The organism is Streptomyces sp. NBC_01750 (assembly GCF_035918095.1).
GTDB lineage: Bacteria > Actinomycetota > Actinomycetes > Streptomycetales > Streptomycetaceae > Streptomyces.
Genome location: NZ_CP109137.1, coordinates 3,895,601 through 3,953,271, shown reverse-complemented (window position 1 = coordinate 3,953,271; position 57,671 = coordinate 3,895,601). Strand labels below are relative to the sequence as shown.

Genomic DNA, 57,671 nt, shown 5'->3' with positions numbered 1-57,671 from the left:
TCCCCTTCTCCGGTACGCAGCCGATGTCGTTCTGGTCGACCTCGTTGCCGTTCCTCTTCGGAGTCCTCGTCCTCGTCCTCGTGCCGAAGGAGTGGCGCACGGTCCGTACCGGCGCGGCCGTCTACAGCCTCGGTACCCTGCTGACCTGGGTGATCGATTCTCAGATCGGGTCGAACGTGTCCCGGCTCCCGATGCTCTTCGCGGGTGTGGTGCTGCTCGCCGCGCTGCCGTACAACGTGCCGAGCTCCCGCAAGTGGTACGCGCTCGTGATCGCCTTTCTGGGCCTGAACTTCTGGATCGGCTTCAAAGGCGTCGACGACATGGTGCGTACGGCCCCGACGGCGTCCTGGAACCGTGAGCTCGCGCCGCTGGTCAACCGGCTCCAGGGGCTCAGCGCGGAGCGTGGCCGGGTCGAGGTCGTGCCGGCCAGCAGCCACCGGGAGGCGTCCGCTCTCGCTCCGTACGTCAATCTGGCCCGCGGCTGGAACCGGCAGGCGGACATGAAGCGCAATCCGCTCTTCTACGACGACGACAAGACGCTGACCTCGGCCGGTTACCGGGCCTGGCTGGACCGCTGGGCGGTCCACTATGTGGTGCTGCCGAAGGGGATGCCGGACTCCAGCGGCGCGAAGCAGGAGGCTGAGCTGGTGCGTGCGGGCCAGTCGTATCTGACGCGGCTCTGGGGCGACGAGAACTGGCAGCTGTTCGCGGTGAAGAACCCGATGCCGCTGGCCGACCCGCCGGCCACCGTGCAACACGCGGGCGCGGGTGAGCTCACGATCCAGGTGAGGACGGCGGGCCGGGTGCTGATCCGGGTCCCGTACTCGCCGTGGCTGAGCATCGTCGACGAGCAGGGCAAGAAGGTGGAGGGCCCGCAGGAGACGGAAGAGTCGAAGGCGCGTGCGGACGGGCCCAAGACTTTCGTCAATCCCAACGGCTGTCTGCTGAAGGCGGGGAAGGACGTGGACGGCGACGAGTGGACCGAACTGCTGGCGCCGGCGCCCGGTTTGTACCGCCTGGCGGCTCCGTACCAACTACCGCGCGGTACCGCCTGTCCCGACGAACTCCGCTGACCCCTTACCGCCGTTAACACCTATCTCGCCCCGGTCCGCTGATGCATAGTGGACACCCTTGACATACCGAGCGGTTGGCCTAGTGGGTCAGGTGTGACGTGGGTTGCGAACGATGCGGTGGCGACAGCAGAGGTTCGCTGCGCGGGATGAGATGCCCCGAGTGCGCAGGAGGCGGAGTGGCTGGTTCGAGAGGCCAGGCCCCGAGTGGGACGTTTGTGGCGCGCGAGACGCTGGCAGGACGTTTCTCCCTCCTCTCCCGAACCGGAAGGATCCTGCTGGTCGGCGCAGCTGTGCTGACGGCATTCGCCCTGGTGGTCGCGGCGGTCTCGCTGTACGGGGGTGACTCGGAACCGGCCGGGGCGGCGGCGGACGTGCCCGGCGGTGACTCCGACTTCGGTCGCGACGGCCTCGGCGGCGCCCCGCAGCGCATCGTCCCCACGGCGCTGCCCGGCGCTCCCTCCGAGTCGGCAACGGGTTCGCCGTCGCCGAGCCCCGGCGGTTCCCGCGGCGAGAAGAAGCCGAAGCCCCCGCAGAACGTCCGCCGCCCTGCGTACTCCGCCTGGGCGGGGCCCGGTTGCACCGGCGGCGGCAGCTATCAGGAGCGCGGCCGCTTCAGCGACGGCGACGACGGCTGGTACACGGTATTCACCGGCGGCCACAAGGGCGACGGTTGCGACGGCAGCTTCACCGCAGTCCCCATGTCGGGCAGTTCGACCAAGGACAGCGGGGGCACGGCGACCTGGTCCTGGTACGTGGGCAGTGGATACACGACCTGCTCGGTGTCCGTCCTCATCCCCGAGAGCGAGCGCGACCGCGATGTGGGGGGCGAACCCACGACGTACACGGTGCTGGCCGATCCTGACGACCGGGACAGTGCGATCAAGTCCTTCGAGATCGACCAGACGTCACTGAGGGGCAGCGGCCTGATCGTGGAGAAGATCCCGGTCCGCAACCAGCAGCTCACGGTGCAGCTCGTGGACCGCGGCAAGGACTGGGGCAGCGGCGAAATCGAGGGCGCGCACCATGCGGCGGCCCAGATGAGAGCGGACTGCCGGGCCTGACGGACGAGTCGGGCCCGCAGTCGCACTCGTCGGCGTCAGCTGTGCGCGGCCGCCCGCACGGCTTCGTCGCAGATGCCGCATTTCAGCCGATCCCATCTGGGTGCGTGCCAGACGGTGGGATCGGGAGCCGTGTGCACGGCCTTCTCCATGCCGACCGCGGGCCGGCCGCACATCGTCCTGGCCTCTTCCCAGCCGGTGCCGCCCGGATCGGGCCAGTGAACGGCGTGCACGCGGACGGGCTGACGTATGTCGTGACCGCTCGGGCCGAAGTGGTTCTGTTCCTGTGCTGCGTCCTGAATCGCTGTGGCGTACTGACTCATGCGGCCGACCCTAGGCCTGAACCGGGGTCTGGGAGCCCTGAACGCAGTACCTCGTAGGCCCATTCTCCAGACGCCGGTCGTGCGGTCGCGGATGCCGGTCGCGGACGCCGGTCGCGGATGCCGGTCGCGGACGCCGGTCGCGGAGGTCGGCGCACTCGCGGACGGGAGGTGGTGCGCTCGTGGCCCCGGGGGAAGGGGCGGTGCACCCGTCCGGGGTCATTCTGTGATCATGAGGAAGCGGAGAGTGGCGGGCGGAGCTACGGTGGCGTCAATCGTTGTTGTGATCACCGGGCCGCTCCGGGCTGTTCCCGGCCGAGGGGCGGGCTGGCATGGCCGAAAAGGGTATGCCCATGTACTTCGCTTTCAGCCGCACTCGCCTGGGCCGGGCCGTCGCAGCGACGTGTGGGGTGTCGGCGCTGCTCGCTCTGTCCGCGACGGCCGGCTCCAGTGCCGCTGCGGTCGACCCGCCCTCCCGAGGGAGCGTCACATCCCGCGGGGGCGCGGTCATCACCGTGACCACCGCCAAGGTCGGCGCTCCCGGCAATCGTTCGGTGGGAATCATCCCGTTCAAGGACGCCGTATACCGCTCCTGCGCCGAAGCCCCCGCGACCTCGACCGGGTGTCTGATGGTCGGCGGCGTCGGCTACCCCTACGAGATCGGGCAGCTCGAAGTCACTGTCGAGCAGTGGGTGGCGTTCCTGAACACGGTCGATCCCGGTGGGCGCAATCGCCTTGGTCTCTATGAGGACACCGAGAGCTCGTCGGCGTGGCCGAAGTATGGCCAGATCAACCTCACCGCCGACGCCGCCGACGGCAGGCACTACTCGGTGGCCTCTCCGGAGTGGGCGCACAAACCGTACGGCTTCGCGAACTTCCTGGAGGCGGCGCGCTTCGTCAACTCGCTCGACAACGGTCGACTGATCTCCAAGCGGTCCGGCAGCAACGGCGGCTTCAGCTACGTCACTTACCAGGTCGAACTGTCGGCCAGGACCGAGCGAGGGATGTACGACCTTGCCCGGCCGGATGCGACCCGAACCCGTGATGCCGGCTTCGTCGTGCCGAGCCAGAACGAGTGGATCAAGGCGGCCTACTACGATCCGGGCGGCGGCACCTACTCCTACTGGAAGTACCCGACCAACGCAGGAGTCTTCGGCGACGGCGACGACAGTGCCCCCAGCCCCACCGTCCTCAACCCCACCACCGGCGATGTCACCAACGCGGCGACCCAGCCACTGGCCTCGTACCACGACACCGGACTGCCCGCACCGAGCTGGTGCCCGGCGCCGGTACTGCCCGAGGCCTGTTCCACCGTCAACCCCATCGGCCTGGACCCCATCACCTACCCCGAGATCTACCAGGGCAGCCTCAGCACGGTCGGCCAGGCGAGGACCACCTCACCATGGGGCACTCTCGACCAGGGCGGCAACGCGGTCGAGTGGACCGACACGATCACAGATGCCCCGTCCGGACGGGATTCCGGGCGGGTCTGGCGGCGATTGCACGGCGGGATCTCCAACGCGGAAGCCTTCCAGCTGTGGCTCTCGGCGGTCGGACTGCAGCCGCAGGACAACGTGTTCTACAACCACACCTATCCGTGGTTGGGCTTCCGGATCGGAGTGATCGGCGACCTCGCGTCCGGCACGTCCTGAGCGAGGTTCACGTGCGGCCGGGGCTGCCGGCGGCCACGGGAGTCTGGTCCGGGTACAGGTTGTGGTGGACGGCCTTCGCCACGCCCTCGATCGTGGCCATTCCGTAGTCCCACCCCACATCCGGTGACTCGCTTTCAGGCACCCGGTTGTTCTCGGTGAGGACCACGAGGCCATAGTCGTAGGCGTGGTTGGTGAACGCACTCATGCTGTTGACTTTCCAGTCTCCGCGGTCCCAGGGGTTCTTCAGCCCGCTCTCGGAACGCTGCAGCCATCCGTTCTTGACCTGGACGGCAGCGTCCGATGGGGCCCCGGCGGGCGTTCCCCACCGCTGATCCTTCTGTACGTCGTGCATAAGGTCCAGGATGTAGCTGCGCTCTTCGGCGTCAAGGACCGAGTTGTCGTTACCGGTGAGCAGCTCGAGCAGTTTGGCCTGGTCCCTCGCCGTGACCTGAGTCAGGCCCATGAATCCTGCTTCGTCAAGGGTGGTGTTCTTCATTCCGGCCTTGTCCAGGAATTTCTGGATCTTTTCGGGCCCAAGGCTGTCCCACAGGGTGTACGTCGCGTCGTTGTCCGAGTGCACGATCATCTCCCTGGCCAGGTCCTGCTCATCCTCGGACAAGTGGGTGCGTCTGGCCAGGAGCAGAGCCCCCAGTATTATCGGCTTTACTATGCTCGCGGAGTCGTAGTGCTTGTCCGCCCTGTACGTACAGGAGGTACGGGTGGTTCGGTCGTACAGCACCATCGAGGCTCGACTGTCGCGATTCTTCAGCGACTTCGCTATGTCTCGAGTCAGGGAACTTGCCAGTTCAGGGTCTTCGGACGCGCATTCAATCGGCCCGCCCTTGATCTTGATCAATCTGCCCCTGAGCCGCTGAGACGTGATCTTCCGGGCCACATGGGGTATCCGTATCTCATTGTGTATGGCTGCTGCGGGGGCTGCCGCGGGGGCGGGGCCCGGAGCCGGGGCGGGGGTAAAGGGCGAGGCGGATATCGCGACGGCAGCGGAGACCGTGACGGAAACCGTTCCTGAAGTTACCTTTGAAGTCATCTTGCTGAACCGCAACTCTTTCCCTTTCTGTTTTCCGTTCCGCCGGCGTGGACACCGCAGTGTGTCCGGACCCGATTTCACCCACAGCAGGGTCTGCTGAGTATCTGTTCGGTGATTCGGTGCAGCGCTTGTGGCGTGACATTACAAGCCTGGGATGGGCCTGGCCCGTCGGGGCAGCCGATAGGATTAGGCAGGCTTTTCCATGGCAGCCGATAAGGTGAAACAGGTCCTCCGAATGGGCCCTCTTCACCGGATTGGGCAATCGGCCGGGCGCCACTTGCTCACCGAGCGGACCGGCCTGTCCCTCTCGGCCGGCACCTCCGCTGTGGACGCCAATGACAGTCAGGGGCCGGCACCTTTGGTGCGGGCATCCCGCCTATCCGCTCGTGCCGCGGGCCACGTTCGCGGCGCTCGGCCGGAGTGCCCGGCGGAGGACGCCCGGCCGGGCTCGTGCTCCCTGGTCGATTCGGGCGGCCGACTCGGGATGGAGGCTTCCGTATCAGGCGCTGGCGGATGCGCGCCGGATCGCGTCGAGCGCGCGCGCCACGTCGTCGTCGGTCGTCGACCAGTTGCTCACCGAGATCCGCATGACGCGACGGCCGTGCCAGGTGGAGCCGCTGATCCACGTCGTGCCGTCGTCGAGCAGCCGGGTGAGTACCTGTTCCGTGTGTTCGTCGTTGCCGAACTCGGCGCAGACCTGGGTGAATACCACTTCGTTGAGGACTGTCGCACCGTCGATCCCGGCGATGCCGGCGGCGAACGCGGAGGCGTGTCGGCACAGCCGATCGACGAGGTCGGCCACACCTGACCGGCCGAGGGACCTGAGCGCGGCCCACACAGTGAAGGCTCTGCCGCGCCGGGAGAGCTCGGGGACCTTGTCGACGGGGTCGCCGTGTTCGGCCTGGATGAGGTAGTCGCCGCGCAGGCCCATCGCTGCCCGGACCGCGAACGGGTCGCGCACGATGGCGAGTCCGCAGTCGTAGGGGACGTTCAAGGTCTTGTGGGCATCCGTCGCCCAGGAGTCGGCGTATGTGTAACCCGCCGTCAAGTGCGCGTAATTCGGGGAGGCGGCCGCCCACAGTCCGAAGGCGCCGTCGATGTGCACCCATGCATCTGCCTCGCGAGCGGCACGGATCGTCTCGACGAAGGGATCGAAGGCGCCGGAGTGGATGTCTCCGGCCTGGAGGATCACGATCGTGGGGCTCTGCCCGCCGGCCGCCAGGGTGTGCCGCAGGGCTTCGGGCTCGATGCGTCCCTGGTCGTCCGCCTTCACCAGTTCGGGTCTGCCGAGCCCCAGGTAACGCAGCGCCAGGTCAATGGCCATGTGGCGGTCCTCGCCGACGATGACGTGTACAGCCGGCCCACCTGCGAGTCCGTCGCGGGCGACGTTCCAGCCGGCGCGGCGCAGCACCGCGTCGCGCCCGGCGGCGAGGCAGGTGAAGTTCGCCATCGTGGCGCCTGTGGTGAAGCCGACGGCGCTGTCGCCCGGCAGGCCGAGCAGATCGAGCAACCACGCGCCTGCGATGTCTTCCGCCGCCGTGTACGCGGGCGAGACGGCGCGCATCACGCAGTTCTGGTCCCAGGCGCTGACCAGCCAGTCTGTGGCCAGCGCGGCCGGTTCAGTGCCTCCGACGACAAACCCGTAGAAGCGGCCACTGGGAAACGCGGTGAGGCCCGGCTCGCAGGCCGTGACCAGCAGGTCGACGACGTCGGCGGGAGCGCTCGGACCGTCGGGCAGTTCGACACCGAGCGCGCTCACGATCTCGTCGACCGAAGCGCGGGCGGGAACCCGCCGATCGGACAGGCTCGCCAGCCAGCGGACGGCATGGGCGTATGCCTGTCGGAGCGCCGTCTCGCGCGCGTCCATACCTTGGACTATGAGACAGCCGCCCCCGCCGCGCAAGCCACGACTCACACGGTCGCTCCCACGCCGGTGACCACCCTGCAGCGGAAGGAATGAAGCGCGACGATAGAAGCAGGCTGATACCCGGAGCTACGGATGACAGTCAGCAAACCCGGCTACGACTGTGACGTGACCGTCCTCGGCGGCGCTTCGCCATGACTGGCGCATCCAGCGTTCCCGGCCCCCACCACCCGCCCGGCCTCGCCGACCAGACTGTCGTGGTGATCGGCGGGAGTGCGGGTATCGGACTGGAGACCGCCCGCCAGGTACGCGCAGGCGGCGGCCGGCTGGTCCTGGTCGGCCGCAACCCCGAACGGCTGCAACAAGCTGCCCAGGAGCTCGATCCTGTGAGCACAGCGGGGTTCGACGCCACCGACACCGAACGCCTCAAGCAGTTCTTCCAGGATCTGCCCGGGCCGGTCGACCACGTGATGGTCACCGCCGGCGGCCCCGCCTACATGCCCCTGGAGGACATGGATCTCGCGGCCGCCCGCGGCCAGTTCGGCGAGCGCCTTGCCATGACACTCGCGGTCGCCCTCTACAGCCGTGACAAGGTCCGAGCCGGCGGCACGCTGCTGTTCATCGGCGGCACCGGTGGTCGGCGCCCCGGTGTCGGCCTCTCCGTCGTGTCCGCCCTCACCGCGGCTCTGCCCGCCCTCACCGCCAACCTGGCGCTCGAACTGGCGCCGGTCCGGGTGAACCTCATCGCTGCGGGATTCGTCGACACGCCCCTGTCGGCCTCGCTCCTGGGCGATCAGCTCGATGCCCGGCGCGCGGAGCTGCGCGCCACGCTTCCCATCCGACGGGTCGTCGGCCCGGCTGACGTTGCCGCTCTGGCCGTGCACATCATGTGCAACGACGCGCTCACCGGCGGAACGTACGACATTGACGGTGGCCAGCAGCTCATCTCCCACTGAGTAGGAGGGAGGAGATCCTCAGAGCGCGTCAGAGCGCGGCAATCGATTCGGAACCGACCGCCAGCGGATCAGTGCCGGGCGGCCTGCCGGCTGCGGATACAGCGCCTCCGGATCCACGGCCCCGGCGCTGCCAGGACCTGCTTGGCTGACGTCGTCGGCGAGCACGGCGTGCGGATGCCCTCGACCGGCCGCGTCTCAGTCCTCTTCAGTCTTCCCGCCTCAGTCTTCCCGCCGCGCCGCCGCCTCCTGCAGATACGCGGAGATCATGGCGACGTCGTTGGCAATGTCCAGTACGCCGTTGACGTCGGTCGTCGGGGTGGAGGCGCCGTTGACGCCGGCGTAGAAGACGTCGAAGCGGCCGTTGCCCTTGTCCAGGTAGCCGGCGAGCGTGATGGCGCCGACGCCCAGGCGGTTGTTGAGCGCGTCCAGCCCGACGGCGGCGCCGGTCTTGGCGAACACCTTTCCGCGCGCGGGGCAGTCGCGGCAGTTGTCGGCCAGCAGGCCGTCGACGCCGAGGATGGGAAGCGAATCCCGGAAACGCTCCGCCTCGGGGGTGCGCTGCCAGTACGTCAGCATCTGCACCAGGGCCGTCGGCGTGGCCCGGTCGACGGGATTGCCGCCCCGGCCGTCCGCGAGCTGCACCTGCTTGCGGTCGACGCCCGCGCGGTCCAGGAAGTCGGCCAGGACCGGGAAGCCGTCCATGCAGTTCTGGCTGCCTGTCGTGACGGCCATCAGGCACATGCCGAGGTTGGCGCCAAGGTTGTGGCTGACCTTGAAGATGAGCTTGGCGTACTGGGCGTAGGGCGGGGATGTGTACGTGCCCACGCGCGGCCGGCCCTCGTATGAGCCGGGGAGCCGGCCGGCCGGGTTGGGTCCCGTCGGGTTGGCGGTGACCTCCACCCCGGCTCGTTCGAGCGCCTCGATCAGCGCGGTGCGTCCGAAGGCCGCCGGGTCGGCGATGTCGGACACCTTCAGCGCGGGTTCGGCGTCGGCCGCGATGGTGCCGGACAGCTGGATCCGGGTGCCGTTGTCGGAGGTTGTCACCTCGACGTTGGTCGGCTCCCCCGCTGCGACGGTCTTCACTGTCGACGTGACGCGGTACGGCGCGACTTTCGGCCGCCAGTCCAGCTGCGCGGGCGCGCCGGGGCGGTCGCCGGGAGTGGTGAGCAGGTCGATGAGATTGTCGTTGATGATCAGCGGGGTCGGGGTGGGGTCGAAGACGGGCTCGGGCAGGAAGAGCCGGTCGTCGACGATCACATTCCCGTTGACCCGGGTGATGCCGGAGCGCCGTACCTGTTGCGCGATCAGGTCGATCCCGGCGAGTGGGTTCTCCGGGGTGAGCGTGGCGCCGGGGAAGCTGTTGGCGTACGTGTGGTCGAGGTCGGTATAGGCGACCGTGCCGTCGGGGCGGGTTCTGCCGCCCATGGTGAGGTCGCCCTGGGCGACCAGGTCGAGATTGCCCTCCAGGACGCTCCCGCGCCGCTCGCCGACCGCGTAGACCGGCGTCCTGAAGCGGTGGTCGCCGCCGAGGGTCTTCCATGTCCCGGACACGCTGAACAGCTTGGCCGTGGACCCGGGTATGAAGAACTGCTCGGCGAACCGGCTGTGGACCACGCGCCCGCTGTCCGGGTCGCGCTGGAGCAGGCCCCACTGGGCGTTTGGGTAGTCCGGCTTCCGCATGATCTCCGTAATCCGCGGGTCGAGCGGGTCGGAACTGCCGTCGTCGGACGGCGGTGCCGCCGTGGCTGCCGTGCTCGAAGCCAGGGCTCCGAGCAGCAGGGCGCAGCATCCGGCGACAATGCGACGCCGAAAGGACCCTGGATTCTCTCCTCGCACCACAGCACGCCCCGTTCGTCAGGGGGGTCTCCACCCCATCGGGTCAGGTATGCACCCCATGGGGCGCCGGATGTGCGCGGCGCGGACGGCCATTGCCCGATCGGCGCGGCACATTCGTCCGAAAGCCGTGTGCCGCCCAGTCGTGGCAGCCGTCCCGGACTCTGGGCCAATCCTTCGTGCAGACCTGCAGCCCCGGCGATCTCGTTGCTATAGCCCCAGAGTCCACATTCTCCCCCGAAGGTCCATGCAGTGCCATATGGCCGATTGACGCCGTGTATTTGTGGCATGTGCGTGGCACGTCCCATTCCGTGCGGGTGGTGTTCCCCAGCGGGTCGATCTGCGCGATGATCTTGTACGCCTCGTTGCAGACGTAGGCGGCGGTGGTGGTGTTGCCCTGTGAGTCGGTGTAGCGGGTGGTGTGGGCGGCCGTGTCGTAGTGCAGTCGCCCGACAGGATGCCGTCCGGGCCGATGCCGCGCAGGACACGGCCCCGGTGGTCATCGACAGACGGCCAACTGGTGTCATACGACAACCGAAGGCTTGATGCAGCGCGCGAAGTGGGGAGGCCGGTAAATCATCGAGCGAGTCGATCCGAACGCGGTTCGCCCCGATTCGACAACTGGACGAACATGGGCGGAACAATTCAGAAGGCGCATGAATTCCGCGCGGAACAGAAATGAACTGGGCGAGCCAGTCCCCCGACGGGACTCCAGGAGGCCGCAGCACGTACGCAACGGAAGATGCAAGAAGAAATGACCGTGATCGCACGCCTATGGGAAGACTTTGAGCTTCCCATCAGAGACGCACTGCACTTCGCCGACGGGTACTCGTATGATGTCGCCCTCGGCCCCGACGCGCCGAGGGATTTTACGGTGCTCGCCCCCTTCGACCTGGATGAGATGCTGGAAAGCGATCCGTCTTGGACATCTTCGGTTGATGGGCTTGCCGCAGTAGACCTGGGGAGAAAGGGGCTACTGTGGGGCGGCGAGGGTTCGTACGGGTCAGAGGGGTTCATCGCACGTTTGGCTGTTGATCGTGCGCTAATTTGGGCGATTTTCTTCATGGAATCCAATCCATTTGATCGGATCCAGCTGTCCAACAATGTCGCTACCTTTAGCTCAACCTCGGGTGTCGAGATTACAGTTGACATCGATGATCCGCGAACTCCAATCTCTGGACCTGCGGCGAACGGAACAGCATAAGGATCATTTCCTCCGGTAGTAGGTCAGACGGCAAGTTCTTCGACAAGGCTCCGAAGTCTGCGGCCGGCGTCCGTCCCGTCGCGTTCCCGGACGAGATCGTGCCTGAGGTGACCGAACACCTCGAGCACTACGCCGCCGCCGGACGGGATGGCCACGTATTCCTCGGGCCTCAGGGTGGCCGGCTCCGCCGCAGCAACTTCCGAGACGACTGGACCAAGACGCGCACGAAGGCGGGCATCAGCGCTGAGATCCACTGTCACGATCTGAGGCACACGGGGACACATTGGCCGCTGCCGGAGCCGGCACTCGTGAGCTGATGACGCGCATGGGCCACAGCACCGCGCGGGCAGCCCTGATCCATCAGCACATGACCGCCGACCGGGACCGTGCCATTGCCGATCGGCTGGGTTCGATGATCCGCCAACGACAGGGCGGCGCGGAGACCTGGGCCGTGTTTTTTGAAAGATCGCCGTCCTTCGTGATGATCTTCGCGTGGGGCGGGGAGATTTGAGGGGATCCCGCGAGCCGTGATGAGTCCTGCGGCGTCCGGCGGTCGTACTGTCGAACCCGTTACCGAGGAGGACTTCTGATGCGCAGCGTGACCTATTCGATGGGCGTCTCACTTGACGGCTACATCGTCGGGCCGGACGGCGGCTTCGATTGGACGGCCCCCGACGAGGAGGTCTTTCGCTTCTGGATCGACGAGATTCGACAGGTCGGCACCCACCTGTTGGGACGACGGCTGTACGAGACGATGCTGTACTGGGAGACCGCCGACCAGGATCCAACGCTCGACGACTCAGATCGCGAGTGGACCGCGCTCTGGAAGCCGCTCCCAAAGGTGGTGTTCTCCACCACGCTGTCGACGGTGCAGGGCAATGCCCGCCTGGCCTCCGGCGGCCTGGCGGAGGAGATCGAGCGGTTGCGAGCCGAGCCGGGGGAGGGCGACATCGCGATCGGCGGCGCGACTCTCGCCGCCGAGGCGGCCGCGTTGGGTCTGATCGACGAGTACCAGGCCATGGTCTACCCGGTGCTGGTTGGCGGTGGCATTCCGTTCTTTCCCCAGCGCGAGCGCCGGGTGGATCTCGAACTCGTCGAGACCCGCACCTTCAGCTCAAGAGTCGTCTACCTCCGCTACCGCGTGGCGCGCTAGTGGCACGCGCGTGGCACGGTCGCGATCATGCGAAAGGGCCAGTTCGAGAGGATCAAGCCTCCGAACTGGCCCTCCATTGTGTGCCCCCGGCAGGATTCGAACCTGCGACACCCGCCACAGGAGTTCGCCCTGCCCGTTCAACAGCGTGGGACTTGGTCACTCAGCGCTGCAACGGACAACTGCCCACGCCCGTCCAGGTCCGCCACTGTGCGCTCACGTCGGAGGGGAGGTGCCCGCCCGGTTGCGGGTGGCCTTCCGCAGCCGGGCGTTGATCCTTGTCTCCGGCGGGAAGGCGAGGTAAGGCGTGAACTCAATCCACCAACCGAGCCGCGGTCGCCCCCGCGGACTCGGCAGCGTCCAGCACCGCCGCGTTGTACGCGCCCTGCGCCTCCGTGGACATCTGCCGCCACTCCTCCAGCGACGGCTCACCACCCAGATGCACGGGCACCCCACGGCGGGGGTACGACGACGGCCGGCGACGCTCCTGGCGCAGCACCCACCAGGTACCCACCGCGGAGATCACCAGCAGCGACACGGGGACCAGAGCCCAGATCAGACGGACACCAGACATGACGGAACCTCGATTCGGTGGACCTGGTAGACGTGACGTGGAGCGAATGCCCCAGGGCTCCGCATCCGGTTCTTCGGGCTGGTAGCGCGGCCAGTCAGTGGACCGATTGGTTGTCTTCGGCTTGTTGCCATGTCCTGGGTCAATCGGTGTTTCTGGGGGCCAGGAGCGGAATGAGTACGGCGGCGACGGCCAGGTGCATCAGCGCCGGCGTGGCCCTGGCGCCGCCGGACGCCCGAACGAACGTCAGTGGCGCCAGTGACACCAGCAACACGGTGACGGCCAGTCGGATCCAGAGGGTCGAGGCCCGATCGGTGTCGGTCAAAAGGTCCAGTCCCTTTCGCGTCGCTGCGGCGAGCAGGGATGCGACGAGCGTGCTGCCGGCGACGCGGGGCAGGCCGACGGCCTGGCTCGGCCATCCGCCTCCGGGCCCGATGCGGAGTTCGACGCCCAGGGTGTGGGCAGCGGTCCACAGCAGGGTGGTGGCCAGAACAGCACCGCCGATCCGCGTGTGCGGTGCGGCGCAGGTCCGGGGCGGCCGGGCGGGCGGGTGGGGTGGTCATCGGAATGCTCCGTCATGCGTTGGAGGACGGTCCCCCCGCCGTGCGGCAGGATTCGACAGCGCGGTGCACCGTCGGGAGTTCGGGGAGGAAGCGGGCTGCCGTGCTGTCCGCAGGCTTCACCGCTGCGGCCGAGGGTGATCAAACCTTGAGTCAGGTAGCGGTTCCCGATTCCTCGCCTTCCTTTCTAGGCGTTCCGCGTAGCGGGCACATCGGGGGTTCTCCCTAGTCGCACACGCCGGCGGACTAGGTGTTCTGTCCACGGAGGTTGGTGTCAGCGGCCGCCGCGTCGAGGAACCTCCCGGCAGCACCGGGCACTCGAGTGACTGCGAGAACCGGGCGAAGTACTCGGCGGTCAGGGCCTGGCCCGGCTCCGCAGGATCGAGGTCCCTGATCAGCACCCGGCCCCCACCGATGCGCTCCGTGCCGGAGTACGACGTGAGGGCCTGCGCCCCCGGGCATCACTGCCCGGACAGGCGGGACGCGCCGGGGCATCGGACAGCGCCGCCGGCCAGGAAGCGGGCGATGCCATTCCTTTCCGTCACTGTCGAAGAATAGGGCGTGAGGCAGGCCGAAGGCTGCCCTGCGTGGAACTACTCCAGAAAACTCGATCATCTCGGGTTCGAAAATATCCTCAGAGCAAGGGGCTAGCCAGGGCAGTACGATTTGGGGTGACGAGATATTGCGGCTGTCCCCGCTTCTTCATGTCGGTGAAATGCTGAACATCAGAACCACGCGAGTCGCAGGGTCTGGTGATCGGTTCTTCCAGGTGAAGCCAGTCCCCGCCGTTCGGCTCTTTGGTCGTCCAGAATGTAACGCGGGATTCCTGGTCACGTGCTGAAGCGTCCCGATTGCCGCGATAGATCCGACCGACGCGCCCCACGCCTTCCAGGGGGACCCGCCGCCACTGGAATGATTGCCGCCGATTCTGGGTCCTTGTTCGGGATCCTCTGATCGCGGACGCATTTATGGTATGTCGGCCGTTATTGCTTCCCCTTGGCCGTCCCCCCTTGGATCGGCTCTGGGTTCCGCGCAGGCGTCGTGCGGAGGCCGTCGCGGACGCCGCCGGGCTGCGCGCCGTTATTCCACCAGTACCCAAAAATTGGCCTTGGTGATCGCATTTTCCGCTGCCTACCAGCTCGGGCAGCATCTGCACGCAGGACCTGGGCGCGAGACAGGGTTGCCGCGAGGATATTTGCCGCACATCGCGCGGCACGACGGCGAACGAGCGGCGGGTACGGCCACCTGCGCAACCTGGCCAACGGTGCCCTCCGCCTCGCCGACCGCACCAACATCGCCGCCGCACTCCGCTATGCCGCCCGCGAAGCCACTCGCCCGCTGCCCACCCTGGGCATCACGTGATCAAGGTAGAAAAACCGCCAGAACGACGACGCCCTGACCGCTGCCCAGGCACCGAAGCATCACGACACAGGACCACCCGAAGTCGAAGATCGGAATACATGCGGTGGACCGAGGATCAGATCACGTAGTTGCCGCCGACTAGTTATATTATGTTTTGCAAAGATGTGCCCCAGGTGATACTCCACCGTTTTCGCGCTTACGAAGAGTTCTGCTCCGACTTCCCGGTTGGTCATTCCGCGGCCAACGAGGTGAGCTATATCCCGTTCTCGCGGCGTGAGGTCGGCTAGCAGATTCGATTCGTGTATCTGTGAGGCGCTCGCGATGTACGGCCTGGCGCCCAGCGTACTTAGCGTGCCCTCTGCGCGCCCGATCCACATGAGGCCGTCTGAAACACGGCCTATGGATTTAAGGAAGCCTCCTAGGGAGCGCTGGATGAGGGACATGTAGACCAATGAGTCATCGGGGTCCCTCGCTCGGGTGACTGCCGACTGATAAATCTTCATGGCCCCGTATTTGTCGCCACGGGACTCCAAATACTTACCGTGAAGCCATACGGCTGGAAGCCTTAGATAGGGTGCTGTTCGTGCAAGTTCTTGCACATTCCTTAGTTCTGTTTCTGCTTCAGATGAGCGACCGTTCTCTATAAGAGCTTCCGTGTAGAGCGCGCGCCACCATGCTTGGAAGTGTGAAGCAGGACCCGACAGAGGGGGATGGGTGAGCGGCTCAAGGATTGACAATAGCCGTATGGTGTCCGATTGCGCGTGAGCGAGCACTGCATTCCCAAGGCAGGTGAAAGGGACTGCCCAGCTGGGTGCAAAATTGCTGAGTTCGGCCTGTGCGATATCGAGATGTTCCTGAGCCTGCGCAAAATCACCGCGACCGCTAAAGGTGAGTGACAGGGCCGCATGTCCCATGGCTGCAGCCCACGGCTTTTCACGTGTGGAGGAAATGATCAACGCGTTTCTCGCACTTACTGAGGATTCGTCCCACTTCCCGAGCAAAAACTGAGCGGAAGAAAGACATACGAATCCGAACTCGTCCATCGTCGGTCGTCCACTCAGACGCGACATGCCAAGTGCCTGGGAGACGTCACGGATGCCCGCGTTCAATTCTCCTGCGAAAGAATGCAAGAGCCCTCGGAACATCAGAGGGAAGGGCAGGAAATGATGGGCGTCGTCACCTGACTCAAGGAATTCGGTCAGGCTATTTAGCCCCGCCCGAGGTCCATGAATGAACGCATGAGCAAAGGCCAAATGAGATTTCGCCCGGTATGTAATCGCCGAGTTGACATCATTGATGGACGGAACACGCTCGAATGCCTTCACGGCTGCCGGTCCGTTTCCGCGAAGCAGTTCGAGAAGACCAAGCCAGCTGGCAGCCATGCCGGCGATTTTGACCCGCTCAGGGGCGGTCGATCCATCTTCGGCATCCAATGCGTTGGTTAGCAGAGGCGCAGCCTCGTTCAAATGCCCCCGGCTCTCCGCGTACGCACCCAATATTAGGTCACGCATGGGAGACGGAGTGCAGGCTTGTATGTCGACCAGCAGTGGTTTTACCCGTGAGAATTCGTCGATCCAAAGCAAGTGTGCCGCGGCCAACTGAAGCAAGCGTTCGTGCTCTGTACAGGTGCTTGCCACATCTGCCGCCCATAGCCACAGAGTCGCTGCGCGGTTGACGTTGCCGAGACGAAGCTGCTCGTTGGCCGCCTCTTCCAGCTCATGACTGAGTGCGCCGTTCACAGAGTCCGCTGCAGCTACTCGGTGTTCCCAGGAAGCGTCACGGGGAAGAACTGCTGCCGCCTTGACGTGAAGCTCTTTTCGCCGGACCGGTGACAGGCATGCGTAGATTGCCGATTTTTGCAGTTCGTGTCGGATTGCGACGGGTGCTGCGGGGTCTCCCCGAATCCATTCGACGAGCCCTTCCGCTAGCAGGGGCCCCATGGCGATAGATGGTTCGGAAACTCCTGCGACTGCTGCCGCCTTCAGTATGGGAATGCGACCGTTCAGAACAGCGAGAGCTTCAGCAAGGCGACGCGATGCCAGTGGGATATTCGCCAATTGATGGCTTATGACGGAAGCAAGGGACGGGGAAAATTCGGCATTCTCTGGGCGTGAAACTACAGACGTGCGCTCAAGTTCTCGGATTAGCATCTGGACGTAGAGTGGGTTCCCGCGAGTGAGATTTACAAGGTTCTCTACAGTATGCGGATCTACCTGGTCAAGTGAATGCTCGGCGAGACGTGAAACCTCTTCGATAGAGAATCCGGAAAGCGGCACATGACATACCCTGTCAACCCCTTCCTCGATCAAGGGGTCCCGAGAACCCTCGATTCCTTCTTCGCTGGCCCCTCGGATCAAGAGGATCGTGATGACTGTGTCGGCCTCCAGTCGGCGCAACACAAACCCGAGCGCCTCTTTGGAGTTACGATCCGCCCACTGTATGTCATCTGCGACTATGGCAACTGGACCTTGCGATTGAAGAAGCCCCAGCACTTCCAACAGCTGCGCGCCGACACGGAAGGGGGCAGCGTTCTCGGGGACGGTGCCGTGCTCAAGAAAAGATCCCTGCAAAAGGGATGACGGTACCTTTCGCAGCAACTGCTCGACGAGACCATATGGAAATTCCTGCTCGGATGAGGCGCATCGTGCCGTCAGAACCCTGAATACTTGCGCCTCGTCATTGCGTAGCCAATGGCGGAGAAGCGTTGTCTTCCCTGCGCCAGATACACCACGGACCCAAACGAGCCAAGGTCTCCCTTGTTGCGCCTGTAGTGCGCACCGATTGAGTTCATCGAGCTCGGATTGTCGTCCGACGAAGAAAACACCAGGCTTGCTTATCATGACCACCCTCCAGATCACCGAGCCGCTTAAGTATATTGATACGAAACGGTGTTCTGGGTCGTTGATCCCTCCGTGAGTGAACTGGTGGGGGACGCACGACAGTTGTCGCCGTCGGCGCAAGAGGCCATTCGGCTGCGCGCGGTGGCTGAGTCGGCGGCGGGCAGGACGCGCGTGGATGTCGCCGCGGTGTTCCCGGTCTCGCTCAAGGCCGTGGACAACTGGTGGACCAAGTGGCTGGCAGGCGGACGCACTCGTGGCCCAGCCGCGGAGGCGCCGGGTGGCGAACATCAGGTTCTCGATGCGGTCGAGCAGCAGGCGGTCCGGCAGGCCGTGCTGGATCACTGCCCCTGTGATCTGGGGCTGGCCGGGCAGCTGCGGACCCGCGCCGGGGTACGGGATCTGATCGCCAAGCTGTACCGGGTGCGGCTGACCGAGCAGCGGCTTCCACCACCTGGCCGGGGGATCAGGATCTGTGCGCAGGACAGGACCGGCGGAGAAGGCGGGCTCGGCGACGTACTCGTGTAGCTCAGCCCGATACGCGTAGCCGTCGTTCCTTGACCGCGTGGTGTCGTAGAGCTGGGGCTGGTGAATGCGTCCGTCGAACAGTGCGGCTGCCTGTCGGTTGTCCCAGGGTTCTTTACGCTGCTGTGTCCTGTGGTGCGGAGAGCAGCCTGAGCCAGCAGGCGCCTCGGTCAGGGTGGTCGACGCGGCTGCTGAGGGTGCGTGCCAGCCCCAGATTTCGGGGCGGGAGGCTCCCAGCCCCTGCGCCGACTGTGGGAAGGCCGAGGACGAAACCGGGGGAGACGCCAAGCGTTCCCGCGGAGGACGCTGCCTGACGGCGCGTTCCCATTCGTTCCCATGCAAGGCAAAAACGCCCCTCGGAGATCAGGCCTGCCGCACCGCGTAGCCGGAAGGCCAGCGTGTGACGGCTCGTCTCGCGCCGTCCGCTCACGCATCGCTCACGCGTGCGATGCCTGTAAATGTGTGACTTTGTCCACGTATCACCCTGAACCGCCCGGGTCCGTCGGAGACTCCAGATCGTGGTTGTGACCTGCGGTTTCTGGGTTGTCTTGTAGTAGCTGGCTTCGTATTCGGCGGGTGTGACGTGGCCTGTCTCACCGTGCAGGCGGCGGGAGTTGTACCAGTCGATCCATTCGGCGGTGGCTAACTCGATCTCGGCCAGGGTCTTCCAGGGCCGTTGCGGCTTGATCAGCTCGGTCTTGTAGAGGCCGATCGTGGATTCCATCAGGGCGTTGTCGGTATGCGTCGCCGACCGAGCCGATGGAGGCCGCGATGCCGTCGTGGGCCAGGTGCACCGAGGGACGAGGCAGCCGCGAGTCCGTCCGGCGCCAACTGGGACGGTCAGCTGGGTGATGCCCGAAAGCACCTGGCGACCCGGTGGATGGACCACCAGCGCGAAGCGCTGCACACCACCTACCGCGACCTCGGTCAGAAGACGTGAGACACATGGTCCGCGTACACAGGTGCCGAGCGCGTCAACACGGCGACGTTCAACGACGCGCACGCCGACATCCGCGCCACTTTCGGCTGACGCACGCGCAGCCGACGTCGAACAGTCCCAACAAGGAGGTCGACGACTCCCACGGGCTCAAGGCGCAAAAGCCCTTCGAGGCCGCGGGATGCACGGATCCGCTGACCGGTCTCCGATCCGCCGTGGGCGCTGTTGTCTGCTGTCACACACGCCACAGGCCGCTGCCGGGCCTGTAATGCTCAGGAAACGCCGTAGACATCGGGACGGCGAGACGGCGGCATAGCCTCTGACTTGGGGTGGTTGTCGATGGGAGATGTTCTCGCGGTACAGCCCGGCCGTATACCGGCCGTTGGACTCGGCCCGATGCTGAACGCGGCCAGGCTCCGGCGCGGTTGGCGGTTACGCGAAGCCGCACGGCCGCTCGGCCTGTCCGCTTCCTACCTGCTCGATGTGGAAGCCGGACTGTGCCGGCCGTCGCGCACGGTCGCCGAACTGCTCGCCGACGGGCTGCAGCTCAACGACACTGCGCGTGCCCAACTGTTCGCCTGCGGCGATGTCGCGGACCTCGGCCACCCCGCGGGCGCGCAGTCCGACGCAGAGGGCCAGGAGCCGCGCCGAGGCGCTGGGTTGACCCCGTTCGTTGCGGCGTCTTCGACAGGAGCCCCCACGCACGGGCCTCGCGCTGTGCTGGTTCGTGAGCGGTGGTCGACAGGTGATCTCGGCGGCGTGAGAGGCCACAGTGAGCGGACACGATGAGCCTGCGGAGCGAGGTTCGGCGGACGGGCATCCCGCCGATCGCTGGCAGCGGGTGCTGAGCCACCGTGAGTCCTTGCTGAAGGTGGCGCGACGGCGGTCCATGAATGTGGATGACGCCGAGGACGCGGTGCACGAAGCCATGGTCCGTGCGGCAGAAAGCGCCAACCTGGACGACGCCCGGCTGGGCGCTTGGCTGACATCGGTGACGATACGGCTGTGCGTCGACCGGTACCGGCAGATCAACCGCGAGGCCGAGGTGCACACCCGTTCGGCGCGCACCGCGGCCGGACCCGCCACGGTGGAGGAGGCGGTGTGCGACCAGGCGGAGGCGAAGTGGCTTGCCGGCCGCAGCGCGGACCTTCCGATACGCCAGGCGGAGGTGCTGAGCCTGAGGGCGCAGGGCTTGGACCTCGAACAGATTTCGCAGCGAACCGGACTCAGCTACCAGGCGGTCCGGTCGCTTCTGGCCAGGGCCCGCAGGGCGCTCCGCGCCGTACTGGCGGCGACACTGGTTCTCGCCGTCTGGGTGTGGCGCTGGCGGCCGCGAGTGCTGAGGGAAGGCGCGCAGACAGCCGCGCTGGCGTCAGTGGCGGTGACCCTGACGGTGGCGGGACTGGCCCTGAGCACATCTTCCGAAGCGGAGACGGAGGAGACTGCGCCTTCGCGGCTCCGTCCGTACGTAACGCATCTCCCTACGGCTCCGGGCCTCCCGCCGGGGCGCAGAGAACCGAAGGCGTCCGAGACGGCCTCGTCTGATCTTCCCGTCGGGCTCGGGGACGGTCCGGTCCCGCCGACGGCCGTGGGCCCTCTGTCGTCGGCGTCCTCGGCCCTGTCGAACCTGCAGGGCACTGTTCTTCCCGCCTTGCCCGCCCTTCCCGCCTTGCCCGCGCTGCCGGAGGCGCCCGAACCGGCTCTGCCGACGGCGCCGGACGTCTCCGCCGTAGTCCCATCCCGGCTGTCGGTTCCGCCGCTCGACCCACTTCGTCCGATCGGCTCGATCGAGCCGGGCCGGGCGCTTGCCACGCCGCTGTCGGTCCGCTGACGACGGGAACTCGGCCGCCGCCTCGGCGCCGAGGTCACAGCGTCCGCGCACTCTCTCGAAAAGTTTCTCCTCTCGTGCGACTCACGGCCCGCTCGTCCCCGTAGAGCAGGTGACGTATCCACGCCACTGCCGCCGAGGCGGCTCTGTGAGGAGGCGAGTTACGCGTGACTCGATGCAGGAGCGGAACCGGCAGCCGCGACCACGTGCCCTCCGCCGACCAGGCACGCGAGGCCGCGCAGCGCTTCGTCCGGGACAACGTCTCCGGTTTCCTCGCCGACCGGCGGCTCGTCGGCCGGGAGGCCGTCAGCCACCTGGACGGTGACGCGCTGCGGCTGCCCCGCCGGCGGGCCGTCGAAGCGGGCAAGGCCGGTGCCCGCGCAGTCACCGCGGAGGTGGACCGCCGCACCGGTGCCGTCGTCCGCCTGTCCGCCGCTCGGGGAACAGCCGATGCGGCGTCCTGCCCCGTCAGCGCCGAAGACGCGATCGCCGCGGCACGCGCGGCCGTGGACGACGAACACCTTCCCACGACCGTCGCCGGTGGCACCTGGCATGCCGGCCGATGGACCGTCACGATCGACCGCGGCCCGAGCGGACGCGCCGAAGCCCTGTCCCGTGACATCGAACGTCTCGAGATAGAACGTCTCAAGATAGAACGTCTCGAGATCGATGCCCGCACCCGTGCTGTGCTCGGACACCGGGGAGCGTACGAGATCGACGCCGATCGCAGTCTTCCCGTAGCCGGGGGCGCACCGCGCACTATGACCCGGTACCGCTACGGGGGCGAGGTCACCCCGGCCGCCCCCGACGTCGAAGAAACGCCGGGCGGCGCCGCACCGGGCGCCACTCCGCCCCTCGGCATCCGCACGCTGACCATGTCCCGCACCACGCCCGAGGCCTGCATTCCGGGCCCGTACACCGTCGCCACCGACGATGGAATCGGGCGTGAAAGCGGCGACGGCTCCGAAAACCGGTTTCACGGCGACGGCCTGGGGATGGTGTACGAAACCGGAAATTACCGGGCCGAGGCCGCGGCACACCACTACCTGCAGCCAAACCCCTGCACGTTCACACCGAAGGGCATCAGTCCGACCTCGCGCCACAAGAAGATCAGCGGCAATTTCTGCGTACGGTTCCCGGTGCACCGGCACTGGAGCGGATTTCTCCGTCCGGCTGCTGCGGAACGACCAGAGCGCCCGCGCGGTGATCGACCCCAACGTCGACAGCCCATACCGCAATCCGGTTACCGATAACGGCCACGCCGATCAGTGCGACATCTACCAGAACGGTTCGCGCTGGATCCACCGGAGCCACGACAAGATGCCTGAAACCAGTTCCATCGCTACGGCCAGTATCCCGGTGGGACGTACGTGCTCGACCTGATCTCTTCGGCAGGCGGCTAATAATGCCGGAGAACGCCTTGGCCGAAGAGCCGACTTCCGTTCGGATAATGAGCTGGACTCTGGCTGTCGTTTTCCTTTTCCCTTTTTCCTTGTCTGTCCTGACGGTCCAGCCCCGGGGCGCCGGCGGGTGTCGAAGCGTGGGGCGCCCCGGCATCCGCTCACCGTCACCCTGCGCCGGGCTGCACGACACTTGAGCAGGACACATCGGTGAACTGGCCGTTGGCGGTCTGCCTGTCGACGATCCGGCCGTCGACGCGAATGGAGCAGGAGACCGACCCGGCCTTCCCGCCCGCCGCCATCACCTGGGCCACGGCAGCCCCGGGTCCGGCCGTGATGACGACCTCCTTCTTCCACGGGAGCTTGGCGTTGTCCACGCTCTTGTCGTTGTTGACGCCGTCCGCCCGGTAAGTGATCAGTGCTGACGTCGAGCCGGGGCTCGTGACCTGGTAGATGACCGTGTGCCGTGTGGGCTGGAGAGCCTGCCGCGCGTGCTCCGCAGTGCTTGGATCTTCAAAGCCGCCGGAGGCCACGATGACGATGCCGCCGGCAGTGGCGAGCAGCAGGGCGCCCAGCGACCAGAGGAACCACCTGGTGCGGTAACCGTCTCGTGCGGGAGGCATAGGCATTCTCGCTTTCTGTCCTGTGGGGCCGGTTGGGCGCGGCCGAGTCCGGTGAATCGCGCAGGGCCGTGCTCGGCCCCGGGGTGCCGACGGCCCCTGCGTTCGCGCTGTCATGGTGGCATTCGGTCGGCTCCCTTGGCCAGGGTTCACGGAATTAATCCTGAATAAGGCTGGCGGCCCTGTGTGTGATCCCATCCGTAGCCGGTTCTGCTGGGCTCGGTGCGGTCCTTCCATGCTTCCCGGAGAACGTGACCCTGATGCCGCGGGCTTGGAAGGCAAATACCTGACACTTTCGCGTGATCACCGCGCCCGCCCTGACCTTTTGGAACGCCTCGCTTTCGCTCTTCGGTCGCTCGCCGAGGTGTCTGCCTTTTGTTTTCGTTGGCGTTGTAATTACGCCTCAATGTTCGTCTTCACGTGCCCCTGGAGCCCGAGTGAACCTCTATTAATCTTTGGTTAACAATGCAGAGATAAGTGGGACATAAAGGCTCAGTAAATGTTCGCTACACGCCGTGAAGGCGAAGTTCGAGTTGCCGCTGCGGGGTGGAATCGGATGCGATTCTCGGGTCTCGTCGGGTCGTTTCTCCACGCATTTCCAGTGGTGACTGTGAAGCCTTTGTGGTGGTGCCTGCCGATGCACTCAGCTCTAAGTGAGAGAAGGGTTAAGATGCGCATTCTCAATGTGCCACGCATGCGCTCGTCCAGGGGGTGGCGACAACGCCGGCCCTGGACGACGCGTGCCCTGGCGGGCGCCACGGCGCTCGCCTTGAGCGGGTTCGCCTTGGCCATGGCCGCTCCCGTGGCCTCCGCGGCGACGCACTCGGTCTCGATCAAGAATCTGCAGTACAACCCGGCCAGCATCAACGTAGCGGTCGGTGACTCCGTGGCCTGGTCGAATGACGACAGCGTCACCCACAGCGTGACCGGGGGACCGCTGAACTCACCCGACCTCGGTCCGGGGGCGAACTACTCCTTCACCTTCACGTCGGCTGGGACCTTCAACTACCACTGCAGGTTCCACCCGGACATGGCCGGCACTGTGGTCGTCGGCGGTTCGTCATCGCCCTCGCCGACGCCGACGCCGACCTCCACCGGCAGCTCCAGCCCGACGCCGACGCCGACTTCCCCGGGCACCAGCTCTCCGGCGCCCTCGGGCGGTACGGGCGGTGACGGTTCGGGCGGTGGCCCGGTCGGCGTCGGGCCCCTGCCCGTCTCCTTCCACCTCACCGACAACCAGAACGCGTGGTTCGACACGAACACCAACCTGTTCGGCGGTCGTGCCCTTGCGGTGGCCGAGATGCCGCGCGTACCGCTCAGCACCACCACGTCCAGCCTTCCGGGGCTGAACCTCGACGGCCTCCCCCTGATAGGTGAGGCGACCGGCGACGGCGGCCTGCTCGGTGGCGACGCCCTCGGTGCGCTCAACGGCGACCTGCCCGGCCTCGACGGGTTCGACTACACCGGCTCGGACGCACCGCTGATCGGCGACCTCGGGGTCGACCCGCTGAAGCTGCTGGGTCTGGACTCGACCAAGGACGCCATCAGCAAGGTCCTGCCCGATGGCGACCCCCGCGCCAAGAAGGCGGCCACGCTGCTCGACCAGCTGTCCGACGAGATGAAGGACAAGCCGGCGAACGCGCCGACCACGCTGGACGACCTGCCGGTCGGCGCCGAGCTGCTCCCGCTTCTGGCGGACATCCAGAAGTACGCCGAGACCAACGACGTCGAGCTCCCGGTGACGGCGAACTTCGACATCTCGGCTCCCGCCGCCGCCTCGGCGCACACCGTCACCGGCCTCATCTGGCCGGACGGAGCGAAGGGCTTCCCCTTCGACCAGGGCGGCGCCTTCGTCGGCAAGACCAGCGTCCAGCTGACCAAGCCGGGCCTGTACGCCTTCGCGTGCAAGGTGCACCCGTTCATGCTCGGTGCGACCGTCGTCGACGACCCCCTCACCCCGGGTCTGGACTTCGGCAAGAAGCTGCGCGTCAACAGCCGCTCGCTGAACGTGCCGTCCAACGCCGACATCATCGCCGAGCTGGTGCAGAAGTTCTTCAACATCACGGTTCCGGCCAACTGGCAGCGGTACAGCGACACCAAGGCCACGCAGTGGAACCCGTCCTACCCGCCGGCGCCGATCCTGATGAACACCAGCGACGGCAAGCAGGAGCTCGTCCCCAGCCTGGACGCGTACCTGAAGAACAAGTTCCACACGCCGAAGACCCTCCCCGCCGCGAACCAGAAGCCCAGCGTTCCGGGCGTCGGTGAGGTCTGGGTGGACACCCAGTTCGAGAAGTTCGAGGGCAAGTCCAAGCCGGGTGCGGCCACCAAGATCGACGCCTCCAACTGGACCGTCGAGCGCAAGGTCGCGCTGCCCCAGATCAACATGAACAACCCACACAACATGTGGACGGACCGCGACGAAAAGTACATCTACCAAACCGAGTGGTTCAACGACAAGCTGGACGTCTTCGACCGCAAGACCGGTGAGTTCGTCCGGCAGATCAAGGTCGGCCCCGACCCGTCCCACGTCATGACCAGGACGGACACTGATCAGCTGCATGTCGCCCTCAACGGCGGTGGCGCGGTCATGGAGCTGGCGCCGGGCGGCACTGGTGTCGACCGGCGTATTCCCGTCCAGGGCACGGGTGAGAAGATCGCCCACCCGCACGCCCACTGGATGAGCGGCGACGCCAAGCACATGGTCACGCCGAACGTGAACACCTACGACTCGACCGTCGTGGACATTCCGACCGGCGGCATCCGCAAGGAGAAGACCGGCGAGCTGCCGATCGCGACCGGCATGACGCCGGACGGCGCCAAGGCGTACGAGGCCAACTTCCTCGGTGGTTCCGTCTCGTGTATTTCCCTCAAGGAGGACGCGTGCGTCGACGGCGGCACGAAGACCCACTACAAGGAGATCGACCTGTGGGGCGACTACGACCCGGTCAAGGGTGCCACGGGTGACTTCGGTGGTCTGCCGATCCAGCTGCCGGTCGCCCCGGACGGCAGTGCCCTCCTGGTGGCGAACACCCTGACGTCGAACATCACGGTGATCGACCCCAAGACGGACAAGATCGTGAAGTACCTCCCTTGTGACGCCGGGTGCCACGGCATCAACTTCGGCGCCAAGAAGGGCGGAGGCTACTACGGCTACGTCTCGAGCAAGTTCTCGAACGCCATGTCCGTCGTCGACGTCGACCCGAACAACGACGGCAACATCTCGGACGCCAAGGTCGTCGGCCGGATGCTCCTGACCGGTGACGACAACACCAAGATGGACGACAAGATCACCGGCTATGCCGGCATGGGTGGTCAGGGTGTCCTCGCGGTCCCGCTGGTCTACAACGGCTGGGCTCAGCGCGTGCCCAGCAACGCGGTCAACGACCAGCTGACCTGCCGTCAGCGCAACCCGATCGACTACGAGAGCAAGTGCTCGTAGCGATCCACCACGGCCGGGGGGCCGCCCGCGGGCGGCCCCCCCGGTTCTCCTCACAGCCCTCATGAGCGCATGAGAAGGACACACTTCCATGGAATCTCCCGACCCCGCGTACCCTCCACCGGCCGGACCCCGCCGCACGTTCCGCCTCTCCCACGTCCTGGCGTCGAGCGCCGCGTTCTTCGCCGTCATCGGCCTGACCTCCTTCGCCCCCGTCCTCATGAAGCAGTTGGCTCCCGAGGCTCCGCACCGGCCGAACCCGTCCGCGGTCGGGGCGCCCGGCGAGGCCAAGGACCTCGGGGACGGCACCCAACTGGCGCCCTACGAGGTCGTCGACGGGGTCAAGGTCTTCAAACTCCACGCGGCGCCCGTCTCCTGGGAGACCGCGCCGGGCAAGGTCCGCGAGGCATACGCCTTCAACGGCATCGTCCCCGGCCCGGTGATCCGCGTGAACGAGGGCGACCCGGTCCGCATCGTCGTCGAGAACGATCTGCCCGAGCCGACATCCGTGCACTGGCACGGCATGGACCTGCCCAACAGTCAGGACGGCGTACCCGGCCTCACACAGCCCGAGATCGAGCCCGGCGAGAGCTACACCTACGAGTGGAAGGCGATCAGCCCGGGAACCCACTGGTACCACTCGCACATGCATGGCGAGCAGGAAGGCAAGGGACTCTACGGATCCCTGGAGGTCGTGCCGAGTACCGGCGACATCCGGGCCGACCGTGACTACCGCATCATGATCGGCGACGGCGCGCTGGGCTTCGTGTTCAACGGCAAGAGCTTCCCGGCGACCGAGCGCCTCAGCGCCCGTGTGGGCGAGAAGGTCCGTATCCGTCTGGTAGGCACCGGCCCGGAGATGATCCACCCGATCCACCTGCACAGCGGCCACTTCACGGTGGTGGCGCAGGACGGCCGGCCGCTGCCCGTCCCGCAGGAGATGGACACGCTGAACGTCGGCGTGGGACAGACCTACGACATCGTCTGGACACCCACCAGGACGGGCAAGTGGATGATCCACTGCCACATCTTCTCGCACTCGGAGACCCACGAGGGCATGGCGGGACTCGTCTCCATCTTCCAGGTCGACCCGGCGGTCGTCTCCGTACCGGACCTGCCCCTCATCGACTGAGCACAGCGGTCCGCCGTCCTCCCCCCTCCCCGCGTCCCCGTCCCCCTGCTGAAAGGAACCGATTCCCATGATTTCCCGCGCTCCCGGGCATCCGTCCGGCCGCCGCCTGTCGGCCGCGGCCGTCGCCGGAGCCGCCGCCGTTTTCCTCGCCGCGCCCGGTGCCTTCGCCCACGTCTCCGTCAATCCGGGGACGGCCGAGCCCGGCGGTTTCACCAAGGCCGCCTTCCGGGTGCCGAACGAGCGGGATGGCGACTCCACCGTGCGTGTGGAGATAGCCTTCCCGGCCGAGCACCCCCTGGGGCATGTGTCGGTCCAGCCCGTTCCCGGCTGGAAGGCGACGGTGAAGAAGGAGCGGCTGAAGCAGCCGATCGTGGACGGTGACCACGAGATTACCGAGGCGGTCACGTCCGTCCTGTGGGAGGGCGGCACGATCCGGCCAGGGGAGTTCCAGGAGTTCCCCCTGTCCCTGGGGCCGCTTCCCGAGGACGCCCCCGAGCTGGTCTTCAAGGCGGTGCAGACCTACTCGGACGGCGAGGTGGTGCGCTGGATCGACGTCCCGGAGAAGGGCGCGGCCGAGCCCGAGCACCCCGCACCGGTGCTCGCACTGAAGAGCACCGCACCGGTCGCGGCGGCGGCACCGGCCGCGGCCAGGAACCCGGACGAGCCGGACCGGGCGCCCGCCACCGACACGGTGTCGCGGCTGCTCGGCGGCAGCGGGCTGGCCGTCGGCCTCGCCGCCCTCGGCTGGGCGGCGGCCGGGCGGCGGCGGACCACCGCGAGGCCGTCCGCCCAGGCGGAGAGGCAGGAAGAGATCGCGGTCTGAGAGAGCCGGGGGCGCCGACGGCCCCGTTCCCCCAGGCCGTCGGCGTCCCCACCGCCTCCGACGAGAGAGATCACGATGCACCGAGCAACGCTCCACACGTCCGTGTACGCATGCGTCGCACTCCTGCTGGCAGCGCTGGCTGTGGTCGTCGGCTCCACCCCGGCCCGAGCCCACGCCTCCGTGGCGTCGACGGCACCGGCCGACCGGCAGGTGCTCGGCACCCCGCCGACACGGGTGTCACTGACGTTCACCGAACCCGTGAGCCTCGGCCTGACCCGAGTCGGCGTGATCGCGCCGGACGGCGACACCGTCGCGACGGGCCGGCCGGAGCATCCCGGGGGCAGGGCCGAGAAGGTCGCCGTCAGGCTGCGGACCCTGTCGGCCAAGGGCACCTACACCATCGTCTGGCACACGGTTTCGGCCGACTCCCATCCCGTGCAGGGCACGTTCTCCTTCAGCGTCGGCCGGCCGACGGACGGGAGCTCGCCCGCGTCCGCGGGCACGGAAGACGGCGCGGTGACCGCGGCCGTCGCCCTGCACGACGCGGCGCGATGGGTCTCCTTCGTGGGCTTCGCCGTTCTTGTGGGGACCGCCTTCTTCGTCGCGGCCTGCTGGCCCGCCGGGTTCCGGCGGCGCCCCGTCCACGGGCTGGTGTGGACCGGCTGGTCCGCCCTCATGGCGGCGACGGTGCTCTCGCTGCTCCTCTACGGGCCGTACGCGGCGGGCACCTCCCTGTTCTCCGCCCTGGACGGCTCCCTCATCGCCGCGACGCTGGGCAGCCGCATGGGCTTGATGCTCGTGCTGCGTGCCGTGCTGCTCGCTCTCGTCGCGGCCGGACTGGTCCTCGCCCCCCGGCGCGTGACCGCCGACAGTCCGGCCCCGGGCGACCGGGCGGAGCGAGCGTCCGGGGCGGGGCCCTCCTCCGGCCCCGGACGGCACGGCCGGAGGCGGAACACCGTCGCCGTGCTCGGCGTGGGCTGCGCGCTCGCCCTGACATGGAGCCTCGCGGGCCACAGCGCAGCGGGCCCACTGGCCGCGCTCGCCGTGCCGGCCGACGCGGTCCATCTCGTCGCCATGGCGGTCTGGACAGGCGGACTCGTCGTCCTGGGCACGGTGCTGCTGCGGTCGCGGGACGCCCCCGACACCCCGGTTCTGGAGCCCACCGTCACCCGGTTCTCGCGCGTCGCGGGGATATGCGTCGTCCTGCTCCTGACCACCGGTCTCTTCCAGGCATGGCGGCAGCTGGGCAGTGCGCAGGCACTGCCGGGCACGCTGTACGGACGCGTCCTGCTCGCCAAGTTGTGCCTGGTCGCGGTGCTCGTCGGGCTGGGCGCCGGGGGCCGTGCGTGGGTGCGGCGCCACTACGGCCCGGCACCGTTGGTGGCCCAGGGCCGGCGCAGGCCGGGTCGGCCGGGGCCGGACGGCGGCCAAATCCGGCGCTTCAAAAGGCTGGTGACGGCGGAGACACTGATCGCCGCCGTCCTGCTCGCGGTCTCGACCGTCCTGGCGAACACCGATCCGGCGACCGCCGGCGGCGGGACGTCGGCGCACCGGCAGGACCGGCGGCCCGCGGCGGGAGCGGCGCCCGCCGGACCCCGGACCGCCGTGCCGTTCAGTCGGGCGGTCGCCTTCGACAGCGAAGGGCGGAGCGGAAAGGGTGTGGTCGCCGTGGTGGTCAGCCCCGCGGCGAGAGGGGTGAACGAAGTCCACCTCGCGGTTTTCGACACCCGGGGAAGGCCGAGAGACGTGCCCGAGGTACGGGCGGAGTTCAGCCTGCGCAAGCCCTCGGTGGGGCCGATCCGCGTTCCCCTGACGTACGCGGAACCCGGCCACCACATCTCGAGCGCCTTCTCGCTGCCCCTGCCCGGGCGGTGGGAGCTGGCGCTGACCGTACGCACGTCCGACATCGACCAGGACGTCGTACGCATTCCGGTTGATATCCGGTGAAGGGCCGCCGCGCGGCGGCCCGGACGAAGGAGGATCGCGACATCCTGTCAAACATACGCGACGCTCGCAAACTGTCGGCCGACGGGCTTGAGGATCTGCGGCGGTGTGCCGTCGCGGCCGTGGAGTCGGGTGTGCCGCGCACGGAGGTCGCGCGGCTGTACGGGGTCTCCCGGCAGACCGTGGGGGCCTGGGTCCGGGCCTACCGGCTGGAGGGCTCCGACGCGCTGCGCCCGCGCAGACGCGGCCGAAGGCCGGGCGATCAGCTGGCGCTCTCGTCCGCACGGCAGCTCTGGATGCTCCGGACCATGACGACGACGACGCCCGACAAGGTGGGGCTGCGGGACGTGCTGTGGACCTGGCAGTCCCTCGCGGAGCTGGCCCACCGGGAGTTCGGCGTTGCACTGGCCACCACGACCATCCGCAACTACCTGACCCGGTGGGGATTCCGTCCGGCCGGATCGCAGCCGATCCGCATGCTCCCCCGCCGCGCCGCCGTGGCGCACGGGCTGCGCGCGACGACGGGGGCCATGAGGACGGGCGCCGGGACGGCCGAGGCGCAGAGGAGCCCGGCGACCGAGACGCTGTGGACCGATCATGCCCGCGTGCGCTGGTGCGTCTGCGGCCTCCCGGAGGACCCCGATTTCGGTGTGTTCCTGCACTCCGACGTCCTCTTCGCGGTCACGAGCCGCGGGGCCGTGCTCTTCACGCCGGCCCGGGACCCGTACGACGGCGCGGAGATACGGGAGTTCTACGCCCGCCTGCTCAGTCGGCGCTGCGGCCCGGTCGTCATCGTGCCCGGCTGGGAACCCACCCGCCGGACGGAGCTGCTGGACCTGTGGATCAGCACACACACCGAGAGGACGACCGTAGCACTGTGACGGGGAGGCCGCAGCTCTGGGCAGTGCCTGGACGGCTGCCGCGTTGCCGGCCGCCGTCTGCCGGCTGACGTCCCACTACTGATCGCACCGCACCGCCCCGGTCCTGCCGCTCGGATCGCAGTCCCGTAACCGTGACGCGATCAACGCCGCCCACTGTGCGGGACGCGCCGATCGGGCCGATGCGGGTGGCCCGGACCTGACCGACCACTGAAATCGGAGGTTGACAACCGGTGAGAATCAGGCACGAACAAGTATCCACGCGCAGTTGTCGTAGTGTCACGCTGGCCGACGCGCTGGGGAGCGCGGACGGCCCCGCACGATCGTCGACGGGAGGGGTTCTCGCAACGGCGGCGCGCTTCGGCAGGAGGCTGCGCAAGGGGACGGCAACCGCCGCCCTGACGGCGGCCGCGGTCGCGGCGCTGACCGCGTCCCAGGCCCCCGGCCTGACCGACAGCGGTCGGCAGCGCACGGACACTCCCGCGGCCGACACCGACACCGGCGCGACCGGCGACTCCCCTTACTACACGGATCTGCCGCCCCTCGACAGCCCCACCGAGACGCCCAGCGTGGGCGACGGTGACGGTGACGCCAACACCGGTGAGCCCGAAGCCGGCATACCCGTCACCGTCCTGCACGCGTACCAGAAGGCACAGGCCGCCCTTGCCGAGTCCAAGCCCGGCTGCGACCTCACCTGGCAACTGCTCGCGGCCATCGGCAAGGTGGAGTCCGGGCAGGCCCGCGGCGGACGCGTGGACGCGAACGGCACCACGCTGTCGCCCATCCTCGGGCCCGTCCTCAACGGCAACGGCTTCGCGAAGATCACCGACACCGACGGCGGCGCGTACGACGGCGACACGGTGCACGACCGCGCCGTAGGCCCCATGCAGTTCATCCCCTCGACCTGGGAGAGCTGGGGATCTGACGGCAACGGCGACGGCAAGAAGGACCCCAACAACATCTACGACGCGGCGCTCGCCGCCGGCCGCTACCTGTGCGCGGGCGACCGCGACCTGTCGGGCACCCCGCAGTTGCACGCGGCGATCCTCAGCTACAACCACTCGCAGGCCTACCTGAACACGGTCCTGAAGTGGCTCGGGTACTACCGCAAGGGCACCTACGCGGTCCCGGACGGCACGAGTGTCCTGCCGACCGGCCGCAGCGACGACAGCGACGGGCCGAACCCCAGCCCGTCACCGAGTACGCCCGGTACGTCCGAGCCGAGTACGCCGAATCCGGGCACCACGAAGCCGGACGGCAGCGGTTCTACGAGCCCCGGCCCGAATGATCCCGGCGCCGAACCCGGCTCGCCCGCGCCCAACCCCGCGCCCACCCGCACCGTGGCGCGCCTGGAAATCGCGAAACTCGAGGAGCTGACCGCGATGGCGGGCGACGCGTCCGGTGAGGGGATCGCCGTGTGGACCGAGACCTCGTCGGACACGGGCGGGCCGAAGGTCACGGTGCGGCTCACGATCGTCGGCGACACGGACACGACCCTCACCGGCGGAGAGAGCGTCCGGCAGTAGGCGTACCGAGGCTGCGACCTGGGTGCTGCCGGTCGAGCACCTGGCCGAGGTCCTGGCGTGGGCCGCGCGGTTGCCCGCCGTCACGCGGGCTGGTGTATCAAGCGCTCCACGCGGAGCCGGAGCCGCTTGGCGGAGCGTAGAGCAGTCGTCCGGGGGCCAACTCCGGGTATGGCGCCACCTTGAAATGCCACCCGTAAACTCCGGCCGCTGAGGGTACGGGGCAGGGCCGCACCAAGACCTCTCGCGCCGACCACAGCCGTGCAGGACTGGTGAGAGTGGTCGCGTCCATGGAACCTCCAGCGCTGGAAAGCACACTAGGCGCAGGCTACTTGGCGAGATGGACAGGAGACGTCCGCGCCAGTGACGCCGGCTACCCGGCTCCGCCAACGGGAGACACCAAGGGCCCTTGGCGGTGATGCCTGCCTTCACCGTTATTCGCCGCTGTTCCCGCTGTTCCTCGCTCGATTTGGTGCGGTTGTGGTGCAGGGCTGACTGGCTAAGCGGCACTAGTGGCACGCGAGTGGCACGGCGTCGAACAAAGCGAAGGGCCAGCCTGGGAGGAAACCCCTCCTGAGCTGGCCCTTTGTTCTGTGCCCCCGGCAGGATTCGAACCTGCGACACCCGCTTTAGGAGAGCGGTGCTCTATCCCCTGAGCTACGGAGGCGGGGGCTTGATGGAAACCGTGGAGGAAACCCCAGTGGGGTTCGCCATCCCGGCAAGTCAAACGCCCTGGTCAGCTCGCGCCCCCGCGCGGTGGGTGGGATGTCCGAGTGGACATTTTCTCCCGCACGTGCCGAGTAGCCGACCGACCGCGGACAGCCTAGCGGATCGTGCTCCGCGGATGCGCCCCCATAAGCCACAGCGGTTCCATGGAGGTTGCAGAAGGCCGCTGACCTGCGACGGGGCTGTTAGGGCGTGCGGCGGGCCGGTCCCACTGGCCGGCTGCTCGGCCCACCCGGGTGTCCGTTCTGTCCCAGCGGTTCGGCGTGCGGGCGCCAGCGCCCCTGCAATGGATCGGTGACGACGGTGTGCTCGCCGTCGGTGCGGACTACGACGTTGCAGGGCAGGAGGCCGATGGTGCGGTCGGCGTCCAGGGCCTGGCGGGCGAGCGGTGGGTTGCAGGGCCGAGGATCAGGTAGTTCTCCATGTCGTCGCCGGGCTTGGCCTTCAGGGTGAGGTGAGATCGATCTCGGTGAGGATGCCGAAGCCCTGTGCGGCGAGGGCCTCGCGGATGGCGGCGACGGTGGTGGCGAAGTCGGCATCGAGGTTGACGGTCCGGTCGTAGCGCATGGGGTCATCCCTTTCCGGGGTGCGTGGGCGGGCGGCGGGTAGCCGCCCTGTGTGAGCGGGTTCTCTACGCTCTCGAAAATACCCCCAGGGGTACCCGTGCTAGGCTCCAAATATACCCCCGGGGGTAAATCTCAGCCGAAAGGAGCAACCGCGTGTTCTTCATCGACGCCATCGAGACCGAGGGCCTCGGAAACCGCAGCTACCTGGCAGGCGGCGCGCACACCGCGGTGGCGGTGGACCCGCCCCGCGACGTCGACCGGGTTCTGGAGGCGGCCGCCGCGCGGGGGGTGCGGATATCGCACGTGGTGGAGACCCATATCCACAACGACTACGTCACCGGCGGCCTGGACCTGGCCCGCATTACCGGCGCCGCCTACCGCGTGCCCGCCGCCGCCCGGGTCGGCTTCGCCCGCACACCGGTCGCCGACGGTGACACGGTGAGCGTGGACGGGGGGATCACCCTGCGGGCGATGGCCACCCCCGGACACACCCCGCACCACACCTCCTACGTGCTGCAAGAGCAGGGGACGGTGGCCGCGGTGTTCACCGGCGGGTCGCTGCTGATCGGCTCGGTCGGCCGCCCTGACCTGGTCGAGCCGCGGCTGACCGACCAGCTGGCCCGCGCCCAGCACGCCTCCGCCCGCCGGCTCGCCGCCGAACTCCCCGACGAGACGCCGGTGCTGCCCACCCACGGGTTCGGGAGCTTCTGCTCCTCCTCCCAGTCCGAGGGCGACGCCACCACCATCGGCAAGGAGAAGACGACCAACGACGCCCTGGTCAAGGACGTCGACTCCTTCGTCGCCGCCCTGCTGGCCGGCCTGGAGGACGTGCCCGCCTACTACGCCCACATGGGCCCGGCCAACTCCGACGGCCCCGCGCCGGTGGACCTGACCGCACCCCCGCTGGCCGACGCCGCCGACATCGCCGAACGCCTGGCCGCCGGGGAGTGGGTGGTGGACCTGCGCAACCGGATCGCGTTTGCCGAGGGCCACGTCGCGGGATCGTTCAACTTCGAGGCGGAGGGGAAGATCGCCACCTACCTCGCCTGGATGATCCCCTGGGGCAAGCCCGTCACCCTCCTCGCCCAGTCAGCCGCCCAGCTCGCCGCCGCCCAGCGCGAACTGGTCCGCGTCGGCATCGACCGCCCAGCCGCCGCCGCCACTGGCACCGTCCGCGACTGGATACCCGACGGCCACACCCCGCGCTCCTTCCCCCGCGCCACCTTCGCCGACCTCGCCGCCCAGGACCCCAGCCCTGACGTGGTCCTCGATGTGCGCCGGGACTCCGAACGCGCCACGGGCTGGATCGAAGGCTCCGTGCACATCCCGATCCACCATCTCCACCGCCGCTTGGCCGACGTACCGGCCGGGACGGTGTGGGTGCACTGCGCGGGCGGGATGCGCGCGGGTATCGCCGCCTCCCTGCTGGACGCTGCGGGCCGCGACGTCGTCGCCGTCGACGACTCCTTCGACGCCGCAACCGACGCCGGCCTGCCCCTCACCACCTGCACCGGCAGCTGAACTGCTGCCCCCTTGCCCTCTGCCACCCGAGAATTGGAAGGAACGCGGATGTTCCTCTTCCGCCGCGGCATCGCCCGCGTCACCCCCGACCAGGCCCGTCGGCGCACCACCGACGGCGACGCCGTCCTCCTCGACGTCCGCGAGCAGGTCGAGTGGAACACCGGCCACGCCCCCGGCGCCGTCCACGTCCCGCTCTCCCGGCTGGTCACCGGCTCCGGCCTGCCCGCCACGGCCGAGGGCCGGCCGCTGGTGGTGATCTGCCGCTCCGGGCACCGCTCCCAGCAGGCCGCCAAACTCCTGGCCGGGCGCGGAGCCGAGGCCGTCGACGTCAAGGGCGGTATGCACGCCTGGGCGTCGTCCGGGCTGCCGGTCGTCGACGAACGAGGAAGCAGCGGCCGGATAGCGTGAGTGTCCTCCTCCTCGCCCTCATCGCCGGAGCCGTCATCGGCCTGGCCCTCGGGGCGCTCGGCGGCGGCGGCAGCGTCCTGGCCGTTCCCGCCCTGATCTACCTCCTCGGCTTCACCCCGGCCGCCGCCGCCACCGCCTCGCTGATCATCGTCACCGCCACCTCCGCGACCACCCTCTACACCCACGCCACCTCCGGCAACGTCCGCTGGAAGACCGGCGCGCTGTTCGCGGCCGCCGGGATGGTGCCCGCAATCGCCGCGGCCACCCTCGCCGCCCGCCTGCCCGAGGCGGTGCTGACCGCCGCGTTCGCCGCGATAGCGGCCCTCGCCGCCCTCAGGATGCTCAAGCCCCCCGACCCCGACCAGCAGCCCAGGCCCGTCAGACCGGCGCGGGCCGCCGGTGCGGGCGCCGGACTGGGCGCGGTCACCGGCTTCCTCGGCGTCGGCGGCGGCTTCCTCGCCGTCCCCGCCCTCGTCTCCGTCCTCGGACTGCGTATGCGCGCCGCGGTCGGCACCAGCCTCCTGGTTATCACCGTCAACTCCCTCGCCGCGCTCGCCGCTCGCGCCGGCACCAGCACGCCCCTGCACTGGGCGGTCATCGCCCCCTTCACCGGCGCCGCGATCCTCGGAGCCTGGGACGGCAAACGCCTCGCCTCCAAAGTCTCCGGCCAAGCCCTCCAGCGGATCTTCGCGATCGTGCTCCTGGCCGTCGCCGCCCTCATGCTCACCGACGCCGTCCACTGACCTTCCCGCCCGTGACCCGCAACGGCGCTCCGCCGCCACCCTCCCGCCAATACCCCCCGGGGTAACTTGGTGTCCATAACCGGGCACCGCCGACAACAAGGACGGAACACCGCCTCATGACCACCCCCCGCGCCCTCGACACCGACCAGGCCCGCACCCGCCTGCATGAACTGATCGTCCTGGACGTCCGCACCCCCGGCGAGTACGCCACCGGCCACCTCCCCGGCGCCCTCAACATCCCCCTCGACCACCTCGACCGGGCCCTCCCCGACATCCGCCACGCAGCCCAGCGCGGAGACATCCTCGTCGCCTGCGCCTCCGGCGCCCGCTCCGAGAACGCCTGCAAAACCCTTGCCGACAACGGCATCACCACCGCCACCCTCACCGGCGGCACCGGAGCCTGGGCAGCGGACGGCAATGCCCTCCACCACCCCGACGGCGCCCGGCGTACCGCGTGGAGCATGGAACGCCAGGTCCGCCTCACCGCCGGCGCCGTCGTCCTGGCCGGCCTCGCCCTCGGTCGCCTGCGCCCCGCCTTCCGCCTCGCCTCAGCGGGCACCGCCGGCGGCCTGGTCTTCTCCGCCCTCACCAACACTTGCGGCATGGCCGCCCTCCTCGCCAAACTTCCTCACAACCGCCCCCACCAGGGCGACCTCGCCGCCACCCTCGCCGCCCTCCGCAACCACTGACTCCGCCCGCCGGGATACCCCCTGGGGTACCATGGGGTGAGAACACAAGGCCAGGAGGCACCGGTGAAAGTCGACGACGACTCAGTCAACGCAGTCCTCAACCGCCTGCGCCGCGCCCAAGGCCAACTCGCCGGCGTCATCGCCATGATCGAAGCCGGCCGCGACTGCAAAGACGTCGTCACCCAGCTCGCCGCCGTATCCAAAGCCCTGGACCGCGCCGGCTTCAAAATCGTCGCCAGCGGCATGCGCCAGTGCATGACCAACGCCGACCAGAACCAGGCCCCCATGACCGAGGAAGAACTCGAAAAACTCTTCCTCGCCCTCGCCTGACGCACCACCCCGAACGACCCGGCCGCCACCACGAGCCGGGCCGTCCGCGTACCTGCACTTACCATGGCACTGCGGCGCATCCCCCATGAGGCTTCCCCGACGCGAGACCCACCAGCCAGACTCGATACCGTGCGCACGGTGACCAGGAAAACGAAGATGTACGCGGAAGACAGTGATGACCGTGGATTGTCGGCGTGGGCGTTCACCGCACTCATGCTGGGCGCCTTCGCCGTCGTAGCGGCGTGCGCACTGCTGGGTGGCTGGGTCGGGCTGACCGGCATCGTGGTCACTGCGGTCGTCCTCATCGGCTTCGCCGCCTCCCGTATGTAGCGCGCACAAGCGCCAACTGGAACCGAGGTTCCGGCAAGTCGCCGCTCGCAAAAGTCCTCTCGGAACCGACATGTTGTGCGACGGGGTTCTGTGAGACTTCAGCCATGGATTTGACGCCCGATCAGGTTGCACTGGCGGTAGAGCGTCACAACTGCCCGGACTGTGACGCGGCAGCGCCTGCCGCACCTGGGCGGGAAGACCGCCGCGACAAGCGCGGCTACCGGAAGGACGAGCCGCACGGCATGAAGAAGCGCGAGATCTCGCAGGTGCTGACCAAGGTCTTCCAGGGGCTCAGGGCAAACGGCGTGCGGCCCGCCGCTGTGGCCGGCGAGCTCGGCCTGACCGTGGACGAGATGAACAAGATGCTCTTCGGCCTGACCATCACCATGGTCGAGGGCGGCGGCGAGCAGACCGAGCGTGAACCACGGCGAGCGCTGTCCCTGGTGAACTGACGACGCCCGTCCTGCAGCCTTTCAGGCTCGACGAACACGACGGCTGGGCCCCTTACGGGCCGCAGCCGTCGTGTGGACATGGGCGGATCAGGTTCAGGCCAGCCCAGACACGGTCTGGGCGTTGCTCCGCCCTTCCAGGTGGATCTGGTGGCTCGTCGCGTTCTGGGCGAGGGAGAAGCCGAGGACGAACACCTTCTGCCGTTCCATCCCATAGGCGACCATGCGGCGGTTCCAGAGACTCTGGTCGAACTGGGCGTGTACGGACTCGGAGTCCGCGCGGTAGGGGTAGACGAGCTGGTGTGCGAGTGTGGACTGGGGGATCTGCTGGAGTAGTTCGGCGCGATGGAATCCGCGCTCACGGTCGCTCTTGGGGCGTTTGCCGCTGCCGGCTTGACGCAAAGCGCGATCCGCAGGGGTGGTAGTGATGCCGACGGGGACGCGGTGTGTGTGGTCTCCGTGACGGCAGGCGATGCGCAGGACGTGGTACCAGCGGCTCTTGGTGATACCGAGGCGGGGCTCCAGCTTGGTGATCGGGACTGGCGCAAGGATGCGGGTGCCGTCGTCGAGGGAGATGCTTTCGGCGATGCGTCCTTCGTTGCACCAGAGCTCGTGGCCGCTCCGGCAGAGCTTGATGTGTTCGTAGAACACGGGAGTCACCGAGCCGTGCTGCTTGTTGATGGCCAGCATTCCCCGGCGAGCCAGGGCGTCGCGGTGGATACCGCGCAAGGCGCCGTCGTAGACGACGCCCATACAGTCCGGCAGGACGTCCTTGAGCATGGTGAACTGGCGTTCGGCCACCGCTGCTTCGTCCTCGTACTCGCCGCCGGCGACGTAGGCGAAGGAGAGGATGAGGCGGGTCCAGTAGCCATCGGACCGGCCCGAGGCGAAGAACCACTTGGTGCCGCGGACCTCCCGTTTGGCCTTCTCGCCGTTCTCGTAGTAGACGCGGGCGGCGGGGTCCACGCGGGGGTTGCGGAGCACGCCCGTGCTCTCGTCGACGGTTGCACTCTTCCTTGCTTTCGAGATCGCCCGTGGGACGGTGGCGTCGCCCACGAGGAGCTGTCGGCGCTCCGGGCGGCTCCAGACCTTGGGAACGCCGGACGGGAAGAGCCCCTGTTCCAGTGCCTGTCTGGCGGCGTAGCTGCGGAATGCTTCTTCGAGTGCGTCGCTGCTCGGGACCAGCAGCTTGTCCACGGCGTCCTGGAACTGGTGGCGTGACGGTGCGTTCAGGCGGTTGGGCCTGCCCTGCTCGGGCAGCGGGTCACCGAAGATGTCGTCAGGCACGGGGCGGTACTCCGTCGGTGTAGGCGGGATCGCAGCGCCAGTCGAAGCCGATGATGGCGGCGGCGCGGTCGAGGGAGCGAAGGCCGATGCTGCGGGCCGCCTCCTCGATGCGGCCGGTCGCCTCGAATGCGGCGATGGCGGCGGTGGCGGTGATGGAGGCGGGTTTGACGTCGGGCTCATCGCCGAGCCCTGCGCGGCGAAGGAGGTCCCCGAGGGCGACGCAGGCGCGGGCTTGAAGGGCTGCGTCGGAAGTGGGACGGCTCGAGACTGCGAGGCGCGCCGTTGAGGGCTCGGGGTGCTGGGCGCTGACGTGCCGGGCGCGTTCGGCCAGTACGTGACGCCCCCAGGCATCCAGTCGGCACCACCGTGGCTCGTACTTGCTGGAGCCGTGTATCCACACCCTGCTGTAGGCCATGTCGAGGTCCGCGACGACGGTGTGGCCGATCTCGCCGCTGTGCCCGCCTGCGAGGGCCAGCGCGGCGGCTGCGGCATGCCGGGTGGGGCGGGTGGTGAAGGAGGCGTGGTGGCGCAGGTCCACGATTTCGTCCTCGGTCAGGGCGCGGACGCCCTCATGGGTACGAGCGGGGAGAACGATGTCCCCGGTCGGGTCCTGGTCGCTCAGGCCGAGCTCGCGCAAGGTGCGGAAGGCAGCCCGTACGACGCTGCGCCGCAGCAGCCGCGTGGCTACGGCGGCATCGGAGACGTGACCGTGGCGGCTGTGGCCCTTGGCGTTGACGAAGTCCTCGACCAGCCCGGGCCGGACGTCGCTGATCAACAGCGTGCCTCGCACGGTGGCGTACCGGCCGAGTCGCCGGAGCAGCAGGCCGAACTTGTCGAAGGTCTGGCCCGACATTTCGTCATGAGCGGCCATTTCCTGCCAGACCTGGAGTACACGGTCGATGCCGTGCGTGAGGGAGAGGTCAGTTCCCACGATGAGCGTCCTCCGATGGGCGGTACCGGGCAGACCGATTGCTCCGCCCCGATCCGGCACAGGGTGAGGCGAACGATCTAATGCGTTCCATACATGCAACACATTGAGCATGGTTGATCTCCGCGGCAACATGGAGTGTGCGAATGGGTGAGCGGGGGCGCGGCGAAGCCCGTCCGGGCTGCCGTCGACGGGGCGTAGCCCGCTTACTGGGTGCGCGGCGGGCTGTCGGGAGGGCTGTTGGCAGGCTCAGGCGCCGAGGCCAGAGCGGCGATGATCGTCCGGTAGCCGTCCATGACCGCGAGGAAGCGCTCGCGCGGAAGCGCCGTGATTGCCTCGCTGGAGCCCAGGAGCGGGGGAGCCGGGGCGCGGGCTGCCTCCCTCGCCAGTTCCATCTGCCCGTCTTCGCCCTTGCGGATGACCAGGGCGTACTCCAGCCAGTGCACCAGATGGAGCCCACGCTCGATCCGCTTGCTCAATCCACGGGCCAAGTGCTGGGCCAGCACGGCGGCTTCCTGTGGACCGTGCTCGAGCAGCCGGATGGCGGCCGTGGTGAACCACGTGGGCGACCACAGCTCGCCAAGGTGGAGCCGGGCCCGGGCTGAGTCCGCAGACCGCAGCTCCGCCAGCCGTTGGCCGGCGGGGGTGAGAGCGAACATCTGGCAGCCCGGCTCAAGGAGCCCGTTCTGCCTCAGAAAGCCGTGCGCTCCGGCGATGGTCTTCTCGCTGATTCCCATGGCCGCGCTCACTGCGCCGATAGGGGCGCCGTCCCGTTCCTTGTGCTGCAGGCGTGCGGTGACGTCCAGCAGTTCAAGCTGTCGGCGGGGCTCCATCGCCTCGGTCGGCAGGATCCTGGCACGGGTCGACCCGTTGGACGTCCCGCCGCTCATCGGTCCGCCCGCAGGAGAGTGCGGGAAGGGTCGTGAGCGAATGCTCGAAGCCGCACAGATTGGTGCATTCTTGCACAGAAAGTCATGATGGGCCCTCAGCTGACGTGTCATCGGCGCCGCCAGGGTCTAGCCCCCCTGGCGGCGCCTCTTCGTCCGCGTGATGAAGTGCGGCCGCTACGTATGCGCCTCCAATGGCACCAGTCGATAGGTCGCGCGGCCGAGGAGTGCAACCTGTCCGCGGTCGCACAACGTTCTGATCGTCGAGCGGACCGAATTGGGCGGTGTTTGAGGGCGGCCGCGCTGGACGTGAGCTCTGATCGAGGAGAGCTGGGTCGCCTTCCCGTCGGCAAGGGCTTCAAGAACGAGCGCCCTCACCGTGGGTGCAACTGCTGGGCCAGTGTCATGTGTCGAGCGGCCCGGACTGCTGGCCCGCGGTTTGGGCTGGTCCGGCTGTTCGGCTTCAGTCCCGCCTGTGGTGTCGCGGTCAGGCTGAGTGAGAAGTCGCTCGGCATCGGCGATGATCTCGCGCACCACCGCGAGCCGCTCCGCGGCCACTGTGTGCTCCTGTTCCGCGGCCGCGAGCTCCCGCTCGGCCTCGACGAGGCGCTGGCGCAGTTCGTTCACGTAATACGCAGCCTTGGTGCACGCCTCGTCGGCGGAGACCCACTTGTCTCGCTCGGTGGCCTCGATCTGGCGCAGATGGGTGACGAAGGGGTCCTCTGCATTGCTTGCCCTCGTGTGCACGCTTCGCCTCCCTCCTGAGTGATCCACGCACAAGCTAGCGATCCGAAGCTCGCACCGCAGGGGAATGGCGACACTCGAAGCACTTCTTCTCGCTCGCACCTGGTGACGTGTCAAATCACAATGGTCAAACCCCAGTTGAGGGCTCTGGGTTGGCGTTCCTCGGGGGTGCGTCAGTCGAAGGCTACTTCGCCCCAGAGCAGCCTAGGCAGGGCGTGCGGCCAATGCGCGCATCAGGGAAGCTGGCTCGCCTCGGGTGACCTCATCCGAGGGCGCCGAGCGCCTGCCGGATCCAGATGCGCCCGACCGGCTCCCCGGTCGGCCCTCCTGGCTGTCGTGTTGGTTCCCCGGGTGCTGTGTCGGGCCTCGCCCCCATCCATGACATCCGACGGGGCGCGATGGCCGCAAAACACCCGGGCGGTCGGCCCTGAAGCTCTATGCTGTTCCGTACTTGCAACACTCGATTGGAATCCCTGAAGGGATTCCCTACGGGGAAGGGTCGGGCCCATGGGTGCGTGGGATGATCTCGGCATGCCCCGGAGCAGCAATGACAAGCAGCCATGCGACTACGTCGCAGACGGCACTTGGCCCCATGCTGTCCTGGCTCCTGGTGCGCCGGTCAGCGCCTACTACGGCCAGTCCCTCTCCAGGAACCTGGAGCGAGCCATGGCGTCCACCGGGCATACGTTGCGTAGCCTTGCCGAGGCGACAGGCCTTACCCACTCGACGGTCAGCCGGGTTCTCAACGGCAAGGTCATGCCGGACCTGGGCACGCTGGCCCGCCTCGAGGCGGCTTTCGGCTTTCAGCTCTGGCCCGGGCCGGCGGCTCTGCCGCCGAGTCCGCCAAAGCCCTGAGTCGCTGCTTCGTCCGCTGTTCAGCCCGCCCGGCGTGCATCCTGAGCGCTGTGCCGCATTCTTTTTCTTATGGGCATGTATGCACCGAGCGCACGGCGTGAGGTCCACCTGCTGTGCTTCGACGGTCGCCAGAGGATCGGCCTCGTTCGGCACGCTCGGGACTCCTTGAGTCTTCCGACGGCCGCCTGCGCACCACAGGAGTCCTACCGCGAAGCGGTGTGCCGCCTCGTGGACGGGGCGGCAGCACTGCGCTTCGGTGGGGTTGTGGCACGGCTGGATGTCTATCCCCACGGAGCGGCCGCGCATCGCAAGCGCCTGTTCACGGCGCACGCTGAACGTTCCTGCTCCGCATCGTGGTTGTGGATGCCATGGCGTCAGGCCGTCCTGAGGCTGCCCTCGCTCGGCACTTCGGAGCTTGTGGAATTTGTGGAGGGCTACCTCGAAGGCTGGATCCCGGACGGATGGATCACACTTACTTCAGATCTCCGGCGCTGACGCCTCGCTACCGCCCGACCGTTGAGGTTGTAGCAAGGAGGCTTCGGTACAGCAGGAACATCCATCGGCGCGAGGGAATGATGCTTGCGTGCGAGGGCTCCCGGTCGAGCCGCCCTCATGATGGGGTGGGCTGTCGCCTCGTGGTGCGTTCAGCGGAGTGCGCTTGTTCCGCTTTGACGGACACCATCGGTGTGGTGTTCAGGCCGCGAGAGCGGCCTCGTAGTCGGCGGGACTGACGTAGCCGAGGCTGCTGTGGAGACGGTGCAAGTTGTACCAGCTTTCGATGAAGTCGAAGATCGCTGTGCGGGCTGTGGCCTTCTTCGCCACCATCAAACGCGAATTGCTCGACACCACCGCCTGGCCCAGCCGGGCGGCGCAGCCTACCGATCGACCGGAAGCGTACGTGCGGCCCCAGGCCCCGAACCTGACCTTTCCCCGTCCTGCCGGTCACGTGATCCTTTGGGATTCGCCTCGTGTCCCGTGGCGTGAGGAGCGCTGAGCAAATGGCGGGGATCGGCAGCCCGGACGATCGCGGATTCCACCGCGGCCACCCGGTCGGCGAGCAGGCCGAGGGCGGCCACGGCCCGCGTGAGGGGGTCCTCCTCGGGGCCGCCCAGCGCCTGTCGGCGTGCATAGGGGGACTTGATCTCGGCCCAGCGGGCGGCCTGCTTATCGGTCAGGGTGGAGCGCAGTTCGGCGAGCTTGAGGAGGTTGGCCTCGGCGCCCGCAGTGAGGGTCTGGGCCTCGCCCTTGTAGTGGTCGTCGATGACGGCTGCGAGTTCCGAGGCGTTCATGACGGGCACGATGCGCTGGGCAATCTTGTTCAGGTTGCGGTACGAGCCCTGGAGCTGGAAAGGCGGTTCGGTGCGAGTGGCGTCGGACTGGGCGGCGGAGGCCATGTACGCCCCGTTGACCGCGAGGACCGTCTCGCGGGCGGTGAGCAGATGCCGCAGTACGGCGAGGATCCGGTCGAGCTCGGCGGGTGCGTACGGGTGCGCGAGCAGGTCGCGGCGGACAGTGGGGTCTTCGGCCGCCAGACGGACGAGCACGTCGAGGTCGGCGCGGTCCCGTCCGGCGAGAGGAGCGAGGACCGGGTTGGAGGTGAGGGCGTTCTCGATGAAGCTCAACGCGAAGACGTCCTCCTTCCCGGTCAGGACGTCGCCGAGGTTCCAGACATCGGCGCGGTTGGCGAGCATGTCTGGGATGCGGAAGCGCTGCCCGGACTCGGTGTAGGGGTTGCCGGCCATGCAGACCGCAAAGCGCTTGCCGCGCAGGTCGTGGCCGCCCAGGGTGCGGGTGGCGTCGCACAGCGGGATGAACTTCTGCAGCAGCTCCGGTGAGGTGTGCTGGATGTCGTCCAGGTACAGCAGGACGTTGTTGCCTGCCGCCAGCGCGAAGTTGATCTTCTCGACCTCCTGGCGGGCTGTGGCGTCCGGCGCCTCCGCCGGATCCAGGGAGGTGGTGGTGCGGCCGAGGGCCGGTCCGTCGACCTTCACCAGAAGCAGGCCGAGGCGGTCGGCGACGTACTCCATGAGCGTCGTCTTGCCGTAGCCGGGCGGCGAGACGAGCAGCAGCAGACCGCTGCTGTCGGTCCGCTTGCCGTTTCCGGCCGCTCCGAGCTGCTTGGCGAGGTTGTCACCGATGAGGGGCAGGTACACCTCGTCGACGAGCCGGTTGCGTACGAACGAGGACATGACGCGGGGGCGGTATTCGTCGAGGCGCAACCGGGTGCGCTCGGCGGCGACGAGCGTGGCGCGCAGTTTCTGGTACGCGCGGAAGCCCGGGGCGACCCGGTCGGCGAAGTCGGCGGTCCGGTGGAGGAATTCGTCGAGTCGGAGCTGCAGGGTGCGGTGGGTGATCCGCGGGTGCGTGCCGAGCAGGCCGCCGACGGCAGCCGTCATGGGTGCGTCCACGTCGTGGCGTGGCAGGGCGGGAGTTACCTCGAGCGCGACGGCCTCGGCGAGGTCGCCGGGGTCGATGTTCTCGCCGCAGCTGGCCGCGTACGAGAGGAGCCAGCCTTCGACGAGCCGGTGCGCGCCGGCGGCGTCCTGGGCCGCAAGGTGGGCGCGTACGTCCTCGTCGTACGGGGACGAGCCGACAGCCCGGCGGAACTTGTCGAGCAGGGTACGGGCCGCTGCGCTCGTGGCGAAGGACTCTCCGGAGGACAGCTCCTCAAGCAGGTACTCGGCCGCGATGCCCTGCCCGTACGGCTGTGTGCCCGGCATGCGGGATGCGAACGCGGCCATCGCGCCGCCCAGTTCGGCCCCCAGTGCGTCGAGTGCCGGGGCGCTGCCGAACATCTCACGCGCCCGGATCAACGAGATCGCCTGACGGGTCCACGTCTCCCGTGTTGACGGTGTCGTCCCGTGCGCCCAGAACAGCTGGGCCGCTGCCCTGGCGGCAGCCGGGTAGCGCAGCAGTCCGGCATCCTCGCGCAGCCTCAGCACAACGCTGAGGATTGCCGTCGCGTCATCGTCGTGGACGCCGCGCTCGTATCCCTCGTCGTACGCCGCTTCCGCGGCCTGCCGTACGACGGCGGGCAGGTCGCCTCCCGACAGTGCTTCGGCGCCGTGCTCGGCCAGCATCCTGGCTGCGAGGTACTCCGCCCGATAGACCTCGGGCGACTCGGACGGCAGCGGCTGCCTCCAGTAAGGACGGGTGTCTGTGAACTCGGGGTCGGTGACGGCAGAGCGGTAGTCGGTGCCGGTCAGCGCGAACGCCAGGCCGTCCCCGTGCGGGACGAGGGTGAGTTCCGGCGCCTGTGTCGTGACGGCGAAGCGGTGCCGGCCCAGCCGGATCGTTCCGCCGCCGTCCGCGAACAGCTCGGTACGGTCGCGCAGTGCCCGTCCCGCCTCCTGGCGAGCGGCCTTCAGCCTGCCGTCCAGCTCCTCCGCCCGCGCCTGGTCGCCGAGTGTGCGCAGCTCCTCCGCGGTGTGGCGGACCTTGGCCACCATCGGGTCCGAGGTGAAGTACGTGTTGACCGCGTCGAGGCTGTCCACGGTGGACGCACGGCGCACGATCGCGTCCAGGACCCGAAGGGCGGAGTCCGCGAGCCGTTCCGCACGCCGGGCGCGGGCGTCCTGAAGCGTCTGCTTGCGCGCCGAGAACGCCTCATAGACCTCGGCTCGCTTCTGAGCGATGTCGGTGAGGAAGTCGTCGTGGTCGGCGAAGCGCGACTCCAGGTTCTCCAGCTGGAGCAGCAACCGGGCCAGCTGTGCGTCGCAGCTCTCGGGGGAGTCGGCAGCGGCCAGTGCGCCGGTCACCGACTGCCCGAGCAGTGCGAATTCGGCCGAGAACTCGGCGCGGCCCTCCCGGTCGAGGAGTTCCCGGCGGCGGCCGTGCAGGGTTGCGCGGGCGCGGTTGGCACCGCCGAGGACCTCGGCGATTCGCTCCAGGATCGAGGTGCGCACGGTCGCGTCACCGATATTCAGGCCCGCGACGACCTCGGTGAGCGTCTGCAGTCCGAGGGCCCGCTCTTCCAGGCGTTCCGCGACCGGCCCCGCCTCGGCGACGGTGGCGATCGTCTCGGCGTCGGCGGTGAGCTGCTCGACCTCCGTGTGATAGCCGGCGAAGGCGTCTTCGCGCCGGAGGAAGGCCACCGCTCGCTGTGCGGCGGAGGCGATGTCCGCCTCGACGTCGTGCGCGAGCGCCTCGATGCGCTCGGTGTCCGCGTAGCGCATCTCCTTGAGGGTCATCAGGTGCCCCTGGGACGCGCGCAGTTCGGTGATGCGAGCGATCCACTCTTCCGCGGAGGCGGGTGCCTCGCCGCGGATGCGCCGGACCAGTCTGCCGATCTGCGCGGCTGACTCATCGAGCGCGTCGGCCGCCTGGCGGGTCAGCGTCTGTACGGTCTCGAACTCGTCCAGGACCTGCCCTGCGGTGGCCCGCACGTCGTCCAGCAAAGAGCGCAGATCCCCGGCGTCCGCGTCGCCCAGCCAGTGGTACTGGTCGGCGGCGCGGGTACAGACCGCGACGAGAGCCTCGTACAACTCGCCAGGCGGGGTGGTTTCGGTGGCCTGGCGGGCGATGGCCAGGCAGTCGGAGATGCCACGGACCAGGTCGGCGTTGCCGATACGGGCGAGCGGCCCGGAGCCGACGGGCGTGGCGGCCGCGTGGGTGTCGCAGACGTACGGGCTCCGCCAGAGCTGCACCAGGTGTATGCGGGCCGGCTCGTCGGAGTCGGGGGCACGCAGGACGGCGAGTGTGCCGTCGTCGAAGAGGTCGTAACCGCGGCAGGAAAGCGGGCTGGCGACCTCCTTGCGGATCAGGTTGTAGGGCAGCAGCAGGCTGCGGCCCTCGTCCCTGGAGTGGAAGGCGTACAACACGTCCTCGCCGTTCGGGGAGCGCACAGCGCGCTCGAACTCCCAGTCCGCAGCCGTCTGCGCATCGAAGGTCTTCACCGCGCCGGTGGCCAGGCAGTAGCCACCGGGGAAAACGATGCCCTGGTCGTCGGGCAGCCGGCGGCAGGCCCGCCCGATGCCGTCTAGGCGCACCACGGACTTCGTGAGGGCGTTGAACACCAGATGGCGCGGGTTGTCCTCCTTGTAGGGGCGGACGCGCAGCAGGATCAGAGTGCCCACGCGGGCGTACGCGACCTCCGCGTCGGCGAGCGACTGCAGCGGCTCGTCGACCCCCTCGCTGTATATACCCTCGCCCGACTCCGTGTCGTTCTCGCTCTTCACTGTGAGGGTGCCGCCGACCGTCGCGACGAAGAGTTCTGCGCCGATGGAGATGTGCGGGTGCCGGCCGAGCACGTGGTCGTCGCGGGCGGTTTCCACCCATGTGACGTCGTGCGAGGGCAGGGAGGAGTGGTCGCGCTCCCCGCGGGCATCCATGAAACGTGCCTCTCCGGCCGGAGTCAGCGCCCAGCGCAGGACGCGTATGTCCTCGGCCTTCTCACCGGTGCGGAACACGGCCAGAAGCCTGTCCTCGACGCGACGCAGCCTGGTCAGACGCGCGCCCTGGTAGTAGCGGCACAGGGCGGCGAATTCCTGTACGAAGTCCGCGTCGTCCAGAAGGCCGGGAGCGGCGTCTTCCGCCAGCCGGTTCAGGTCACGGTCGTAGAGCGTGAAGACGTCGCCGACCGATGTCCGGGGCGTCAGCGCGGCCAAGGCGCTGCACCCGAAGAGCAGTTTGTCGCCGACGACGACGATGTCGCGCGGCAGACAGGCTGTCTCGGTGCTGATGCGCTCGGTGCCGGTCAGAGCAAGCTCGGTGGAACCGAACTCCGCGATACGGGCCGAGTTGAGGGCTTCGGCGCGCCGGGCCAGCTCAATGGCCTGCGCAGCGAGCCGGTCGCGCAGCACCTCGTACGTACCGGCGTCCATGCCACCCGCCGTCGGCACCGTTGTCGCCGTCGCCATGGGAAAACCTTTCCTGGTTCTCAAGAGTGGGCCTGTGGCCGCCGACCCCCGTTCGGCGGCCACAGGCCCGGTCGGTGCCCGCGCTCAGGCCCTGACGGACCCGTTGAGCGCGGTGAGCGGGGTGTCGGCGAGGCCGAGCTCGCCTGCCTTGTCGAGAAGCTGGTTCAGTTGGGCTGCGGGCGCGACACCGGTGTGCATCAGGTTCAGGAGCAGCGCGGAGACGGTCAGATTCTGCACATCACCTGTGGAGACGGAGCCCAGCACCTTCGTCAGGTCGTCGGTGAAAGACGCGGATCCGTCCAGCCACGGCTTCGCGAGAGCCTGAGCAGTCTGGGAGTGCTCGACGAACCCGTCGATGCTCTTTCCCAGGGAGATGGACTGCACAAGCCGGTCGAAGAAGACGGACTCGCCGCCGACGATGTTGATGTCGGCGTTCTCGAGACCGGTGGCGAGGACCGTGGCCTGTGCCTCGGCGACCTGCCGTTGCACGTCAAGTCCCGCCAGGCGGATGTCCTTCTCCGCCTCCAGGCGCAGTCGGTACTCCTCGTGCCCGCGCGAGGCGTCGTCGAGTGCGGCCATGGCCGCAGCCTTCTCGGTCAGGCCTTCTGCCTCGGCCTTGAGCTTGTCCCCGATCGCCGCTGCCCCTGCCGCGCCCTTCGCCCGTACTCCTTCGGCCTCGGCCAGCAGTCGGGCCTGCGCAGCTCCGGCCTCCGCACGGCCGGTCTTCTCAATAGCGTCGGCTTCCTTCTCCCGTACCTGCACGGCGGCGAGGCCCTCGGCCGCGGCCTCCGCCTGGATGCCCTCGGCGAGCCGGATCTTGGCGCGGGCGTCCATGTCGGCGGCCTTGCCACGGGCCTCGGCGAGCGTGAGCTCCTCCGCCGCCCGGTGCACAGCGGCCTGCTCGGCCGCCTCGGCCGCCTTGATGTCCTTGACCAGCTTTTCCTGCGCCTCGGCCTCCGCCGCGATGACGATGGCCTGGCGGTTGCGCTCGGCCTCCTCGACGGTACGCAGCTTCTTGATCGACTCCTCCTGCTCGGCGACCGTACGGTCCACCGCCACCCGCTCCCGGATGACCTCCGCGATGTCGCGCCGCTCAGCCTCGACCTCCTTCTCGGCGGAAATACGGGTCAGTTCGGTCTCCCGCTCCCGGGCGATGACCTCCAGCAGCCGGTCCTTCTCGATGCGCTCGTTCTCCACGGCGATGACGCGCTCGCGGTTCTTCGCGGCGACGGCGACCTCGCGGCCCTGGTTCTCCCGCTGCACGCCGAGCTGCTCCTCGGTCTTGAGGAAGGCGCTCTGTGCCCGCAGCCGCTCCTCCTCGACCACCCGCGCGGTCTCCGCCTCCTCACGGGCCCGCACCGTCTCGATCTCGCGCTTCTGCTTGATCTCGGCGTCCGCCTGGCGGCGCTCCAGCTCCAGGATCGCCTCACGGGCGTCCACGTTCTGCCGGGTGAGCTCCTTCTCCTCATGGCGCTGGAACTCATTGGTGCGCACGTGCTCGACAGCGGTCAGCTCGGTGATCTTCCGGATGCCCTGGGCGTCGAGGATGTTGCTGGCGTCCAGCTGCGCGAGCGGTGTCTGCTCCAGGTAGTCGATCGCGGCGTCCTCGAGGCTGTAGCCGTTCAGGTCGGTGCCGATGACCTGGATGATGCGGTCCCGGAACTCATCGCGCTTGGTGTAGAGATCGGTGAAGTCGAGCTGCTTGCCGACCGTCTTCAGCGCCTCGCTGAACTTCGCGTTGAAGAGCTCCTGGAGGGTCGCCTGGTCGCTCGCCCGGGCGGTGCCGATGGCCTGGGCGACCTTGATGACGTCCTCGACGGTCTTGTTGACCCGTACGAAGAACGAGATCCGGATGTCGGCGCGGATGTTGTCCTGGCAGATGAGCCCGTCGCGACCGGTCCGGGAGATGTCGATGGTCTTCACCGAGATATCCATGACTTCGGCCTTGTGCAGCACGGGCAGCACGACCTGTCCGGTGAAGGTGACGTCGACCTTCCGCATCTTCGACACGATCAGCGCCTTGCCCTGCTCCACCTTCCGGAACAGTCGGCTGATGACGAAGAGCATGGCGATGGCTATGAGCAGGACAACGGCGACGAGCAAGCCGATGCCCATGGTGATGGCATCCATGAGAAGTCCTCGGGTGAGAGGTGGAGAAAGAGCGAAGGCTCAGGCGGCGGTGCAGGGGTCGAGCGCCGTGTCGTAGGGCGCGACCCAGAAGAACTCGCCGGCGTCGTCGTAGGCGTACAGGAGCCCTGTGCTGCCCAGGGGCAGTGCATCTGTGCCGGTCTGGCGGACCTGTACGACAGCTGTGGAGCCGTCCCGCGCGACGACCTCCGCCTGGCCGAAGTCCGCGTCCACCCGCCCCGTGCGGATGGTGCAGGTCAGCCCCACGAAGTCCTGCCGGGACGGCCCGGGTTCATCGGGGAACAGCTTCGCCAGCGGTCGCACGAGCAGCCGCGTCATGCGCCACGCGAAGATCAGGGAGGCGACGAGCAAAGCCGCGCCGAGCAGATGGAACAGGGCACCGGACATGCCCGTACGGGCGAGAAGTACGGAGCCGGTAAAGCTTGCGAACCACGCCAGGGCGATCACCAGCGAGACCGACACAGCGACAGGCACTCCGCCGAGGCTCAGCGCGTCGGTGTCCACATCAGCGTCGAAGCTGTCGGAGTCGGCGGCGCCGAGCAGCACAAGCAGCCAGAAGCCGATCACGACCACGAGCGCCGAGGTGAACAACACCGTGGGGAACCCGGCAGCAGCCTCAACGAACTCAGCCACCGGTCATCCCCTTCATGCGCGGACCACGAGTCACATCCGCCGGACCATGGAGCTGGGTGCTCCTTTCCGGCTTCCGGCAGAAGATCTGTCCCTCCGCCCGGCTCAGCACATCCTGACAGCGCTGTAGCCCTGTTCGCATTGCCGTACACCGGCAATCTTTATGGCTCCTTGATGCCGGTAACCAACCCTCGGAGCGTGCATGCCACCCTTGACCTCTGCGCGCCAGGAAGTCGTCATCAGCGCGTCAGGAAACGGGGAGGAACCATGGCGGAGCAAGGGATACCCGAGGAGTATCTGGAGGGGTATGCCCAGGTCCTGGCCGCTGCCTGTGCCACTGGCCGGAAATTGACCCGCGATGAACTGGAATCGCTCCGGACCAGGGGGGAGCGGGCCGCAGAGGCAGGCATGGGGCTGCGTGCTCTGGTCCGAGCCCACCTCTGTGCCGCCCAGACCGTGCAGCCAGAGCTGCCCCGTTCCGCTGCCGACCATCTGCTCGCCGCTGTCGAGCAGTCTGTGGACGCCTTCGCCGAGGGCCATGAGCGCGCCCAGCGACTGGCTGTGCGTCAGGAGGAGGCGGCCCGCCGCGAGTTCATCGACGACCTGCTCTACGGGCGCAGCGACCTCGGCCGCCTCGCCGAGCGCGCCGAACGCTTCGGACTGCTTCTCTCCCATGCCCACGCCGTCGCTGTGGCGCAAGGTGCAGAGCAGTACGACGACGGCTTTCCCGTCACCCGGCGGATCGAGTCGTCCCTCGTCGCCCGCTTCGGAAACCGCCGCATCCTGCTCACCACGAAGGACGGCCGGCTGATCTGCATCGCGCCCGGTGACCAGCCCGATGTACTGAGCTTCTTCGCCAAGCAGGCCTACGCGGGAACGGACGGCGGCCGGGTGGCCATCGGCCGCCCCCATCCAGGCGCCGGCGGCGTCGTCCACTCCTACGAGGAGGCACTGAACGCCCTCGACCTGGCCGCACGCATGGACCTCGAAGGCCCCGTGCTGCATGCCGCCGACCTCCTGGTCTATCCAGTGCTCACCCGGGACCGGCAAGCCATGTCCGACCTCGTGCGGAGCGTTCTCGGCCCGCTCCAACAGGCACGCGGCGGCGCCCAGCCGCTGATCGACACGCTCACCGCATACTTCGACACCGGCTGCGTGGCCGCCGAGGCAGCCCGGCGTCTCTCCCTGAGCGTCCGGGCCATGACCTATCGGCTCGACCGCATACACAAGCTGACAGGAGCCGATCCCGGCGACCCCGTCCACCGCTACACCCTCCAGACAGCGGTCATCGGCGCCCGGCTGCTGGACTGGCCCAACAAGGATCTCTGAGCGCTCAGGCCGTCCGCATGCCCGGCGGGGGACTGAGCCCAGTGCACCTCTGGGCGCAGCGAGTTGCCAACCACTGAGGCGTGGCCTGCGCGGGACCGGGCGGGCTGCCGTGCATGCTGGGCACGCATACGCCACGTTCTGGGAGACGCGTATGAAATGGCTGGTCTCATTGGTCGGAGCAGCACTCCTCATGGTCGCGCTGCGGGACGTGTTCCACACTCTGTGGCACCCCACCCGTCACGGAGGGCTGAGCCGGCACGTCATGGCGGCGCTGTGGAGACTGTCCCAGCGCCTCACTCTTCGCAGACGGGCGGCAGGGCTGGCCGGTCCGCTCGCCATGGTGACAGTGGTGGCGATGTGGGCGGGCACTGTCGTCGTGGGATGGGCACTGATCTACTGGCCGCACCTGCCGGACGCTTTCTCGTTCGCTGCGGGCCTGAAGCCGGCCGAGCACGGCGGGCCGGTGGATTCGCTGTACATCTCGCTGGTCACCGTGGCGGCGCTCGGGCTCGGCGACATCACCCCGACCGAGCCGTGGCTGCGTATCGTCGCGCCCCTGGAGGCCCTCGTCGGCTTCGCTCTGCTCACGGCCACGGTCTCCTGGGTGCTGGAAATCTATCCCGGCGCTCGCCCGCAGATGCACACTGGCTCTGCGGCTGTCCCAGTTGCAGCGGAACGATCCCTCGCCGCCGCAGCTCGACTCCCCTCTGGGAGCGGTCGTCCTGGACAACCTCGCCGGGGAAGTGGCGCGCATCTCGGTGGACTTCCTCCAGTTCGCCGAGTCCTACTACTTCCACGAAGGCGAGGATCACACCTCACTGGCCGCCAGGGTCCGCTACGCCGCCCACCTCGCCGACCGTGCCGGCAACGCGCACCACGCCGAGGTGCGGTTCGCCGCCGCCCTGCTCACCACCGCACTGACGGACCTTTCCACCATCCTCGACCAGCGTTTTCTCCACACCGGTGGCACACCACACGACATCTACCAGGCCTACGCGGAAGATCACGGCAGAGCTCAGCTCTGAACTGCGAACCGACAGCGGCGCCCCCGCCTGGAACAGATCCATGGGGAAGGTCCGGCCGGTCACGGCTGAGTCGTGCCGCCGTGGCCGCCCGACGCGCGGAGGAGCTCGTGCAGCAGGTGTGCCGCTGTGATCACGCCGAGCAGGTGGGTGCCGCCTTTCGTCTTCTCGGCCACGGCCACCAGCGGGCTGCGGAGCCGTGCCATGAGCGCCGCCACCTCCAGCGCGGTGTCGTCGGGATCCGCGATGGGCGGCGGGGACATGGTGCTGGTGAGGCAGTCGCCGACACTGCGTCCGGCCAGGGCCTGGCACAGGCGGTCGGCGTGCTTCTCGTCGACGACGGCGGCCAGAGTCGGGTCCTCGATCACGTACTCGGGTACCAGGACTTTGACCATCTGGGAGGCGGGCAGGATCGCCTTGGGTTCGCCGTGTTCGTCCAGCACGAGGAGCCCGGGGAGCCGGTGCTCGGCCATCAGCCGGGCCGCATCCAGTGCGTCGCTGTCGACGCTCACCGATTCGTAGTCAACTGCCAGGTCTCGTGCGCGCACGGCCGGCTCCTCGTCTGCTCGTCATGTCCCTGTTCCCAGCGTCGGTCATTGCCGGGCTCCCGGCGATGACCTTGACGCGACGCATACGCGCGCGTGCCCACCGGCCCTGTTCATTCCCGGCCGTCCCCGCATCGGTCCGTGAGCCGGTCGACGATGAACGCGGTCAGGACCCCGCCCAGCAGCGCCCATATGGCATGACCCGGACCCAGTCCACTGACGGCCACCGCTGTGCCGAGGGCACCCGCCATCACCGCCCTTCTGTTCGTCAGGAATCGCCACTGCTGTCGAGCGGTGCCCGGCCGACGCAACTCGGCCAACGCGGTGCGGATGACGAGCGCGGCCGCGGCGATGCTGCAGGCGAGGGCCGCCTGTGTCCATGTGGTCATCGGTCAGGCCAGGGCGAAGTAGCGCAGCCAGACGTACCCCGCCGAGATCGCCACGGTGACGGCGGTGACGACGAGTCCGTACTTGGTGAACTGCCAGAAGGAGATGGGGGTGCGGTTGCGTTCGGCGATGCCGAGGACGACGACGTTGGCGCTGGCGCCGATGGCGGTGGCGTTGCCGCCGAGGTCCGCGCCGATGGCCAGGGCCCACCACATGACGTGGTTCGTGTCGCCGCCCATCGCCTCGACCAGGTCGCTCGTGATGGGCGCCATGGTGGCGACGTACGGGATGTTGTCGATGATGCCGGACAGCACGGCGGAGGCACTGAGCAGCAGCATGGAGCCGCCCAGTTCGTTGTCGCCGATGGCGTCGGCGAGGGCCTTGGACACCTCGCCGATGACGCCGGTCTCGATCAGGCCGCCGATCATGATGAACAGCCCGGCGAAGAAGGCGAGGGTGGGCCACTCGACCTCGGCCAGCACCTCACCGGTTTCCGCGGTGGACAGGGCGATGAGCAGGCCGGCGCCCAGCAGCGCGACGACGCTGGGCTCGTAGTGGAGCACCGGGTGCAGGACGAATCCGGCGACGACCAGGGTGAGCACGATCAGGCCCTGGACCAGGAGCCGGGGGTCGCGGATGGCTTCGCGCTCCTCCAGGTCCATCACCTCTGCCGCGCGGTCCTCGTCGTAGACGAAGGACTTGCGGAACAGGAAGCGGCACAGCGCGATCAGGACCACGATCAGCAGAGCGGACAGCGGGGCGAGGTGGACGAGGAAGTCGTTGAAGGTGAGGCCGGCTCGGCTGGCGATGATGATGTTCGGCGGGTCGCCGACGAGGGTCGCCATGCCGCCGATGTTGGAGGCCAGGACCTCGGCGATCAGGAACGGGGCGACGGGCAGGGCGAGCCGTTCGCACACCAGTAGGGTGACCGGGGCGACGAGCAGCACGGTGGTGACGTTGTCGAGCAGCGCCGAGGCCACCGCGGTGATGACGACCAGCATGGTCATTACCCGGAAGGGCCTGGCCCTGGCTCTCTTCACGGACCAGATGGCCAGGTACTCGAACATGCCGGTCTTCTTCAGCACGCCGACGATCATCATCATGCCCATCAGCAGGAAGATGACGTTCCAGTCGATGCCGCTGTGCACGGAGTAGAAGGCGGACTCGTCGTCGGTCGCCCCGATCGCCAGCATCAGCCCGGCGCCCCCGAGGGCGGCCGCCACGCGGTGGATCTTCTCGCTGATGATCAGGGCGTACGTGCCGGCGAAGACGACGATCGCGGCCCAGCTCTGCCAGTCGTTCACGATCCTCCGATGAGTCGTTCCAACGGGCGGGCGGCCGTGATGGCACCCACCAGCCGGACCTGGTCCCCGTCGCGTTCGATGACGGCGACCAGTGGGGTGTCGGTCCGGGCCATGAGAGCGTGCCGCTGATCGGAGTCGACCACGAGCAGCGTGGGCAGCTTGTGCTCGACGAGCAGCCGGGCTGCGTCCACGGCGTTGTCGTCCGTCGAGACGGAGGGGTAGGGCTCCGTGAGGTCAGGCGCGAGCATGGCCGGTCTCCTCGCTGTGGCGAACTTCCGCTGCGTCGTTGTCGGCGGGGATGCCCGTCAGGTCCTCGACGTGGAAGAGGCGGGCGATGGGCACGTCCGTGCTGCTGTGGGCGATGATCGAGGCCGCGATGCAGACCGCGATCAGGGTGTACGCCTCCTGGCCGTGCGGGATGCCGGACTGCAGCACCAGCAGGCCGTACACCACCGATGCGAAGCCCTTCGGCCCGAACCACGCCGCGACCAGCTTCTCCCGTCGGTCGAACCGCGTTCCGATGAGCGAGATCAGCAGCGATGCCGGGCGGATGAGCACGATCGCCAGGACCACGGCGACGTACCCGCCGAGGGAGAGGTCGCCGAACAGCTGCGGGGTCAGCAGCGCGCCGAAGACCAGCAGGGCCGCGAACTTGGCCAGCTCGGCCAGTGCCTCACCGAGCGTCTCGAACGCCGCCTTCGCCTCCGGGGACGCCGCGGTGAGAACGGCACCGGCGGAGAAGGCCGCGAGGTAGGAGTTGGTGTGGGTGAGGTGGCACAGCCCATACAGGATGATCCCGGTGGCCAGCGGCAACAACGACTGCAGCTTCGGCTCCGCGCCGAGCAGCCGGAACCGCACAAGGCCCGTGACGAGCAGCGGCAGCACGATGCCAAGGGCGAGGCCGCCTCCCAGCTCCAGGGCGATCTTCCCGAGCGACGCGTGCGCGGGGCCCGCCGTGGGGCCGGCCGCGGCGATGAGGATCAGGACGACCGGCAGGGCGAGGCCGTCGTTGATGCCGCTCTCCACATTCAGCAACTGCCGCAGCTTGGCCGGGACTTCCTTGCGGCCGACGATCGCGGAGGCGAACACCGGGTCGGTGGGCGCGAGCACCGCACCGACCAGGAACGACGTCGTCCAGTCCAGACCCACCACATAGTGCGTGATCAGGGCCATGCCGACAAACGCCAGCGGCATGCCCAGGCCCAGAGCCCGCGCCGGGTTCTTCCAATTGGCCCGCAACTTCGGGAAAGAGACGTGCATGCCGTCCGTGAACAGCACCGCGAACAGGGCGAGATCCGCGGTGACCGCGACGATCTCGCTGTCCGGCGTGATGTGAATCAGGCCAAGAAAGCCGTCACTGACCAGCGCCCCGCCGACGAGGAAGAGGAACGACGTGGACAGGACGGTACGGGCGGCAAGCCCGGAGAGCAGCACCGCGATGAGCAGTG

The 57,671-nt window shown here is 68.1% G+C and carries 49 protein-coding genes, 1 tRNA gene and 3 pseudogenes (2 of these 53 running past the window's edge); 29 read left to right on the top strand and 24 right to left on the bottom strand.

Features of this window, described 5'->3' with window-relative positions; translation table 11 throughout:
* Positions 1-1,073, top strand: partial view of an MFS transporter gene (locus tag OG966_RS17620; RefSeq protein WP_442806720.1) — the 3' portion only. The gene continues 778 nt to the left of window position 1, outside the view; 1,073 of the gene's 1,851 nt are visible here — the last part of the coding sequence; its start codon lies beyond the left edge, outside the window; it ends in the stop codon at positions 1,071-1,073.
* A 176-nt stretch (positions 1,074-1,249) separates the two neighbouring features.
* Positions 1,250-2,134: an adhesin gene (locus OG966_RS17615; protein WP_326650628.1), complete on the top strand. Its 885-nt coding sequence runs from the start codon at positions 1,250-1,252 to the stop codon at positions 2,132-2,134.
* A gap of 35 nt (positions 2,135-2,169) precedes the next feature.
* On the opposite strand, the gene OG966_RS17610 is transcribed toward OG966_RS17615, so the two are convergent.
* Complete coding sequence (locus OG966_RS17610; RefSeq protein WP_326650627.1) at positions 2,170-2,454, bottom strand: hypothetical protein; 285 nt, start codon at positions 2,452-2,454, stop codon at positions 2,170-2,172.
* Between the two features lie 329 nt (positions 2,455-2,783).
* Between OG966_RS17610 and OG966_RS17605 the strand changes: the two genes are divergently transcribed.
* Positions 2,784-4,103, top strand: a complete 1,320-nt coding sequence (locus tag OG966_RS17605; protein ID WP_326650626.1) for a hypothetical protein — start codon at positions 2,784-2,786, stop codon at positions 4,101-4,103.
* Between the two features lie 7 nt (positions 4,104-4,110).
* Here the strand turns inward: OG966_RS17605 and OG966_RS17600 are convergent, their stop codons facing one another.
* A complete protein-coding gene (locus OG966_RS17600) occupies positions 4,111-4,845 on the bottom strand; it encodes a serine hydrolase (protein ID WP_326650625.1) in 735 nt (244 codons plus the stop codon).
* 805 nt (positions 4,846-5,650) lie between these two features.
* Positions 5,651-7,018 carry a pyridoxal phosphate-dependent decarboxylase family protein gene (locus OG966_RS17595; protein WP_326650624.1) on the bottom strand — a complete coding sequence of 456 codons (1,368 nt, stop codon included), beginning with the start codon at positions 7,016-7,018 and terminating at the stop codon, positions 5,651-5,653.
* Between the two features lie 191 nt (positions 7,019-7,209).
* Between OG966_RS17595 and OG966_RS17590 the strand changes: the two genes are divergently transcribed.
* A complete protein-coding gene (locus OG966_RS17590) occupies positions 7,210-7,971 on the top strand; it encodes an SDR family oxidoreductase (protein WP_326650623.1) in 762 nt (253 codons plus the stop codon).
* Between the two features lie 219 nt (positions 7,972-8,190).
* Here OG966_RS17590 and dacB read toward each other — a convergent pair whose 3' ends face one another.
* Positions 8,191-9,807: a D-alanyl-D-alanine carboxypeptidase/D-alanyl-D-alanine endopeptidase gene (gene dacB, locus OG966_RS17585; RefSeq protein ID WP_326655259.1), complete on the bottom strand. Its 1,617-nt coding sequence runs from the start codon at positions 9,805-9,807 to the stop codon at positions 8,191-8,193.
* Positions 9,808-10,546: 739 nt separating this feature from the next.
* Here dacB and OG966_RS17580 point away from each other — a divergent pair.
* From OG966_RS17580 to OG966_RS17565, 4 genes are all read left to right on the top strand, one after another.
* A complete protein-coding gene (locus OG966_RS17580) occupies positions 10,547-11,008 on the top strand; it encodes a hypothetical protein (protein ID WP_326650622.1) in 462 nt (153 codons plus the stop codon).
* Between the two features lie 98 nt (positions 11,009-11,106).
* The gene (locus tag OG966_RS17575; protein ID WP_326650621.1) at positions 11,107-11,325 is read left to right on the top strand and encodes a tyrosine-type recombinase/integrase; all 219 of its coding nucleotides are present in this window, start codon (positions 11,107-11,109) and stop codon (positions 11,323-11,325) included.
* Positions 11,326-11,333: 8 nt separating this feature from the next.
* Entirely contained in the window at positions 11,334-11,519 is a 186-nt protein-coding gene (locus tag OG966_RS17570) for a hypothetical protein (RefSeq protein WP_326650620.1), read from the top strand.
* Positions 11,520-11,597: 78 nt separating this feature from the next.
* Complete coding sequence (locus OG966_RS17565) at positions 11,598-12,161, top strand: dihydrofolate reductase family protein (RefSeq protein WP_326650619.1); 564 nt, start codon at positions 11,598-11,600, stop codon at positions 12,159-12,161.
* 310 nt (positions 12,162-12,471) lie between these two features.
* On the opposite strand, the gene OG966_RS17560 is transcribed toward OG966_RS17565, so the two are convergent.
* From OG966_RS17560 to OG966_RS17550, 3 genes are all read right to left on the bottom strand, one after another.
* Positions 12,472-12,732 carry a hypothetical protein gene (locus tag OG966_RS17560; RefSeq protein WP_326650618.1) on the bottom strand — a complete coding sequence of 87 codons (261 nt, stop codon included), beginning with the start codon at positions 12,730-12,732 and terminating at the stop codon, positions 12,472-12,474.
* 139 nt (positions 12,733-12,871) lie between these two features.
* Positions 12,872-13,234, bottom strand: coding sequence for a DUF6069 family protein (locus OG966_RS17555; RefSeq protein ID WP_326655258.1), 363 nt, complete (start codon positions 13,232-13,234; stop codon positions 12,872-12,874).
* A 1,476-nt stretch (positions 13,235-14,710) separates the two neighbouring features.
* Positions 14,711-17,491: a helix-turn-helix transcriptional regulator gene (locus OG966_RS17550; RefSeq protein ID WP_326650617.1), complete on the bottom strand. Its 2,781-nt coding sequence runs from the start codon at positions 17,489-17,491 to the stop codon at positions 14,711-14,713.
* 72 nt (positions 17,492-17,563) lie between these two features.
* Between OG966_RS17550 and OG966_RS17545 the strand changes: the two genes are divergently transcribed.
* Positions 17,564-18,016, top strand: a complete 453-nt coding sequence (locus OG966_RS17545; RefSeq protein WP_326650616.1) for a helix-turn-helix domain-containing protein — start codon at positions 17,564-17,566, stop codon at positions 18,014-18,016.
* 112 nt (positions 18,017-18,128) lie between these two features.
* Here OG966_RS17545 and OG966_RS40830 read toward each other — a convergent pair whose 3' ends face one another.
* Positions 18,129-18,878: an integrase core domain-containing protein gene (locus OG966_RS40830; protein ID WP_442806809.1), complete on the bottom strand. Its 750-nt coding sequence runs from the start codon at positions 18,876-18,878 to the stop codon at positions 18,129-18,131.
* Between the two features lie 411 nt (positions 18,879-19,289).
* On the opposite strand from OG966_RS40830, the gene OG966_RS40825 reads away from it, so the two are divergent.
* The 3 genes from OG966_RS40825 to OG966_RS17525 all read left to right on the top strand — a co-directional run bounded on the left by OG966_RS40825 (position 19,290) and on the right by OG966_RS17525 (position 22,031).
* Entirely contained in the window at positions 19,290-19,739 is a 450-nt protein-coding gene (locus OG966_RS40825) for a helix-turn-helix domain-containing protein (RefSeq protein ID WP_442806719.1), read from the top strand.
* Positions 19,723-20,781 carry an RNA polymerase sigma factor gene (locus OG966_RS17530; RefSeq protein ID WP_326650614.1) on the top strand — a complete coding sequence of 353 codons (1,059 nt, stop codon included), beginning with the start codon at positions 19,723-19,725 and terminating at the stop codon, positions 20,779-20,781. Before OG966_RS40825 ends, OG966_RS17530 begins: the two co-directional genes overlap by 17 nt.
* Positions 20,782-20,945: 164 nt before the next feature.
* Entirely contained in the window at positions 20,946-22,031 is a 1,086-nt protein-coding gene (locus OG966_RS17525) for a hypothetical protein (protein WP_326650613.1), read from the top strand.
* A gap of 314 nt (positions 22,032-22,345) precedes the next feature.
* On the opposite strand, the gene OG966_RS17520 is transcribed toward OG966_RS17525, so the two are convergent.
* The gene (locus tag OG966_RS17520) at positions 22,346-22,801 is read right to left on the bottom strand and encodes an MmpS family transport accessory protein (RefSeq protein ID WP_326650612.1); all 456 of its coding nucleotides are present in this window, start codon (positions 22,799-22,801) and stop codon (positions 22,346-22,348) included.
* A gap of 667 nt (positions 22,802-23,468) precedes the next feature.
* Here OG966_RS17520 and OG966_RS17515 point away from each other — a divergent pair.
* The 6 genes from OG966_RS17515 to OG966_RS17490 all read left to right on the top strand — a co-directional run bounded on the left by OG966_RS17515 (position 23,469) and on the right by OG966_RS17490 (position 32,540).
* Complete coding sequence (locus OG966_RS17515) at positions 23,469-26,240, top strand: cupredoxin domain-containing protein (protein ID WP_326650611.1); 2,772 nt, start codon at positions 23,469-23,471, stop codon at positions 26,238-26,240.
* 88 nt (positions 26,241-26,328) lie between these two features.
* Complete coding sequence (locus tag OG966_RS17510) at positions 26,329-27,369, top strand: multicopper oxidase family protein (protein WP_326650610.1); 1,041 nt, start codon at positions 26,329-26,331, stop codon at positions 27,367-27,369.
* 67 nt (positions 27,370-27,436) lie between these two features.
* On the top strand, positions 27,437-28,192 hold the full coding sequence (locus OG966_RS17505; protein ID WP_326650608.1) for a YcnI family protein: 756 nt from the start codon (positions 27,437-27,439) through the stop codon (positions 28,190-28,192).
* Positions 28,193-28,267: 75 nt separating this feature from the next.
* Positions 28,268-30,139: a copper resistance CopC/CopD family protein gene (locus tag OG966_RS17500; RefSeq protein WP_326650607.1), complete on the top strand. Its 1,872-nt coding sequence runs from the start codon at positions 28,268-28,270 to the stop codon at positions 30,137-30,139.
* Entirely contained in the window at positions 30,136-31,017 is an 882-nt protein-coding gene (locus OG966_RS17495; RefSeq protein WP_442806718.1) for a helix-turn-helix domain-containing protein, read from the top strand. Before OG966_RS17500 ends, OG966_RS17495 begins: the two co-directional genes overlap by 4 nt.
* Before the next feature lie 230 nt (positions 31,018-31,247).
* Positions 31,248-32,540, top strand: a complete 1,293-nt coding sequence (locus tag OG966_RS17490) for a lytic transglycosylase domain-containing protein (protein WP_326650606.1) — start codon at positions 31,248-31,250, stop codon at positions 32,538-32,540.
* A 591-nt stretch (positions 32,541-33,131) separates the two neighbouring features.
* On the opposite strand, the gene OG966_RS17485 is transcribed toward OG966_RS17490, so the two are convergent.
* Positions 33,132-33,204 (bottom strand) — tRNA-Arg (locus OG966_RS17485).
* Positions 33,205-33,559: 355 nt separating this feature from the next.
* A pseudogene (locus OG966_RS17480) lies at positions 33,560-33,830 on the bottom strand (DUF302 domain-containing protein); the annotation flags it as partial.
* A gap of 152 nt (positions 33,831-33,982) precedes the next feature.
* Between OG966_RS17480 and OG966_RS17475 the strand changes: the two are divergent.
* The 7 genes from OG966_RS17475 (at position 33,983) to OG966_RS17445 (ending at position 38,302) form a co-directional block, all read left to right on the top strand.
* Positions 33,983-35,350 (top strand): MBL fold metallo-hydrolase, encoded by a 1,368-nt coding sequence (locus OG966_RS17475; RefSeq protein ID WP_326650605.1) that lies wholly within the window; start codon positions 33,983-33,985, stop codon positions 35,348-35,350.
* 48 nt (positions 35,351-35,398) lie between these two features.
* Positions 35,399-35,758 carry a rhodanese-like domain-containing protein gene (locus OG966_RS17470; RefSeq protein WP_326650604.1) on the top strand — a complete coding sequence of 120 codons (360 nt, stop codon included), beginning with the start codon at positions 35,399-35,401 and terminating at the stop codon, positions 35,756-35,758.
* A complete protein-coding gene (locus OG966_RS17465; protein WP_326650603.1) occupies positions 35,755-36,501 on the top strand; it encodes a sulfite exporter TauE/SafE family protein in 747 nt (248 codons plus the stop codon). Before OG966_RS17470 ends, OG966_RS17465 begins: the two co-directional genes overlap by 4 nt.
* Before the next feature lie 116 nt (positions 36,502-36,617).
* Positions 36,618-37,190 carry a rhodanese-like domain-containing protein gene (locus tag OG966_RS17460; protein WP_326650602.1) on the top strand — a complete coding sequence of 191 codons (573 nt, stop codon included), beginning with the start codon at positions 36,618-36,620 and terminating at the stop codon, positions 37,188-37,190.
* 63 nt (positions 37,191-37,253) lie between these two features.
* Positions 37,254-37,520, top strand: coding sequence for a metal-sensitive transcriptional regulator (locus OG966_RS17455; RefSeq protein ID WP_266475519.1), 267 nt, complete (start codon positions 37,254-37,256; stop codon positions 37,518-37,520).
* A gap of 138 nt (positions 37,521-37,658) precedes the next feature.
* Entirely contained in the window at positions 37,659-37,850 is a 192-nt protein-coding gene (locus OG966_RS17450) for a hypothetical protein (protein ID WP_326650601.1), read from the top strand.
* Positions 37,851-37,954: 104 nt separating this feature from the next.
* Positions 37,955-38,302, top strand: coding sequence for a hypothetical protein (locus OG966_RS17445; protein WP_326650600.1), 348 nt, complete (start codon positions 37,955-37,957; stop codon positions 38,300-38,302).
* 93 nt (positions 38,303-38,395) lie between these two features.
* On the opposite strand, the gene OG966_RS17440 is transcribed toward OG966_RS17445, so the two are convergent.
* The 4 genes from OG966_RS17440 to OG966_RS17425 all read right to left on the bottom strand — a co-directional run bounded on the left by OG966_RS17440 (position 38,396) and on the right by OG966_RS17425 (position 42,148).
* The gene (locus OG966_RS17440; RefSeq protein ID WP_326650599.1) at positions 38,396-39,586 is read right to left on the bottom strand and encodes a hypothetical protein; all 1,191 of its coding nucleotides are present in this window, start codon (positions 39,584-39,586) and stop codon (positions 38,396-38,398) included.
* A complete protein-coding gene (locus tag OG966_RS17435) occupies positions 39,579-40,517 on the bottom strand; it encodes a hypothetical protein (protein WP_326650598.1) in 939 nt (312 codons plus the stop codon). The genes OG966_RS17440 and OG966_RS17435 overlap by 8 nt, the downstream gene beginning before the upstream one ends.
* 203 nt (positions 40,518-40,720) lie before the next feature.
* Entirely contained in the window at positions 40,721-41,404 is a 684-nt protein-coding gene (locus tag OG966_RS17430; RefSeq protein WP_326650597.1) for a hypothetical protein, read from the bottom strand.
* A 174-nt stretch (positions 41,405-41,578) separates the two neighbouring features.
* Entirely contained in the window at positions 41,579-42,148 is a 570-nt protein-coding gene (locus OG966_RS17425) for a hypothetical protein (RefSeq protein ID WP_326650596.1), read from the bottom strand.
* A 528-nt stretch (positions 42,149-42,676) separates the two neighbouring features.
* Here OG966_RS17425 and OG966_RS17420 point away from each other — a divergent pair.
* The gene (locus OG966_RS17420) at positions 42,677-43,000 is read left to right on the top strand and encodes a helix-turn-helix domain-containing protein (RefSeq protein WP_326650595.1); all 324 of its coding nucleotides are present in this window, start codon (positions 42,677-42,679) and stop codon (positions 42,998-43,000) included.
* A 693-nt stretch (positions 43,001-43,693) separates the two neighbouring features.
* Here the strand turns inward: OG966_RS17420 and OG966_RS17415 are convergent.
* The 4 genes and pseudogenes from OG966_RS17415 to OG966_RS17400 form a co-directional block, all read right to left on the bottom strand.
* A pseudogene (locus OG966_RS17415) lies at positions 43,694-43,813 on the bottom strand (IS3 family transposase); the annotation flags it as partial.
* Between the two features lie 62 nt (positions 43,814-43,875).
* Positions 43,876-48,858 carry a DNA repair ATPase gene (locus OG966_RS17410; RefSeq protein WP_326650593.1) on the bottom strand — a complete coding sequence of 1,661 codons (4,983 nt, stop codon included), beginning with the start codon at positions 48,856-48,858 and terminating at the stop codon, positions 43,876-43,878.
* An 84-nt stretch (positions 48,859-48,942) separates the two neighbouring features.
* Positions 48,943-50,988, bottom strand: coding sequence for an SPFH domain-containing protein (locus OG966_RS17405; protein ID WP_326650591.1), 2,046 nt, complete (start codon positions 50,986-50,988; stop codon positions 48,943-48,945).
* A 39-nt stretch (positions 50,989-51,027) separates the two neighbouring features.
* Entirely contained in the window at positions 51,028-51,639 is a 612-nt protein-coding gene (locus tag OG966_RS17400; protein ID WP_326650589.1) for a hypothetical protein, read from the bottom strand.
* 264 nt (positions 51,640-51,903) lie between these two features.
* On the opposite strand from OG966_RS17400, the gene OG966_RS17395 reads away from it, so the two are divergent.
* The 3 genes and pseudogenes from OG966_RS17395 (at position 51,904) to OG966_RS17385 (ending at position 53,990) form a co-directional block, all read left to right on the top strand.
* Positions 51,904-52,965, top strand: coding sequence for a PucR family transcriptional regulator (locus OG966_RS17395; RefSeq protein WP_326650588.1), 1,062 nt, complete (start codon positions 51,904-51,906; stop codon positions 52,963-52,965).
* 151 nt (positions 52,966-53,116) lie between these two features.
* Positions 53,117-53,512: pseudogene (locus OG966_RS17390) on the top strand (two pore domain potassium channel family protein); the annotation flags it as partial.
* A 118-nt stretch (positions 53,513-53,630) separates the two neighbouring features.
* The gene (locus tag OG966_RS17385; RefSeq protein ID WP_326650587.1) at positions 53,631-53,990 is read left to right on the top strand and encodes a hypothetical protein; all 360 of its coding nucleotides are present in this window, start codon (positions 53,631-53,633) and stop codon (positions 53,988-53,990) included.
* 59 nt (positions 53,991-54,049) lie between these two features.
* Here the strand turns inward: OG966_RS17385 and OG966_RS17380 are convergent, their stop codons facing one another.
* From OG966_RS17380 to OG966_RS17360, 5 genes are all read right to left on the bottom strand, one after another.
* Positions 54,050-54,535 carry a CBS domain-containing protein gene (locus tag OG966_RS17380; RefSeq protein WP_326650586.1) on the bottom strand — a complete coding sequence of 162 codons (486 nt, stop codon included), beginning with the start codon at positions 54,533-54,535 and terminating at the stop codon, positions 54,050-54,052.
* A gap of 110 nt (positions 54,536-54,645) precedes the next feature.
* Positions 54,646-54,921 carry a hypothetical protein gene (locus tag OG966_RS17375; protein ID WP_326650585.1) on the bottom strand — a complete coding sequence of 92 codons (276 nt, stop codon included), beginning with the start codon at positions 54,919-54,921 and terminating at the stop codon, positions 54,646-54,648.
* A gap of 3 nt (positions 54,922-54,924) precedes the next feature.
* Positions 54,925-56,223 carry an ArsB/NhaD family transporter gene (locus OG966_RS17370; protein WP_326650584.1) on the bottom strand — a complete coding sequence of 433 codons (1,299 nt, stop codon included), beginning with the start codon at positions 56,221-56,223 and terminating at the stop codon, positions 54,925-54,927.
* Positions 56,220-56,471 (bottom strand): CBS domain-containing protein, encoded by a 252-nt coding sequence (locus OG966_RS17365; protein ID WP_326650583.1) that lies wholly within the window; start codon positions 56,469-56,471, stop codon positions 56,220-56,222. The genes OG966_RS17370 and OG966_RS17365 overlap by 4 nt, the downstream gene beginning before the upstream one ends.
* Positions 56,458-57,671 carry the 3' portion of a cation:proton antiporter gene (locus OG966_RS17360; protein ID WP_326650582.1) on the bottom strand. The gene runs 28 nt beyond the window's last position, so 1,214 of the gene's 1,242 nt are visible here — the last part of the coding sequence; its start codon lies beyond the right edge, outside the window; the stop codon is at positions 56,458-56,460. The genes OG966_RS17365 and OG966_RS17360 overlap by 14 nt, the downstream gene beginning before the upstream one ends.

Bases quoted from the DNA above. Each gene is read 5' to 3' on its own strand.
- OG966_RS17610 (WP_326650627.1), bottom strand. From the start codon at position 2,454: ATGAGTCAGTACGCCACAGCGATTCAGGACGCAGCACAGGAACAGAAC.
- OG966_RS17605 (WP_326650626.1), top strand. From the start codon at position 2,784: ATGGCCGAAAAGGGTATGCCCATGTACTTCGCTTTCAGCCGCACTCGC.
- OG966_RS17600 (WP_326650625.1), bottom strand. From the start codon at position 4,845: ATGGTGCTGTACGACCGAACCACCCGTACCTCCTGTACGTACAGGGCG.
- OG966_RS17595 (WP_326650624.1), bottom strand. From the start codon at position 7,018: ATGGACGCGCGCGAGACGGCGCTCCGACAGGCATACGCCCATGCCGTC.
- OG966_RS17590 (WP_326650623.1), top strand. From the start codon at position 7,210: ATGACTGGCGCATCCAGCGTTCCCGGCCCCCACCACCCGCCCGGCCTC.
- OG966_RS17580 (WP_326650622.1), top strand. From the start codon at position 10,547: ATGCAAGAAGAAATGACCGTGATCGCACGCCTATGGGAAGACTTTGAG.
- OG966_RS17570 (WP_326650620.1), top strand. From the start codon at position 11,334: ATGGGCCACAGCACCGCGCGGGCAGCCCTGATCCATCAGCACATGACC.
- OG966_RS17565 (WP_326650619.1), top strand. From the start codon at position 11,598: ATGCGCAGCGTGACCTATTCGATGGGCGTCTCACTTGACGGCTACATC.
- OG966_RS17560 (WP_326650618.1), bottom strand. From the start codon at position 12,732: ATGTCTGGTGTCCGTCTGATCTGGGCTCTGGTCCCCGTGTCGCTGCTG.
- OG966_RS17550 (WP_326650617.1), bottom strand. From the start codon at position 17,491: ATGATAAGCAAGCCTGGTGTTTTCTTCGTCGGACGACAATCCGAGCTC.
- OG966_RS40825 (WP_442806719.1), top strand. From the start codon at position 19,290: ATGGGAGATGTTCTCGCGGTACAGCCCGGCCGTATACCGGCCGTTGGA.
- OG966_RS17520 (WP_326650612.1), bottom strand. From the start codon at position 22,801: ATGCCTCCCGCACGAGACGGTTACCGCACCAGGTGGTTCCTCTGGTCG.
- OG966_RS17515 (WP_326650611.1), top strand. From the start codon at position 23,469: ATGCGCATTCTCAATGTGCCACGCATGCGCTCGTCCAGGGGGTGGCGA.
- OG966_RS17510 (WP_326650610.1), top strand. From the start codon at position 26,329: ATGGAATCTCCCGACCCCGCGTACCCTCCACCGGCCGGACCCCGCCGC.
- OG966_RS17505 (WP_326650608.1), top strand. From the start codon at position 27,437: ATGATTTCCCGCGCTCCCGGGCATCCGTCCGGCCGCCGCCTGTCGGCC.
- OG966_RS17500 (WP_326650607.1), top strand. From the start codon at position 28,268: ATGCACCGAGCAACGCTCCACACGTCCGTGTACGCATGCGTCGCACTC.
- OG966_RS17470 (WP_326650604.1), top strand. From the start codon at position 35,399: ATGTTCCTCTTCCGCCGCGGCATCGCCCGCGTCACCCCCGACCAGGCC.
- OG966_RS17460 (WP_326650602.1), top strand. From the start codon at position 36,618: ATGACCACCCCCCGCGCCCTCGACACCGACCAGGCCCGCACCCGCCTG.
- OG966_RS17445 (WP_326650600.1), top strand. From the start codon at position 37,955: ATGGATTTGACGCCCGATCAGGTTGCACTGGCGGTAGAGCGTCACAAC.
- OG966_RS17430 (WP_326650597.1), bottom strand. From the start codon at position 41,404: ATGAGCGGCGGGACGTCCAACGGGTCGACCCGTGCCAGGATCCTGCCG.
- OG966_RS17420 (WP_326650595.1), top strand. From the start codon at position 42,677: ATGCCCCGGAGCAGCAATGACAAGCAGCCATGCGACTACGTCGCAGAC.
- OG966_RS17410 (WP_326650593.1), bottom strand. From the start codon at position 48,858: ATGGCGACGGCGACAACGGTGCCGACGGCGGGTGGCATGGACGCCGGT.
- OG966_RS17405 (WP_326650591.1), bottom strand. From the start codon at position 50,988: ATGGATGCCATCACCATGGGCATCGGCTTGCTCGTCGCCGTTGTCCTG.
- OG966_RS17395 (WP_326650588.1), top strand. From the start codon at position 51,904: ATGGCGGAGCAAGGGATACCCGAGGAGTATCTGGAGGGGTATGCCCAG.
- OG966_RS17375 (WP_326650585.1), bottom strand. From the start codon at position 54,921: ATGACCACATGGACACAGGCGGCCCTCGCCTGCAGCATCGCCGCGGCC.
- OG966_RS17365 (WP_326650583.1), bottom strand. From the start codon at position 56,471: ATGCTCGCGCCTGACCTCACGGAGCCCTACCCCTCCGTCTCGACGGAC.